Consider the following 50406-nt stretch of genomic DNA (forward strand, 5'->3'; position numbering starts at 1 on the left):
GTGAATTCTTATACGAAACCCAATACCGTTCAAAATAAATTTGACTGATAATCATACAAATAACGATTATTGGTAAATAGAGTATCGCGTAAAAAAATTTAAGCGCCAACTGATTTTCACCTTTTCAAAATTTATTTTTATTAATAGCTTTAAAATTGTACTTCTTATAGCTGAATTAATCTAGTAGCGCTTCTAATCTTTCATTTAATAATATTTTCCTAAAAGAACCGTATGATATAATTTTTCTGCTAACGCGTTAAGAATATTAAGAATATTAAGAAGGGACGACAGATTTTATTTTTATAATGAAAAATAATTACCATGATATGTATTTTGAGCATCACCACTGGCTCTTAAAAATTCGACAAACACTACTTATGCTCCTTAGTTGGTGCATTTTCCTTATCCCCATTATTATCACTACTTCAACCTATGTGGCTTACCAGACTAATGGTCATCACGGATACTTTTTCTGGTATTATGCTGAAGGATTTCGTGAACTTAATTTTTTAGTAATCATTTTGCTATTTGCTTTAGGAATGATTGGGGTCTTCTGCATTACAATGGGATATATCCAAGCTCAAAGAACTCGTGGACTAACTACAAAATGGCCCATGTTTGACATTAACAAAAGTCATTTACAACGCCAACGAGCTGAATCATTCATGACCAAGCAGTTTGGTGATCCTGAAATGCGAACAAATACGCGCAATTTTGTTGTTAAGCCTGAACAAAATTTAACCAAGAATCAATTACGCGATATTGTTAACAATCACATAGGAGATGATAAAGATGGTTTCTAACATTTTCTATGAAGCATTTCAAACCAGCTCACCATGGATGGTCTTTCTTATAATAATCAATTTAATTTTATGTATATATCCTATTTTAGGAGCGATGTTCTGGTTCTTTGGCGCAATATCATATATTCTCTTTCGCCAAAAAGAAGAATTACCACCAAAAGCCGAACTTACCCCCGAACCTTTTATCACGATTATGATTCCAGCTCATAATGAAGAAATTGTAATAAAAAGTACTTTAGAGTATTTATTAACCCAATTGAATTATCACAATTATGAAGTGCTGGTAATGGATGATGGAAGCGATGATCGCACCCCTGAGATTCTTCATTCAATGCAAACAAAATATTCTCGCCTCAGAGTTATTAGAATCGAACAAAATCAAGGAAAGGCCCATGCATTTAATATTGGGCTTTTCTTTGCTAAGGGTGAATATATTTTAAGCAATGATGCTGATACTATTCCTGAAACTGATGCACTGATAAAGTATATGCAATATTTTACAAGTGCTAACGGGATTAACTATGCTGCTATTACTGCGAATATGGATGTTTATAATCGTTCCTCATTATGGGGTAAATCTCAAACGGTTGAATTCTCCAGTATCGTTGGCATAATCAAGCGAAGCCAAACTGCCATCAATAACACGATGTATGCATATAGCGGTGCAAATACCATGTATCGACGCGATTTCCTTATTAATGTTGGTGGTTTTCGCCAAGATCGTGCGACTGAGGACATTAGCATTGCCTGGGACCATACATTCATTAATGCTACTCCGAAGTTTGCCCCAGATATCGTTTTCCATATGAATGTTCCTGAAACGTTTCACGATTTATATCGGCAACGTAAACGGTGGGCACAAGGCGGGTCAGAAGTTTGGCTTTCTAATTTTCTGAAAGTCTTTCGCCATCCGTGGCAATATCGGTTTGTCATCCCCATGCTAACCGACACAACCTTATCGATTATTTGGTCTTTCTTTTTTTGGATAACAAGTATCATTTTTATTATTACAATGCTGTCTTTTGCAATAACTGGTAACTACGAACGGGTTTGGCACGGCATCGTTATGAGTATGATCTTTGTTAACTTTCAATTAATAGCCGGTCTTTTTCAAGTGCTGGCGGCGTTAATTCTTGATTTTAATGGATCTAAGTTACGCTATTTAATGTTTTCGCCACTTTATCTCTTATTTACCTGGATCGTTAATCCTTTAACAATCGTTACTACATTTCATAAAGCGATAAAAACTGTTACTGGTCATGGAAGTGGTAAATGGATTAGTCCTGAAAGAAAGGTAGTTGATAATAATGGCAAGTTTTGAAACTTTTCTTTGGTGGATATTTATTATCTTTACCCTAATTTGTGGGGGCTTTTGCATTGAGGCGCACTATCGATATAAAAATAAAAATGGCATTGATAATGAATACAAATTTTCAAATAAATATAAATATTTTGGTCAACCCGTTTATGATAAACAAAATAAAATTCATGGTTATGAACTTTTGTTACGGGAATACAATCAGCACACTAATAAATGGCAATTACCACGGAATGTTGTGGATTTTCCGCTCAGTAAAATTGTTTCTACAATTCAAGAAATCAATCCACAGTTAAAAGATATCGCAAACTTATCGTTAAATATGACCGTCAGCCAAATTACCGATTTTCGCGCTGAATATTTCTTTACTTGGGTCTTAGGAACAACAAATATTAAACAATTAGTCATCGAATTAGATACTAATGATATTAGACGTGCTAATATTTTTAAACGCAAAGAAATACTACATATGTTCAAAAAGCTCCAACATCCTCAAATTAAAATTACTATTGAAAATGTTGATTCTTCTAAAAAAACATACAACTTACTACAGCAGTATTTTCCATATATCACCTATTTAAAATTCAATATTCATTCTTTTAACAAGTCGGCAAATCACTGGATAGATATCACTCTTGCGCAGTGGCAACGGAGAATCGCCATTTTCAACATTGAAATGATTGTCGGCAAAATTGAAGATATTAATCAGGTTGCATTAGTAAATCAACTAAATATCCCTTTCCGTCAAGGTTATGCTTACGGTCATCCAGAAAATCATAACCACCCGTCAAACGGGTGGTTTGCACATCGGCTATAAGCCGATAATAAAAGCCGGCGTCTCAAGGCGCTGGCTTTCGCTTTGCTCAAGCCAAAATGCTCTGACTACTTTGCCACCGCTTTAAGCGGTGTTTATACTACCTCACTTACCCTTAAAAGGGTCCGAATATTCCACACTTGTTAGCTTATCCATTGCTATATCATGTTTCTCTTGATCTCGGATATACTTCTTTATCGTGGATTCATTTAATCCAACTGTACTCACATAGTAGCCTTCAGCCCAAAAATGTCGGTTCCCATATTTGTATTTTAAGTTTGCATGTCGATCAAACATCATTAATGCACTTTTTCCTTTTAAGTATCCCATAAACTGCGAGACACTTAGTTTCGGCGGAATACTTACTAACAAGTGCACATGATCTGGCATCATATGACCTTCAATTATTTCTACTCCCTTATATTTGCACAACAAACGAATATAATCTCTCAGGTCTCTTCGGTATTGATTGAAGATCGCTTTACGTCTATACTTTGGTATGAATACGATGTGATACTTACATAACCACTTCGTATGGGCTAAGCTATTTAATTTATTAGCCATATTTATATAACCTCTTTTCCCTTATTGACTTTGGCTTGAACACCTACATCTTAAGGCAAAAGAGGCCTTTTTTATATAATTTTTATCGCCCACCCGCATAGCAGGTGGTTTTTTGTTTCGTGCACTCGCTCTGCTCGCGCACTCAACTAGGTCTAAAGACATTAATTTAAAAAATAAATAAGCGAAGTTGGTTTTTAACCAGCCTCGCTTATTTATTTTAGAAATATATTCGTATTAACAATAATTTTGCGCTTTAGCTATTTGCGATAAAATCCAATAACCGATACATAACTCGCTTATTTTCAGCCGGAACGCCATGCTGAATGATTTCTTTTCCATTTTGGTGAAGATCATTATGGTCTAATGGATATTGATCATCATTTACAGCAATCTCGCGAACATTATCTGCTGTCGGCTCAAAGTGGAATTGAAGCCCAATAACATTACCGTTCATAACAAAGCCTTGATTTTTAACTAAGTCACTACTAAATAATAAGTCTGCTTGAGCTGGAACTTCAAACATCTCTTCATGCCAATGCAGAGCGGTTAATTTTGGAGGAATATCAGAAATTAGATCGCTTTTTAAATACACCGGCGCCCAACCAACTTCTTTATGTGGTGCCTTCTTTACGGCATAACCGAGTGTCTTAGCGATCTGTTGGGCTCCATAACACGCACCAAAAATTGGCTTACGAGCATCCAATAGTTGCCGAATTAAAACTCGCTCTTGCTTAATCCACGTTAAGTCGTCATTAGGGCTCATGGGACCGCCAAGAATAATCAACATATCAGTCTCATCAGCAGTCGGCAAATTACCAAACTGATAGGGATGATAAACGTACATCTCATGTCCGCGGTCCTGTGACCATTCTTGAATTGTTCCTGGTCCTTCATTTGGCGTGTGTTGCAAAACATTGATTCTCATCGAATATCCTTTCCGTCGACGGCAATGTTGTGCTAGGTATCGCCTGCAAGTACCTAAGATATTATTGTTATAACATTAAATCATGAGCTTAACAATAATTTTTATTCCCAATATTCTTCATATTTTCGTGATGCTCCGGTTGCAGCATCAACGTCTGCTTCACCATTATCTTCACGGCGAAAAATAAAAACTGGCTCTTCAGTCTCTTGCTGATAATCAACAGTAACAACTAGTCCTGAGAAGAACCAAGCATCCGCAAAGTTAACATGGTAATTAATACCATCTTTTGTTATGACGATTGTTGCCTCATCGAGCGTCGATTCAGGTTCATACCCTTGCTTAGGACCATGTTTAACATTGTGTGGTTGAATTGTTTTACCATAAAGCTTTATTCCGTCTCCACTAACCAGGTTATATTTTTGTTGGAACCATTTGCTAGCAGTATCAGTAATAATTAATTGCACTTCAATCACTCCTTGGATGATTCTTGCAATAGATTGATCTAATAAATCTCTAAGATGTTTAATTATTCTACCACACCCTAATAACTAAATAACAATGATATATATTCTCGGCATCTATTTTTCTTGTTTTGAACACATAAGTAATTTTTGCTGGTAGCTTTCTTCTCGATTTAATTGGCTAAGCATTACTGCTGCAACATCTGCACGATTCGTACGCGGTGCTCCTGGCATTTTATAACCGGAAGCTGCATTTCTAACCAGTGGATTTTCAGTCTTAGGACCATCGAAAAGTGGACCCGGATAAATTAACGTCCAGTTTAAGTTTGAGGCGATTAAATGGCGTTCTCCTTTCTCATGATCAGCCTGATTCCCCTTCAAAAATGTTTGAACCCCGATTTTATATGGATAAGTTACATTTCTGATAGTTTCACCAGTTCCCAAACTTGATAAAACAATAATCCGTGATACATCAGCTAGTCTCATTATCTTAATTAATCGCGGCATAAAACTAGCAAATAAATCAGCGGAACTATCCTTAATTGGATTTCCCAGGGCAACTAATACTGCATTGCAAGACAGCATTGCCCGCTGAAGCTTTGTTGTCTCCTCAAGTGTTCCTTGAATTATCGTTAATTTTTCTTGTGAATTTAATTTTTCAGGAGAACGCACATATGCTACCACTTCATGTCCTTCTGATAGTGCTTGCCGAACTAATTCCTGTCCCGTTCGTCCAGTTGCTCCAAGAATAAATAGTTTCATTAGTTGCTACCTTCTTTCTTATTATCCTTCTTAAATTGAGCGGTAATTATTAGAATTAATCCTGTAATTATCGTATAGATTAGTCCCATCACCACAGAGTTTGCAGGTCCATGGTTAAAGTACATAATGCTTTTTACTCCCCTATACATGTAAGACATCGGAAGCCAATCAGCTAATGTACTATAAAAACCATTCAACGATTCAGGAACTGCAGTCAATAATGGCGCTGCAAAGAATAGCAGTAACATAAAAACTGGAATTGAAATTATCCCAACCCATGATTCTACCCCATTAATGAAGATAATGAAGGCAAAAGCACATAGCGACATAAATAGTCCCAGTTCAGTAAAGTTAGGAATATTGACATCCAAAATCCAAGATTGTAATGCGGGAACTCCATAACCGATCACTAAAGCTGATATCCCAGCAGCTATTAGTTGAACAAACAAAGCTGAAAATTTTTCTTTAAGCGATTTAAATCGAATTTTTGAGAATGCAAATCCTAAAAGCATTGACGTTCCTAGGCTTCCAAGCCATACCGATTGAAAGAAATGTGCGCCACCATTTGCCAAATCGCCAGTTTTATTAACCTTTTCTTTTTTTATGGTTAATGGATTAGATAAATTCAATGCCATTGTTGCTGGAATTGATGTTGACCTATTCGCTACGTTTTGTAGTAAGTTAGTGCTGAGTTTATTGTTTAATTGAGTTGTCATCTGCGTCAATGCAGTATTGACTTGGGTTGTAACAGTTGTTCCCATTCCCTGATTAATAATAATCTTTAATTCTGCTTTTTGTGCATTAGGTGCTGTTAAACTTTGAAGTTTTTCTGAAAAATCTTTAGGGATAACAATTGCCCCATAATATTTTTCTCGATTCATATCTTTTAATAGCTTTTTTTCAGAGTCAAACACTGTCCATTTAATACTCATTGCTGAAGAGTTTGAAGAACTAGTTGCTTCTGTTATTTGTTTCGCCAAATTTTCCCCAGTTACTCCGCTATCTTCATTTACAATAGCGATTGGCAAATCGTTAACTTTAACATGAGTTGAAGGTATTGCAGTAATTGAAAAGTAGGCTCCGATAAATAAAGCTACTATAATTGGTAACCATAAAAATTTGTTTTTTAATAGTTTTAACATAGCAATCTCCTCTTATTTCTAATAATATCGTCATTATAAAAAAGAGGGTGTTATACTAGAACTACAAAACGCTACAAGGTGTTGCATTTTTATGAAAAAATCTAAAACTGAGAAAAAAATTCAAGATGCCTTACTATTACTTTTAAAAACGGAAAGTATTAACCACATCACCATGAGCCAGATTGCTCAAAAAGCTAATCTTAATCGTGTCACTCTCTATCGACACTACAACGATAAATGGGATATTTTAGAGAATATAGAACAAGAATTTCTTCATAAGTTAGACACTCCGCATGCAAAAATGATCACTAATCTTCAGCTAACTACTCAGTCTTTACATCCTCATCCTAATTTAAGAGCACTAACAAGCTTCTTTAAGGTCTTTCAAGATAATTTTCCTCTTTTGCAAGTTCTTATGGGTCCAAATGCCAACTTAGGCTTTACTAATAAATTAATGACTTATTTAATCAACTTAGAAGAAAAATCACATCCTTACATCCCGGTTAGTATCCAGAAATTGAATCCAGATATGTTTTCTTACTATAGTATTTCCTCTTTGATCGGAATAATTCAGTTTTGGCGAAAAAATCAAAATTACTCACCATCACAAATGGCAGAATTTTTCTTTAAAATTCGTATCGGTGCTATTAAAGAATTCCAAAACAAATGAAGATAAGGCCAAGTGTTCTGATAAAAAGAAAAAACTCGGGACTGTTAAAATCACCAAGTTTTTTTCTTATAGCATCCTCTAATAAAACTTCCCAAAACTTTTATTTTTCGTCATCTTGAACCATCTTTAAGCTGGAGCCAAAGATTTGTTCAATCGTAACCGGATCACGGTGGTCAAAGAATTGGCTTTCCTTCTTGTTAAGACTAGCTATCTTTTTCATATCATCATTGGAAAGTTCAAAATCAAAGACATCGATATTTTCTTCCATCCGGTTCTTGTGGACTGACTTTGGAATGACAGTAATACCCCGTTGTAAAAGCCAGCGAAGAATTACTTGACCATTGCTCTTGCCATACTTGGCAGCAATTTCCGCAATTATTTCGTTGGTAAAAATATCATGCTTACCTTCCGCAAATGGTGCCCATGCTTCAACACGAATATCTTCACTTTGCGCAAACTTAACCTCTTGATCTTGCTGGTACCAAGGGTTAACTTCAATTTGGTTGACCGCTGGCTTAACAGGCATTGTTAATTCAAGATCCTTTAGTTGATCAGCGTAGAAGTTCGATACACCGATTGCGCGAATCTTACCTTCTTTCTGTGCTTCTTGTAATGCTCGCCAAGCCCCCATTGTATCGCCATATGGTTGATGGAGAAGGTAAAGATCCATGTAATCAAGGCCAAGTTTTTGCAGTGAAGCGTCAATCCCTGCTTTAGCCCGCTTATAGTTAAAATCAGACACCCATAACTTAGAAGTTACAAAGACATCTTCACGGTTTACACTACTATTCTTAATTGCCTTTCCAACTGCTTCTTCATTTTGGTAAGCAGCAGCAGTATCGATTAAACGATAGCCGACTTCAAGAGCATCGGTAACTGCTTGTTCAGCTTGGCTTAAGTCTGGAACTTGGAATACTTCAAATCCAAGGGTTGGCATTTCTACTCCGTTATTTAATTTTACTGTTGGTACATTTGTCATAAAATAATTCTTCCTTCCTGTAATTAATCGTTGTCTATATATTAATTGCTAATTTACAAATTGAAAATTACTAACTTTACATGGTAGTATACAATCAGTGCATACTATTAAGGAGTAGTCTAATGATCGACAATTACTTGCTTGAAGAATTAGTGACCTTTGCCAGTGAAAAAACACTTGCTAAAACCGCTGAAAAACTTAATGTTACCCAACCGACCGTTACCCGGGGGATGCAAAAATTAGAAGACGAGCTTGGAATTCAATTATTTGACCGCCAACCCAACCGCATTATCCTTACTGATACCGGAAAATTAGCTGCTGAAAAAGCTACTGAAGTTCTCGCCGTCAACCGCAATTTTATTCAGCAGCTTCAAAATTATGCTGCTCGACAATCAGTAATTAAAATCGCATCAATTGCTCCGGGCCCATTAATTCTGCTTCGCGTAAAAAGTGCATCTTTCTCTACTCAAATTTCGATTGACGAGAAGTTTATTACCCCTGACCAAATCACCGCTTCACTTTTAAACAATGAAAATTCAATAATTATCAGCGACCAAGAGATTCAAACTGATCAAATTGAATCGCGTTATTTAGGTGCTGAAAATCTCTATGTTAATCTTGATAAATTTATGTACCTTGCTAATTCCCAACAGGTTTCTTTTAAGGACCTAGCCGGCTTAAGTTTTGTCGTTTTGAACGATATCGGACCGTGGAAAGAAATCATCCAAAAATATATTCCAAATGCTAAATTTTTATATCAAGAAGAATGGGCCGCACTTACTGAAATCACAAAATATTCTAGTTTCCCATACTTTAGCACTAACATAACAACAGCTAATCCACGACCACGTACTTCAAAGGACAATCGAGTCAGGCTCCCGATTACCGATGAAGCTGCAAAAATGACGTTTTATGCTAACTACCTTAAGAAACAAAAAAATTCTTTAACGCCCCTACTTAATAAAATTAACCAAACTTGGCCTAATTTAAGTTAAATTATAGGCGTTTAACTTGTTTCGCTGAAAATCCCTATTTAAAATATTAATAAAAAAATGAATCATGGTGACTAAAAATGACGAAAAAATTATTACTCCTTTCAACCGGTGGGACTATTGCCTCGGTTGTCTCTGATGAAGGGCTAGCTCCAGGCGAATCTGGTGAAGAATTAATCAAAATGCTTGGTCGGCTGGAATATGACATTACTGTTCGTGATATTCTCGAATTAGATTCATCTAATATCCAGCCAGAAGAATGGAAAATTATTGCCGAAGCGATCTATGACCATCGTAATGAATATGATGGGATCGTCGTTTCACATGGGACAGATACGATGGCTTATACTGCTTCAATGCTGACTTTCATGCTTCAACATATAAATATTCCGGTTGTGCTAACTGGAAGCCAAGTTCCTATGAATGTGATTCTTAGTGATGCCCCTGATAACTTACGACTTGCCTTTGCAGCCGCTGCTAACTGCGAGCCAGGAGTCTATATTGCTTTTAATCGTAAAGTAATGCGTGGTTGTCGGAGTGTTAAAGTTCGAACAACCGCCTTCGATGCCTTCGAAAGTGTGAATGTCCCACCAGTAGGAGAAGTTACTTCAGACGGCTTTTCCATTAGGGATCACCAGCATCCCCAACCTGGTAAAAGTCAATTAAATACTAAGATCGATACTCATGTTTCACTGGTAAAGCTCTTCCCCGGATTTGATCCTGCGTTGCTTCATGCAATGGCTAAAAATGGCTGTCATGGAATTGTGATTGAAGCGTATGGTCTTGGAGGAATGACCTCGATTCGGCGAAATATGGTCGCTGCAGTTGGTGAATTAATCCAAAACGGTATTCCAATTATTACTTCCAGTCAGTGTCTTTATGAACGAAGCGACCTAACAAAATACGAGGTCGGACGACTTGCACTACTAGAAGGAGCAATCAGCGCCCGCGATATGACTTCCGAAAGTGCCATCACTAAATTAATGTGGGGTCTTGGTCAAGGGATGGATGTTAAAGAAATTGCAGACTTCTTCAATACTGATGTTGCTGGTGAAGTAACTTTAGATTAAACGAATAAGAGACAGGATGAAAATTTTGTTTTCACCTGCCTCTTATTTTTTGCGTCAATTAAAACCAGCTACGGATCCAGTTAACAAACTGGGTCCACCAAGACTGAGCTTGTTGCTTAACTGCCTGCCCGTCTTGAGAATTCAAGAATTTTTTCGCCTTATTCATCATATCTCCTGATGAATTCTTTACATTATTAATCGTATCAGTTACGTGCGAGCTATAGTCTTTACTTGAACTAATTGGAGCATTATTAAACTGAACAAGCGCATTGATAATTGGTTGTTCATGATTCTTTGTTTCATTGTAAATGTTTCGCTCTTCAAGTTTCTGATTAAAGATTACTTGAATTTGATTTTGCGTTGGGGTAGTTCCTTGTTTCTTTTGTTGGTTAATTTCTTTAGTGGTATCACCAACCGCAGCCATCAACTTACCCGGATATTTACTATCATCCTTATTAGCTTCAATTGCCCCATTTGTTGCGGTCAACATTTGGTTAGCAGATTGTGTATTTTGCTCATTTAAACTAACTCCATCTGCCGCAATTGCTTTATAGACTCCGGTTAAAGCTGACTCTCCAGAAACAGCTCGGTTAGCGCTAACGGTAATAGTAACATCCGTAACCCCCGCCATTTGCGCAACCATAGCGTACTGTTGGGCAGTAACTTTCGTAATATTATCCTCACCATTAAACTTTTTTACATTAACTTTAATCCCCGAACCTGGATCGGTGGGGACAATTGCTACCGAACTAACCATGGCAGCATTAGTTGTCGAACCATTCGGATTAATATACTTCTGATAATCACTGGCAGTAGCGGTTAACGTTGTAAAGTTATCATCGACTGCTAGTACATTATTTAATTCATTCTTCTCGGCAGCCCCTGCTCCATATACAACATATGATTTATTTAACGTATGAGTCTGGGTAGTTGAACTGCTACTCGTACTTTCACTAGTTGTTTCAGCCGCCAAAACCGTGGCCTGGCTAACTGGCACTGCTAATAAAGATAGTGCAAGAGTCGAAGTAATAATGATTTTGGTTAACTTATTTGAGCGCACTTTTTTACTCCTTTTAAGGCAAATTAAATTTATGTTAATGATAAGAAAAAATCCGCCAAAATACTAGCGGATTTTATTTTCTTTACCACAGTTTAATTATTACGCCAGTGGATTGGGCGGGAGCAGAAAGGCGCTTAGTCATAACTTGGCTTGGCCGTTAATTCTCTCCCTCGTCTTGCAGAGCTTCACCGAGTTGCTTCATTCCTGCCTTGATCTGGTCTTCCTGAGCATTGGAGTAGTTCAACCGGAAGGCACCAGGCTGTGGTTCACCTGCATAAAATGGGTCACCTGGTACAAAGGCCACGTTATGTTCCAGACATTGCTTAAAAAGCTCAACAGTATCTTCTACTCCGGGTACTTCAACCCATAGGAACATTCCGCCTTCTGGATCAGTATATTTAACACCTTGGGGGAAGTATTTCTCTAGCCCCTCTGTCATTAGTGCTTTGCGTTGCCCATACAGGTCACTAATTTGCTTGACATGTGCATCAAGGTCGTTATGCTTCAGAAATTCTACTACGGCATACTGGGCTAAGTTATCTGTATGCAAGTCTGCAGACTGTTTTAGTACCGTCAGCTTATTAACAACAGCTTCATCGGCTACCACCCATCCTAAACGGAAACCAGGAGCAAGCGTCTTGGAGAAAGTCCCCATATAGAAAACGTGTCCGGTTTTGTCAAACGACTTAACTGCTGGCACATGCTGCCCCTTAAAACGAATTTCACCATAAGGATTATCCTCTAACACATAAACATCATATTTAGCGGCTAGTTCGGCCAGCTTTTCCCGTCGCTTTAGTGCCATGGTTCGGCCAGTTGGATTTTGAAAGTTTGGCACGGTGTAAACCAGCTTAGCTTCCGGATGAGCCTTTAATGCTTCTTCTAGGGCATCCATCTTCATCCCCGCTTCATCCATTTCTACCCCCACAAAGTTGGCACCATATGATTTAAAGACATCAAGAGCACAAAGATAAGTTGGCTGTTCGACCAGTACGGTATCACCAGGATTAACAAAGGCCTTCCCGACTAAGTCAAGAGCTTGTTCTGAACCTGTCGTCATCAATACATTGTCTAGCTGTCCGGTCACGTTTTCTTTTTCTTTGACACGTTGGAGAACCAATTCACGGAGGGCTGTCACCCCTTTAGCGGCTCCATACTGCATTACTTCTTGACCACGTTCAGCAAACACCTGGTCAACAGCTTCTTTCATCGCTTTGACAGGGAAAAGCTCAGGCGCCGGCAATCCTCCAGCAAAAGAAATAATCTTTGGATCCGCCGCTGCTTTTAAGATTACACCGACTGCATCTGTTCCATCTGCTGGCACGCGTTTGGAAAAATTAAACTTGGTCATTGTCGTCACTCCTCGTAATAGATATCAGGCATTAACGTTATCAATCTATTCTGCCTGAGCTAGCTGGTTTGCTCGCTCTTCTTCTTTTTTCAATCGTTCTTTGATGTATGTTGCGGATGTTGCTAGTTTTGCTTCTTCTTCCGGCGTCAAGTCCAGATGCAGTTGCTCCACTACCCCGTCACGGCCAACGACAGCTGGATATGAAAGGTACGTGCCGTATTCTTCACGATAATTAGAAACTGGCATTTCAGTTCGCGCATCATTCAATAATGCGTTGGTTAACCGGACTGCTGCCGTGGCAACACCATAATTAGTGTATTTCTTCCCTTGATATACGAGGTAGCCTCCTTGACGAGCACGTTCTTCTAGCTCAGAAAGCTTTAATCCCCGTTCTTTTGCTAGTTCAGTGACCGGTTTCCCCAGGACGCGGACTGTCGACCATGCCGTAAATTGCGAATTGCCATGTTCCCCAAGATTAAAACCAACAACAGAGCGTGAATCAACTTTCAACGCTTCACCAACCCGGGCCCGCATCCGTGCAGAGTCGAGTAAGGTCCCCGTCCCCATCACGTGTTCTTTTGGTAATCCCGTTAATTTTTGGTACATTGAGGTAATCACATCACAAGGGTTAGTAACATCAACTAACTTACCGTGAAATCCATTGTCTACTAACATCTTTGCTACCAAGGGCACTTGGGTCCGCGTAAACTTAAATTCAGCAAAGCGATCATGATCTGGCGTATCAACCAACTTTGATTTCCCTAGGGCTGACACGACCACATCACAATCACGCAATTGGCTTTCATCATTAACAGTCAGGTTAGTATGGTAAGGCAAATTGGCCATTGCATCTCGTAAGTCCAAAGCATCCGCTTGCACCTTAGCTTCATTAGTATCAAATAATGCGAGGTCATCGACAAAGCCACCAGCAACTAAATAGTGCGCTACCGTTGCCCCAACGTGACCCATTCCGACTACTGCTACTTTTCTCGTCATAATAAAACTCCCTTTCTCTTTTATTGCACAACTATGTAAAATAATTAATTCTAGTCGGTCACGTCCACACTCACAGTGCCGAAGCCATTATCAAATTTGGCTTCCCACTTGCCGGCAGTTAAATGTGGTGGTAAGAGGAAAGTACCTGATGATACTAGCTGCCCTGCACGGAATGTCTTCCCTTGTTCTTCAAGCTTTCTGACTAGCCATTGCAATGACTTTAATGGGTTGCCAAGCACTTCACTTGACATCCCACTATCCACTTCTTTGCCATCGTGGTAAAGGGTGACGTTTACATTTGCTGCATCATCAACGGTCTTAAACACCTCATCGGTTGGTCGTTCTTGACCATATACTACATACCCACCAACAGCACAATCACTCATGACACTGAATTTATTTAGATCTGGGAACCAGTCAGCAAAACGACTATCAGGTACTTCCAGCGTGCCGCAGACAGTAGTCTTATGTAATAAATCTTCCATCGAATCACTGGCGTGCAAGTCAGTTTTAGCACGGAAGCCGAGTTCAACTTCCACTAACGGAGCCATCGTTTGTTCTTTGAGAGAGAGAACGGCAGGTGATGGTAAGAAGTGGGCATCAACTTGTTGTCCATAGAGCGGACTATCAGAATCAAACATGTCCTGGGTTTTCTTACTAGTTAAGGAAACTTTATACCCGCCAGTTGGGAGTCCCTTTAATTCAACGAAACGATCTTGAAGGGCATAAGCTGTATTATCATCGCTAACGACCTCTGCCCATTCATCCATTACCAGTGGTTTCTTGCTTTGATAAGCTTGGAAAAGTTCTTGAGCAAAAGCTTCTTGTTCTTCATTTAAGGTAACGTTTTTATTTGCAGTCATAATAATATCCTCCTTAGGACCTGACCGCTGTTACCAAATTAATTATCGGTCTAAGCCGGTCAGGTCATGTTCTAATTTTTCTTCAATGTTAATAATGTCTGAAATATCACTGTCTGTCATGACCACCACCACCTTTAAATATGTCTAATAAAAAACGCCCTCCTAGCTCTATTAAGAACTAAAAGGACGTCTATCAACGTGGTACCACCTTTATTTACAACACAAGGGTTGCCTCAATCAACTGCCCACAATGGCAATTAATCGGCAAGATAATGGCTGCTACCAGTATGTTCTACTATTATTTCGGCATACAACTCGCGAGGGATTTGTCGCAACTACCTCCTACCGGTTTCCACCAACCACCGGCTCTCTTAATTCAGCAGAATTGACGATTCTCGGTCAACGTTTTTTAATTTCTCTTAATTGATTATTAGTAGAATATCACGTGAAAATGAGAAAAACAAGAGTTAAATTAGAAAATCATTAAAAATAACATTGTCATGGATCATTATTCACAAAATATGCACAGTATCAACTAATTTGACTCTTCCCACAAGAATTTAATCAATTCACGGTTTACTTGACTGTTATTGTGAAGTTTACTGTGTTGGGCATTCTTTCCATGAATTTCAACTTCGCGGTATGATTTTGCACGATCACTGACTAAATACTTTAATGATTTAGCAGAATTTACCGGTACATCTTCGTCCGAATGGCTGCCATCCCCAACATCCCCATAAATATTTAACACGGCTGTATTTTTCGGAAAGGTCTGCCGTAACCCAAGTAATTCGCGGTAGGCAGAGTCCATTTTCTCTGGTTCGCCGGTCTTTGGATTTATCTTAGCATTTTGCGTCTCACTTTGCCCTACCAGTCCATTATAGTGTCCAGCAATCGCTACTAAGTGGGCTACTTGCGGAAGGCTTTTATCATTTACATTGTCATTAATATAATTGATAATTTCCAAGTTTCCCATTGAATGGCCCACAAGGTTAATTTGCTTATAATAGTGTTGTTTTTCTAAAGCTAATACCACATTTTTTACATATTCACCGCCACGATGATAACCTTGCGTGTAATCATCTTGATATGCACTTAATTTATTATCTTCAAGGTTAACTTCCACAATCGGATTAACGGCATTTGCTGGAATTGGGCGGTTAAAAGTTACCCTCCCTTTTTTGTCAACTGCATCAAAGAATTGTTTGAGCTGCTTAATGCTTAAATGGTATTTAAACATCCCGATCATCAAGGTCACCGGCTAATTTTAATCCATAACGATTTTTAAAATTAATACTTTGCCGTTCAACGTTTTCTGATAATGGGGTAATGTATCCAAATGACATATTATTCGCCTCCGATTTTCTTAATCACTTTAGCAGGAACGCCTGCAACAACAGTATTGGCAGGAACATCTTTACTAACAACTGCTCCCGCTGCAACAACAGCATTCTCTCCAACTGTAACGCCTGGTAAGATTGTCGCGTTTGCGCCAAGCCATGCATTTTCCTTAATAAGGACTGCCTTCAATTCAACCCCATGGCGCTTTTCTGGATCCAGTGAATGATTTACCGAAATAATTGTGACATTGGGTCCGACTAACACTTTATCTTCTAATTCAATTCCGCCAAGATCAGTAAACATCGCACCACTGTTGATAAATACTTGTTTCCCAATTTTCAGGTTAGCTCCGTAATCACTACGGATCGGTAAGCGAATTTCAACAGAGTCATCTATTTTTTGACCAGTTACATCATTAAGGACGTGGCGAATTTCTCTTTGTGATGCTGGTCGACTATTCAATTGTTGAAGTATGTCTTGATTTTTTAAAGCCGTTGCCGTGATTGTCGCAAGTTCTTCTTTTTGAATCTCTTTCATTTTCATCCCTCTTTTGCTCAAAATTATTGTTTATATCTTATCGAATTTTTATAATAATGTTAAATACTTATATTTAATGACATACTATAGTTAAAAAGCATATTGGAGTGATCAAAATGGAAGTTCGTGTACTGAGGTATTTTATCGAAGTAGTTCAAGAAAAGAACATTTCAAATGCCGCTAAAAGATTACATATTTCTCAACCGACACTATCACGACAATTAATGGATCTTGAAAAGGAACTTGGGATTACTTTACTTGAACGAGGACACCGGCAAATCAAACTTACCCAAGAAGGTTACTATTTATATGAACGGGCACAAGAGATTACTGGCCTCGTTAACAAAACTGAAACCGACCTACAATCGCAAAAGATCATTAGCGGAACATTAGATATCGGTGCTGGAGAAAGTACAGCTATTCATCCTGTAATGACAGTAATTGGTGATATTATCAAAAAGTATCCAGATGTTAAGATTAACTTAGTAAGTGGTGATAGCGATCAAATCTATCAGCGCTTAAATAACGGTACCTTGGATTTTGGAATCATAATGGGACCAGAAAAGCTCCTAGATTATCATTCAATTAGGTTGCCGCAAAAGAATATCTGGGGAATCTTAGTCCGAAAAGATCATCCGATTGCAGAAAAGGAAAAGATTACTCCGGAAGATCTAAAGGGTGTCCCTATTATTACGTCAGCTCAATCTAAAGAGCAGGATGTGTTTCGGGTGTGGGCTGGTTCATTGATTGATCAGTACAACTTTATTGGCCAGTATAATTTAATTTTTAATGCTCGTCTCTTAGCAGAAACCGGGGCCTGTCTTGCACTAACCTATAAAAATTTAATCAATATTACTGGGACCGACCTTGTCTTTCGTCCCTTAACTCCTACTGTTACTGATCAAAATAATCTGATTTGGAATAAAAATCGTCAGCTATCTAATGTTGCGCAGCTTTTCTTGAATCGCTTAAAGGAAGGGCAATGAATCTTGCCATTACAAAAAGCGCTGAATAACTGGATTTCTCCAGTCTCAGCGCTTCTCTTTATTTAAAATTAAGTGAGTCAATCCAGCCATCAATTTGACGTGGGTTATTTAAGATTGCTCCTTGGTTGACCTTAGTATCATAGCCATTTTCATCGATAGTACGTTCAACATAACTTTGTGAACGCTTATAGTTTGTCCCACTAGAAGTAGCAAATAGTGCTAAATTCTTCCCGTTTAAATCAAGATGATCAATCACCGTACTAATCATCCGCGGTGGAATTGCCCACCAAATTGGATGACCAATAACAATATTATCGTAGTTAGTAATATCTGGTAAATCATCCTTAATGTCAACACGACTATTATGCTCGTGTTGTTCAACCGTTGTCCGACTGCTTTCATCATGCCAATTAAGGTCAGCAGCGGTATATGGTTGTGCCGGATGAATTTCTACTATATCAGCATTTAACTTTTGCGCAACTTGTTCTGCAATCTTCTTCGTAGTGTTAGTTGCGGAATAGTATAAAACAAGGGTCTCTGCCATTCTTGAGGGCCTCCTTTATCTTAAAACGTGGTATAAATTTTAACGTAAAAAAGCAATGATGAAAAATGCTTATAATCAATCCTTATCTATGCTTTAAAAGTATTAATCAGTAGCATGAAGATCATATGCATTTAATAACATTTCACCAACCCCGGGTGCATCCGGATCGTGCATTCCCTTGCCTTTATCATGGGCCCGAATTTGGTCCATTTCTTCATCCGTTAATTCGAAGTCAAAAATATCAAGATTACTCTTAATTCGTGTTTTGTGAACAGATTTAGGAAAGACAACAATTCCTTCTCAACGTCTTTATAACTGGTTTTAATTTTAACACTATACATTTAACACTAAGTTTCAATTTAATGAGGACAAACCATTTATAATTATTCATTTTTTGCATTATTACCTACTTAATATAAGTATTTTCCATTTTATCTATCTCGGCTTATAGTAAAAGTAATTAAACACAACAGTTGAGAAAGGAAGATTTTCATGGCAAAGAAACAAACAGCTGGTCGCGACCAACTTGGTGATTTCGCCCCTAAATTTGCAGAATTAAATGATGATGTATTATTCGGACAGGTTTGGTCACGGGAAAAGGAATTAAGCCTTCGTGATCGGAGTCTTCTAACCGTTACCGCGTTGATTACAAAGGGTGCCTTTGAACAACTCCCTTACCACATGCAAACTGCTAAGAACAACGGTATTACAAAAGATGAAATTGCGGAAATTATTACTCAATTAGCGTTCTACGTTGGCTGGCCAAATGCTTGGTCCGCATTCAACGTTGCTAAAAAAGTATGGGACGATTAAAAAATTAATTTAAAACGTGTCTTTAATGGCGCGTTTTTTATTTTCGGCCTATTATAAAATTAATTAAGGATAGTGAGGTAATTAGGATGGAAGAAATTAAAGAAGCCTATTATGATGGGGAACGTCCTCTTTATGGTCTCCGAGATGCGCATTTAGTCAATACTACTTTTGGTAAGGGTGAATCACCATTAAAAGAAACTGCTAACTTAACTCTTGATGGCGTGCTCTTCACATGGAAGTATCCTCTTTGGTATTCCGATCACATTAAAGTAACCAATACAATTTTTGAAGAAATGTCACGTTCTGGAATTTGGTATACCAACGATATTGAAATTACTGACAGTACAATTCAAGCGCCTAAAGAATTTCGTCGCTGTGATGGGATTACCCTTAACCACGTCCACTTTACAGATGCTAGTGAAACAATGTGGAGTTGTAAAAATATTCAGATGAAAGATGTCTACGCTACTGGTGATTATTTCGGGATGAATAGTGAAAACATTTATGTCGACCATCTTGATCTTGTCGGAAATTATGTTTTTGATGGAGCTAAAAATGTTGAAGTTCATAACTCACGCTTAGTATCAAAGGACGCCTTTTGGAACTGTAAGAACGTCACAATTTATGATTCTAAGATCAGTGGTGAGTACCTTGCTTGGAATACCAAGAACATTACTTTTATTAATTGCACAATCGAAAGCGATCAGGGATTATGCTATGTCGATCACTTAACGATGAAGAATTGTCGTGCTTTGCGAACTGACCTCGCCTTTGAATTATGTACTAATATTGATGCCGAGCTAAAAGGTACTATTATGAGTATCAAGAACCCAATTAGTGGTAAAATCACCGTTGATCACGCTGATGAAATTATTATGGATGATCCCCAAATTGATTCAAGCAAAATTCAAATTATCCAAAGAAAGTAGAGGGTGAAAAAATTATGGAATATGATTTTGATACAATTCTCGATCGGCGTCACACCAATTCTGAAAAATGGGATGTTAAGCCGAATGAATTACCAATGACAACTGCTGATATGGACTTCAAAACTGCTCCTGAAATTATGGCCGCAATGAAAAAGAAGATTGATTCAGGTGCTTTTGGTTATGAATATCCGAATGAGGAATACTTTAATGCAGTTGCTTCCTGGTATAAAACCGAGCATAACGCGGAAGCTGATACCTCTTGGATGCGGTTCGCAACTGGTGTTATCCCTTCTATTACTGCCTGTGTTAATTATTTAAGTCATGAAGGCGATAATGTCCTGTTAATGGAGCCGGTTTACAATACGTTTTACAATTCTATCCTCAATAGCGGCCGTCATGCTTTTCCTACTCAGCTAAAATATGATCAATCTACATATACTTATTCTGTCGATTGGGATGACCTTGAAGAAAAAATGAGCAACCCGCTTACTACGCTGATGATTTTATGTAATCCCCACAATCCTACTGGTTATGTTTGGTCGCGCGATGAGTTAATTCGGATTATTAAGCTAGCTCAAAAGTACGGTATCATAGTTATTAGTGACGAAATTCATGGTGATCTAGTATTAACGGGCCCAGACTACACTCCTACTTTTTCCTTACCAGAAGATTGTCGCCAAAACGTGGTTACATTAGTATCAACCAGTAAGACATTTAACGTGGCGGCCCTTCATGCTGCGACGGGAATCGTTCCTAATCCTCTTTTGCGGGAACACTTTACGCGCGCAATCAATAAATATGAAGTAGCAGAACCAAACCTCTTAGCAATTCCTGGAACAATCGCTGCTTATACGCAAGGTGCAGACTGGCTTCATCAGCTCAAACAGTATTTACTGGGAAACCGGAAATATCTTGAAAAATTCATTCGCACTAACCTTCCTCAGCTCCATGTTGTTCCTGGAACAGCAACTTATCTTGTGTGGATTGATGTTAGTGCAGTAACTAATAACAGCACTGCTTTAGCACAAAAGATTCGCGAACAAACTGGGTTAATTATTAATCCAGGAACTTATTATCATGGCAATGGCAGTCAGTTTATTCGCATTAACATCGCCTATCCTCGTTCACAAGTCAAAGATGGTTTAGAAAGATTAGTGGCTGCTCTTAATCAGTAGACGCTGAGTCACCGAAGATCATTGCAAAATCCCCCACATGCAACTTTGACACATGCGGGGGATTTTATTAATGATCGTTTTCAACATTTAATACTTTTTTCGAGCCAGCATCAATCTTAACTTCTTTAACTGTCCGGCCTTTTTTACTTTAACTTCCCAAAAGGCAAAAAAGTTTCATATGAAACTTTTTTTGCGGCTCGTGTAACATTATTTTTCAGCGATTTCTATTCCTGTCTGTTCACTTGATTCAAGCGTGGACAGAATATGGAATGCGATAATCGACAAATTAAGTACTTCTTGCTTCAATTTTTATCGGTTAAGTGTTCTTGAATCCACTGCTGTCCTTATGAGCCATGAATATTGCTGTGTTGTACACGTAATAGTTCAATCGTATGGCGAATCTTAGTTATTGTTTCTTCGTTTTCTTTATTCATTACTTGGCCCCACTATCTATTATTAAGGCCATTATATCAAAACACTTTCGCCATCGATTTTGCTTCTGCTAATGCATTATTAAGAATCTTTTGCCGTTGATCACGGTGAACATCGGCACCCTCAATAAAATCCTTATTTTTTATGTTACCCGTCAACAAAAAAAGAAAAAGATTTTTTGTTATAAAATAGTAATTGTGATTTTTAACTGAAGGAAGTGGTGCAATGTCGATTGGGCAAATTTTTAACCAAGTCGTCATTATTTTCTTACTAATGCTTTTAGGAGCAGTTATTAGAAAGCTCGGATTTCTCCATCCACAATCAATTAATGATTTAACCAATATTACACTCTACTTTTTATCGCCAATCGTAATTATTAAGGCCTTTGAACAGCCGTTTTCGCGATCACGATTTTATCAATTATTACTATTGATTGCTGGTGTCTTTCTGACCTATTTTGTTTCAATTTTGATTGCAAAACTACTTTTTCATAAAGTAAAGGACCAAAATATTCGTCAAATTGCAACTTATGGAAGTATCTATTCTAATAATGGCTTTATGGGCGTTCCATTAGCACAAGGGCTTTTCGGAAGTGTGGGTGTCTTCTATGCCGTCGCTTCAATGATTGGTTTTAATGTCATGTCGTGGACTCAGGGAATTGGAATTTTTCAAAAACGGCAGCCTCATGATTGGGGAACACAGTTAAAGAAAATTATTTTAAATCCTAATATTATTGCTATTATTATTGGTCTTTTCCTATTCATTAGTTCTTTTCGGTTGCCAAAATTAATTTCTGGTTTTATTGATTACACCAGTCCAGCGTTTACTCCACTATCAATGATTGTCATCGGAAGTAATCTTGCAAACCTAAGTATTAAAAATATCAAATTACCAACTGCACTCTGGGGAAGTCTCTTCGTAAGGAATATTTTCTTCCCGATTCTAGGAACAATTATCTTATTATTATTGGGAATTACTGGTGTTCCACTCTTCACCACAGTAATTCTTAGTGCATGTCCAGTAGCAGGATTAGTCGTTCTTTTTACCTTACAATCAAATGGGGATGCACGGCCAGCAACCGTCTTAATGAGTATTTCAACCATTTTGAGTTTAGTAACTATTCCATTAGTCTATTGGTTTGCTAGTCTATGGTAATGATATATACGATTTTTGAATAAAGGATTAAATATAATAAGCATTTCAAATAATAGCCTCCTTAATCTATGATGGAATTAGATATTAAGGAGGCTTTATAAATGAATAAACCATATATTATCGTCCATATGATGACATCAGTTGATGGACGAATTGATTGTGAAATGACGGCCCAATTAGCCGGTGAACCCGAATACTATTCTACATTGGACAGTTTAGATGTTCCTACAAGGATTAGTGGACGTGTTACTGCAGAAACCGAATTGACACGTGGTGGTAAATTTAATCCGCAAAACAAAGAAATCCTTGGTAAAACTGACTTTGCTAAAAATGCAATTGCTGATAGTTATAATATCATTGTCGACACTAAGGGAACTTTACAATGGGGCAAGGAAAATGGTAATAACTTCTCTCACCTAATTATTACGAGTGAACAAGTTACGAAAGATTACCTTGATTACCTCAATCGTCAAAATATTTCATGGATCGCAACTGGGAAAGATCAAATTGATCTAGCCAAGGCAATGGAAATCCTTGCTGATGAATTCAATATTGACCGTTTAGCAATTGTTGGTGGCGGAAAAATCAATGGCGGTTTCCTGGAAGCGGGATTAGTTGATGAAATCAGTATTTTAATTGGGGCTGGTGCCGATGGGCGAACCGGTCAACCAAGCCTTTTTGATGGCCGTCCAGAAAGCAGTCGTCCAATCGCTCTGCAATTAAAAGATGTTACAAGTTTTGATGATGGAGCGGTCTGGTTACGGTATTTGGTTAAGTAACTGAAATTTGAACGCATAGGGTCCTGGTAATTTACTGTGATTCTATGCGTTTGTGCTTTAAAAACAAGAAAACGCAAGAACTCTCGCATATACTTTGAATATTTAAACTAAAGTAACGAAGAGTCTTGCGTAATGAAATTTATAAAGTTGAAGTGCAAGATAAAAAGGTATGATTCCAATATCCAACTGGGATCATACCTTTTATTCTCTAGATTATTGCTTTTTAAGTTTCTTTAGATAGAAAAATAAGATAAACAATCCTATTACTATACATGCGACTGCTCCCGGCCATAAATCTGCCCGAATAATTAAAATAAACACGGCATATGAGATTAGTGCTATTCCTGCTAAGAAAAAATATTGTTTCTTTAAACAATCAATCAGCCATAAGATTGCACAAAGTAAAGAAGATGTAGAAGCAACAATATTCTTATTGTATGCATAGTATACACAAATAATGAAAAATATTAATATTGCAATTATATTCCACTTATTCTTTTTCAAAAAATCAATCAAAATCATTAAAACTCCCCATGATAGTCAAAACAACTTTTTACTCCGACTCTAACTATTCTAGAAGCCAGTTTAGCCTCTAAAATAAAATATAAAGAAAACTATTCCAATTAAGATCAAAATTACAGAAACTATCCATGTGCTTGGATGAACTATAAAAAGTAATAATCCATATATTATGAACAATAGTGCTTGCAGATATAAAAATTTCTTCCCTAGATTACTAATTAATAGTGAAAGTCCACAAAAGATTGACATAGATATCATGCCAAAATTGTAATCAAATATTAAATACCCCGAAATGTCAATTTAAATTAGAAAAAAGTTGAAAGCTGTTCTTCTGTGACATAACTCATGAATACTTCTAGTGGTGTACGATAATTAAGCGACTTTCGTGGGATATTGTTGCGACGGTGCATTAGCTGAGTGACTAGTTCGTTTGGTAAATGGCGAAAATCTAGCTTTTTGCTAAGACCGTCACGACGCAAGATGCCGTTATTATTTTCGTTTAACCCTCGTTGATTGGGAGCACCGACTTCCGCAAAATAGGTATGAAGATCATACTTATTGGCTATCTCTCGCCATCCAGCAAATTCTTTCCCATTATCAAAAGTAATTGATTTAACAAAGTGACGTGGCAGTTTAGCGAGCCATTGGTCAAGCTGGCAATTCACTGCTTCGTCTGTTTTATGATGAATATTAAGGACAATCATTACTTTGGATTGTCGCTCTACTAGCGTCATTACCGCTCCGCGGTGAGCTTTACCTTGAACTGTATCAGCTTCAAAGTGTCCAAATTCATGTTGGTAATGCGGGAAATCACGATATCGTTGATAGATACTGCGTCCTAATTGGCCAGCTTTACCACGACGTTCCACATAGCCATTGGGATGGCGTTTTCCTTTCATCGGTAGCTGTTTAACGGAAAAGCCATACTGATTGCGGACAAACATGCGATAAAGGGTGCGCATACTGCAGCTAATCGGGTGCTCATCACGACCAATAATAGTATCAGGAGTCCAACCAGCCTTGATTTGCGCATGGATATAGTTAACCTCGATAGTTGGCAGTTGGGTCTGCTTCCGACCACAACGACGTTTATGACGCTGATAAGTCTGAAGATATTGGTCGATGGTTTTACCGTTATTGAGGAAACGATAAACACGATAGATGGTTTCTTGACTACGTTGAAGTAATTTAGCGGCCCGATAAGCTTTAGTGCCTTGATACCAAAAATCAGCTATGAGAGTTAATTCGCGTGTGGTAAGATGTTTATAGGTCATTGTGATTGCCTTTCTTTTGATTAGGGATACTCAAAAGTCTATCACAAATGGCTTTTTATTTTTTCTAACTTAATTTTACAAACGGCGATATTAAAAAAAATACATTCAGTTATAAAGTTGGTACAAGGATTATAAATGTAAACTTCAGTAATATCCTTTATATCTCTACTACAAAATTCCCTCATAAATTAAAGATTGTTACATCTAATGGTCAAGGGGAATTCTCAGGTGATATTAAAACAATTGAACAAAATTATCCTCTATTTTTCAAGGCTTCTCAGTCTAGCTTAATTAACTTACAAAATGTTGAAACAATTAATACTAAAAAACGGCTTATTAAGTTTTCCAACAATGATTATCTTAAGTATTCTAGAAGCAGATCTAAAGAATTAAATAATCTATATAAATCAAGTCAATAAGACTGATTGTAGATTAGCAACTCTGCAAAAATTTACAAAAACTACTACTGATGGAACTACTGCACTTGATGTTTTAACAGAAGAGAAACTAATCAAAAATCTCATGGCATTATCTTCAAAAACAATTATCTTTATTGCCCATCGTCTTTCAATAGCTCGAATTACAAATAATATTACAGTTATTGATAATGGCAAAATTGTTGAACAGGGTTCTCATGAAGAACTTCTCAAAAATAAATCGTTATATTTTAAACTTATGCAAACACAATAAATAGAGGCTGTTTTTATTCAATTTTGCATAACGATTAAGTATTCTTAGCTTATACAATAGCCATATAATCTTTCAATATTGATTATATAATTTTCTGTCTATACTTTTTATATGGTTAACTTGTTTAATTATTAACCATATTCTTATTACCTCTTTTCCCTTATTGACTTTGGCTTGAACGCCTACATCTTAAGGCAAAAGAGGCCTTTTTCTAAATCGTTACGAGTGAACAAATTACGAAAGATTGCCTTGATTACCTCAACAGCCAAAATATTTCATGGATCGCATCTGGGAAAGATCAAATTGATCTAGCCAAGGCAATGGAAATCCTTACTGATGAATTCAATATTAATCGTCTAGCAATTGTTGGCGGCGGAAAAATCAACGGTGGTTTTCTTGAAGCTGGATTAGTTGATGAAATCAGCATTTTAATTGGTGCTGGTGCCGATGGGCGAACTGGTCAGCCAAGTCTTTTTGATGGCCGTCCAGAAAGCAGTCGTCCAATCGCTCTGCAATTAAAAGATGTTGCAAGTTTTGATGATGGAGCGGTCTGGTTACGGTATTTGGTTAAGTAACTAAAATTTGAACGCATAGGGTCGTGGTAAATTACTGTGATTCTATGCGTTTATGCTTTAATTTCTTCGCAAGTTGCAAAACAAAACGCCACAGAATTTTTCTGCGACGTTTTTGTCTTTATATCTCATATCGATTGCGAATAAATTCTACCAGCGCTTCAATATCACGTATTGACAATTCTCCAACAAGCCTAAAAGACACATGTTCTTTTGAAAGCTTAATAATATCTCCCACATCAATATATGACTGCTTATCAAGTCCTTCTATTTTCCAATCCATAAGAGGAAAATAATTTTTCTTAATTCTCTCAGACTTATTTTTGTATTTGCTTGTTATTCTATAGTAAAAGACATTTTTATTTTTATCTTCTACGATCAAAACTGGACGCCTTTTCCCATCTAAACCCCAAGATACATAAGCAGTATAAATTTGATTAGTCCTCATTAAAAAATTCCTCAAGTTCCTCTTTTGTCTTAATTTCTCGAACTGGAATTTTCTTGGATACTTCTCTTAACTCCAACTCCGCCCTTTGTCTTGATGTCAAAGAAAAACTAAGAGGTATTTTCCCTGTGGCAACTATTTGTTTATACATTCCATTTATTACAGCTGTTGGGGTTAAACCAATTTCTTTTATAATATTCTCCGCTGACTGTTTTAATTCTGGATCAATGTTTACTTGAACTTTCGAACTCATTATAATCACCTCATGATCATATAATAACATATTGTGATTATAAATAATAATGGTTATTATGACATTTCCTACTAAGTAACAAGAGCTTCGATTAAAATTTCTTCCATAAAAATATTAAGTTCGATCCCTAGTATTAATTGCAACAAGTTTTACAGAAAAAATATTGGCTCATCTAATTGCTTAATTTGCTTTATAATTAATGTAAGCGTTTCATGACAAGTGATTTAATTAAGGAGCGAAATTATGACATTAGGAACTTACCAACAAGTTAAAGATGCCCTAAAGAATTTCGGCATAACTGATTATACTGTGATTGATCACCCTGCTGCTCACACCACTGAAGAAGCTGATGCATATATCGCTGGTCACCAAGGTGTTCGAACTAAAACCATGTTTCTGAAAGGGAAGAAAAAGAATTTCTACATGGTGATTATGGATGACAAAAAACCGATGGACTTTCATGAATTTATGGCCCTAACTGGAGCTAAAAGAGTTTCAATGGCCCGACCAGAGTATCTACAAGAACAGCTTGGCTTAGCACCAGGAATTGTTTCACCATTTGGCCTGCTGAATAATGAAGCTCATAATGTAAAGGTATATTTTGACAAGGACATTGTCGACGAACCAATTCAGACTTTCCATCCCAATGAAAATACTCATACAATTTTTATTAAGACAGATGACCTGTTCAAATTTCTTAAGCAGATTGATTTTGAACCAGAAATTATTGATCTATAGAAAAATAGGAGGAATAACCATGAGTTTTACAATGAATCTTTACTACACTGGTGAGGGTGATAATGCTAAAAAGTTTGCCCAGGAAATGGAAGAGCGGGGAATTGCGGATCAAATTCGTCAACAACCTGGTAATCTAAAATACGAATACTTTCAACCACTTGATGATCCCCATACGATTCTTTTAATTGACACCTGGGAAAGTCAAGAAGCATTAGACGCTGATCATGATTCACCGATGATGGCGGAATTAGCTAAATTGCGTGAAAAATATAATTTACACATGCATGCAGAACGCTTTATCCCAGAAAAATTACCGGATAAGGATAATAAATTCTTGCGAAAATAAGCAGCTATAACATCAAAAAAATTCTCTAAGTCCTTTAGTTTGATGAAGACTTAGAGAATTTTTATTTAGCGATTTAGTGTTCCATATAATTATGGAGAATATCATCCGACGTTGCCTTTAATTTTAGATAATCGATATTATTAGAGAATAGCATAATCATTCGTTTTGTCTTGTAATCAGCGACAAAGCAACTGTTATATCCAGGAATACTCCCATTTGCGCGAATAACGTCCCCATCAAAGTAGACTCCACCAAAATAGGCAACTTCTTGATGCTGCGCCTGTTGGTAGTATTCATTGATCATTTTGGGATCTTTCAGCACCTCATTATATACAAACTTCCAGTAATCATTTGGCGATATAAAAAGGTTCCCTGCTCCAAAGTCTGAGGAGGTCGTTACAGTTACCCGGTGCCAATCAACTGTTGGATCCATAGGTTGTGGAATTTCCTTTTTTGAAACTTCAGAAAAGTCTTTAATTTGGTGAAGATGGAGCGGTTTAGCAAAGTTTTTTCGAATATAGGTATTATAGCTTTGATGCGTTTGCTTACTAATAATGGCTGCCAAGATTTCATAATCAACATCTTGATAATCCCATGTATGCGTATGATCATACTTGAGATGTTTAAGCATATAAGCAATTTGGGCTTTTTGGCCTCTAAGTGGTTCAAATGGACGATCATTATTAATCAAGCCACTGGTATGGTTCATTAATTCCCGAATTGTAATCTCTTTACTACCGTCAATCTGCGGGTAATACTTACTTAGCGAAGTGTCCCAATCTAATTGCTTTTTTTGCCTTAATTGGTAGACAGCGGTTCCCGTTACAATCTTTTGAAGCGATGCCGTGGGAAATAGTCGATCCGCCTTTACGATTTGATCCTTATTCGTGGTTTCATTATTCTCAATGGTAACTGGCTTCCCATCTTTGCCATTAACTAGCATCACCCCATTAATATGATGGTTCTTCATATAATCTTGAAGTTGATGTTGCGTTTGCTTGTCAACTACTTCTGCCTTTATCTTTGATGGCGTGGTCAATAAGAAGATGGCAAAGGAACAGAGCGTCAAAAAAATATATAAGTTAACTTTTTTCATAATTATAAGTATCCCTTCCAGGCATCCGTTTTCAAAAAATATCTACCTGTATTATACAAATTTTATGCCTCATCTTACAAAGCAGAACAAAAATCTGATTTTTCTTGCTAGAACACTTTAAATTCATTCGATTTATGTTAAAATTCTAACGTCAATAAATAAAAACCGCAAAAACAGTTCGTAAATGACGAACATTATCAAGGGAGAGCTAGAATGAATAACGACGTCGAAAAAGTTTTATATACTCAAGATCAAGTCAACCAACGCTTAGATGAACTTGCCAATACCCTTACTGAAAAATACCAAGATGAATTTCCAGTTTTAGTTTCCGTAATGACAGGAGCAATGATTTTCACTAGTGAAATGATGAAGCGCCTTAATTTCAAGCTAAACGTTGATTATGTCGATGTCTCTAGTTATGAAGAAAGTTCAGAATCCACTGGAAAAGTTAAATTAATTCAAGATCTTTCCCACGATATTAAGGATCGACCAGTTATTATTATGGAAGACATTATTGATACTGGCCATACATTAAAGTATCTCGCTGATCTTTTCGCTGATCGTGGCGCGAAGAGTATTGAAATCTGTTCCTTACTCGATAAGCCAGACCGTCGTGAAGTTGATGTTGAAGCCGATTACGTTGGCTTTAAAGTACCAAATGAATTTATTGTCGGATACGGCTTAGACTTTAATGGACTTTACCGTAATCTTCCATTCGTGGGCGTCCTAAAACGTTCCGTATATGAATAATAGTTAAAGGCTGAGAGAAAATGTTATTTCTTTCAGCTTTCTTTTTGGCTTTAAACACTTAAACGCGATATAGTACAGTTAGGCTAATAAAATTGATAATAATTGATTTTTGGTAAAGGAGGGGTAATCGTTGCTTAGGCTGGATTGGTGTTTACGGATGCTCATGGCTGCCTTGTGCGGTGGAATCATTGGGTTTGAGCGAAAAAGCAAGGCTAAAATGGCGGGAATTCGGACCCATGCCTTAATTGCGGTAGGGGCAGCAATGGTCATGATTATTTCTAAGTATGGCTTTTTTGATTTACTGAAAGTTACCCATAGTAATTGGAACGTCGACCCATCACGGATTGCCGCTCAAGTTGTTAGCGGGATTGGTTTTTTAGGCGCTGGGACAATCATTAATCGTCATGATCAAATAATTGATGGCTTAACCACGGCAGCTGGAATTTGGGTTACCGGCGCAATCGGTCTTGCCTATGGTAGTGGTTTATACAGTATTGGGATTATCGGCACCTGTTGCGTTCTTTTAGCAGAAGTTATCGGAAAATATCTAGATCAGTTTGCACTCAGACAAGGTAAAGGATTTTCCTGCTTTATTCAATTAGAAGGAAATACTGATGATTTGCATGCACTTATCACTCAGTTAAACAAAAAATATTTTGAAGTTCCGCTCAAATATTCGATCTATGATTATGGAGACGGAAAAATCTCCTGTCAACTTTATGGTGAATTAAGATCTGGCTTCAAAGCAGAAAACGTCTTTACCGATCTCACTGCGCTAGGCAACATTAAAAAAGTTGAGCTAGAATAAAAACATAGGAAGTGACAAGATGGCTTATAATTTCAGAAAAGAGCAGAAAGAATTATATGTCCCTGGAAAGAATCCTAGCTTAATCAATGTACCAGCGATGAAGTATCTTACTGTGCGAGGACATGGGGATCCTAATCAGGAAAATAGTGAGTATAAAAAAGCAATTGAAAAGCTCTACGCTGTTGCTTATACCATTAAAATGAGCAAAAAAGGCACCTACCAAATTCCAGATTATTTTGATTTTGTTGTTCCCCCACTAGAAGGACTATGGTGGCAAGATGGTATCACTGGAATTGACTACGCTCACAAAGAAATGTTCAATTTCATTGCAATGATTCGCCTTCCCGACTTTGTTACTCAAGACGTTTTTGACTGGGCAATTCAAGAGGCTAGCGAAAAAAAGCAACTTGATTTACATAACGTAGAATTCCTGTCAATGCAAGAAGGCCTCTGTGTGCAAGCACTTCATATCGGGTCATATGATGATGAACCAGCAACGATCGACAAAATACATAAGTTTATTGAGGAACATGGTTTACAAGTAGATATTAACGATGATCGCCACCATCATGAAATTTATTTATCAGATCCCCGGCGGACGAAGGTTGAAAATCTAAAAACGGTATTGCGTATTCCGGTAAAAAACAATTAAAAACACTATTAATAGGTGAACAAAAAAAGCATCAGAAGTTATAACTACGACTTCTGGTGCCTTTTATGCTACAAATTAATTATTTCATTCAGCTTGTACTTAATTTTCATGTTTTCCCCAGCCGAATTTTTCAAATCGTTCTTTCATCTCTTTAGGGGTAAACAACCTATTGCTATCAAATGATGATTCAATCATTTCACAATCATGTTTAATATCTTGTTGTAATTGTTGGGAATTCTCTTTCATCTAAAACACCTCAATATCTTTTCTACTTAGCATCCCCGTTACATCTTCACTTCAATTCTTCGTATAGTGGGGTAAGGTGCCTAATAGCTGAATCGATATATTCTTCCATATCATCAACTTGGTCTTTTCCCCGAAATGCAAACTTTCCAAGTAAGAAACTTGTTTGTCGGGCCTCAGTATTAAACTGTTGCTGAACATCATGATTATTAAGATATTTAGACAGTGACAGATGATCAGAAAATTCCATCTCATCCTTATCCCAAAGATACCAGTGAGTGGCGTCAATATTATCAGCCCATTCTGGTACTTTATCCAGTAATTTGTTGTATTCATCTGGCGTACTTTGTCGTTGTTCACTCTTATAATGTTGAAACATGAGGTAGACCTGTAACTGTTTTTTAGCAAGCATCACCCCAATACAGGGATTATATTCTGCTAATAATGCTAAACGATAAGAGGCCCAGTAATGATCACGCAGGTTCCAGCCATTCGTCCAACTCTCAACGTGAACCTTCGCAAATTTACCCGTTGGTAGTTGACTAGCGACAGTTTGATTTACCTTCTTCCACACTTGCCAAACTGCTTTAAACTTCTCTTTTAGGTCTGCAACTTCTTCTGGTGAATGAGTTTCTTTAATCTTCTTAAAGGAAAATTCTGGCTGGTCAAAGATTGCAAACATATTTTCAGTTAATGCTGTCATTTTAGCTCGCCCCTTTTTATTCAAGAATATTATAACTAAAAAAAACTAAACTACGAATCATAATTTAGCTTCATTAAAACAAATTCAGCATCACCATATAAAAGCCAGTTCCGACTAAGATTGATAGTGGCATATTTCTTTTCCAAAGGTGAATAAATAATGTTACTAAGCCGGCAACGATTTCTAATAATGCCTTACTAGGCTCAGCAAAAGAAATATTCCGATAACAATAGATTACTAATACTCCCATGATTGCTGCTGGGAGGAATTTCCCTAGTTCTTCCAGGTAAGGTGATAATTCTTTTGACTGGTCAAAAATCAGAAATGGGATAAAGCGGGTTGCCATCGTGACGACTGCGGCGATTAAAATTGAAATAATTTGTTCAGTTAATGTCATTTTTTCTCCTCGTAATTAAGTAATTTAATGAAAATAGCGCGACAAGCGTTACTAATGTCACTAATAGGAAAGCATTCTTGTTGCAAAATAGTAAACAAATAATTGCAAATACTAAACCAATCAGAGCATCACGCTGAGTTCGGGCATTTTTCAACTGTTCTGTAAACAAAACAATGAAAAGCGCCGTCATTACAAAATCTAAACCTGCTAAGTTTAAGTTAATCATTCCCCCAAGGAGACCACCTAAACCTGCACCAGCTACCCAACTAAAATAGTTGAACGCGGTTATGTAAAAATAAACATATGAGCGATCGAGGCCAGCTGGTGCTTTTAACGTTGCATTTAAGGAAAAAGACTCATCACACATTCCGAAAATAAGAATCGGCTTTAACTTTCCCGTATTGGAATATTTTTTTAACATCGTAATGCCATAAAAAATATGTCGTGAATTAACAAGGGCAGTTAAAATAAGAACAGTCAATGGCTGAAAACTCTGGACTAAAAGATTACCAATTACAAATTCGACTGATCCAGCAAAAATGGTCGCAGCCATTAATAACGGATATAAAAAATTAAAGCCCAGTTTATGCATATATATCCCATAGCTGGCGCCTAAAAATAAAAAGCCAAGCATTACCGGACTAGTTTTTTGAAAAGCGTAACGTACTTCCTTTCTCATGGTCGAATTCTCCCTCCTTAAAATAACTTGAATTTATTTTAAACAGGAGTATTTTATCCATACAAGGAATTAATTGTATGGATTACAATATTGGAGTGATTAACTATGCCCATTAATGATTTCTCCCACTATCAGCTTACCTGGTACCCCGACAAAAATAAGCTGACGCGACCAATTTATAAGAGCTTGCTTGACCAACTAAAATCAGCGATTGAGCGTGGAATTCTTACATCCGGAACGAAACTGCCTCCGCAACGCGAACTCGCCGATTATCTCGACATTAATTTCACCACCGTTACTCGTACTTACAAATTAAGTGCGCAACTTGGTTTAACTTATGGAATTCATGGTAAAGGAACCTTCGTTAACTCAAATGGTATCGATCCGTTAACTGCCAATTCTCCTTTGACCCGTACCATCGACCTTGGCTTTGTTGCTTCCTTTGAGCAGACAAACCACCTCCTTGACAATATTCTTAGCAACACCGTTAAGCAAGGCGCCTCGCAACTTCTAACCTATGATTCACCAACCGGGCGTCCGATTGATAATGAGGCTTTTGGGCATTATCTTGACTGGCTTGGTGTGAGATTAACTCCTACTCAACATATCCTTATTACAGCGGGAGGAGAAAACTCACTTACACTACTGTTAATGACCTTATTTTCAAGTGGCGATAAGATTGCTGTCGACGAATTTACCTATGCCAACCTGATTGCAACCGCGCAACTAAACAATCTCCATTTAGTAGCAATAAAAAATGATCAAGGCGGGATGAATATTGAAGCATTAAAACACGCTTGTCAAAACAATAATCTAGCTGGCCTTTATATCATGCCGGAATATAGTAACCCGACTGGCGCTGTTCTCTCGGTAGCTCGCCGGAAAGAAATCGCAACGCTTGTGCAAGAATATGGGCTAAAAATAATTGAAGATGACTACTTAAGTTTTCTTAGTAAACTCAATCCAGAACGGCCACCCAAAATAATGGAATTACTACCAGACCAGACTTGTTACGTTTGCAGCATGTCAAAAGTTCTTGCATCAGGACTCCGTGTTGGTTATCTAGTTTTTCCAGCACAGCTAGCCCAGCAAGTTAAAAATGGCTTCTTTAATACAACAGTCAAAACGTCAACACTCAATACAGCAATTGCATCCATGGCAATAAAAGAGCATGTCGTCCAACAAATCATTCAAAATAAAGTCACCCTTGCCAAACAAGCTAATATCCTTTTTGAACAATATTTCCCGACTGCTCCTACAAACCAATTAACCGATTATGCCTTTTTTCGTCGATTACCGCTTAAAAATATTCAAAATACAGCCAAAATCGAACAAGCCCTTGCTGATATAAATATCCGTTGTTTTGGCTCTGATCGTTTTCAAATTAACGCTTCTTCAAATGACCATTTTCTCCGTGTTTCATTGTCCGCAAATAAGTCACTTGATGAGTTAGAAACAGGACTTAAAAAATTACGTGGTTTTTTGCAAAAATCTAATTTAATTTAAAAAGTGATGTTAAGAATTTTTCCTAGCATCACTTCTACTTTCTGTTTAACTTATTTTTTTAACTGCCTCGTGAACCATCTTCACTACATAACTCTCTTCCCCGCCATCCAAGTTTCATTCACGTGAATATTTTTAAGTTCACTATGAGCAACTGTAAAGATATCATCATTTAAGATAACAAAGTCCGCTGCCTTTCCTACTTCAAGCGTTCCATTATCATCAAAGCCGCCAATCTTAGCACCATCCCGAGTATAACCAAGAATAGCTTGTGGAACTGTAATTGCTTCTTCTGCGTTAACAATATCGTCATTAGCTGCCTTTCTCGTTACAGCCGCATAAATACTATAAAACGGGCTATCAGGTTCTGCCCATGGCGTACATGGGGCATCCGAACTCAAACCTAACATTGCTTGAGAATTTAACATTGTTTTGACGCGGTAAGCTAATTTAAACTGTGCTGGAGAAAGGTAATGCCGATAGGATTCATCTTCTGCAAAGAAAAAGATTGGTTGCGTGACTAACGCATAGTTCATTTTACTATTGGCAATCTTTGCAAACATTTGATCAGTCATTAAGGAGGCATGCTCAATTCTTACTGATGGCATCGTTGTTAGCCATGGCTCCATCTCTTTTGTTACATCAATTACTGTTTGAATTGCTTTATCGCCCATCGCATGCACAGCTAGTTGAAGCTTATTATCACGAGCCATCTTTACTGCTCGCTTAAGCTTTTCCACTGAAGTCAAACTAACTCCCATTTTTCCCGATGGATAAGGATCAGTATTATAGGCCGTTTCACCAGAAATACTCCCATCCATAAAGACTTTAATTCCAGCAACGCGGAGTTTTTCATCCCCGCTTGGTTGCAGTCCAACCTGCGGATCAATTTCATCAAAAACATAGTAGATCGAAGCCTTAGGACCAAACCCTTGTTTAACTGCATCTTGGTATAGTTTTAAAGAAGTATATGGCTTCATCCGGCCCATCATTTCACCAATTGCCACAATTCCTTCTTTAAGATAGTGTTCGGAACTATTAACCATATTAGCTACGTCATTTTCATAACTTTGTGCCGATTTAGCCCGAATAAGAAGTTGCGAGGCAGCTACTTCGCGCATAAAACCAGTTGGTCGTCCATCAGCAAATCGTTCAATTTTCCCACCAACCGGGTCAGGCGTATTTTCATCAATTCCTGCAAGTTCCAAGGCTTTAGAATTGCCGACAGAAGAATGACAGTCAGAGCGATAAATAAAGATTGGTTGCGTTGTTGACACAGCATCTAAATCATCACGGTTAGGACTCCGATGTTCTGCTAATTTTGTCTCATCAAAACCCCAACCTTCAATCCACCCATCTTCGCCTTGACCATATGCAGGAGAGTTACGAAGTGCTTCTTGCATTTCCTTGATACTATTAACATTTGGCGGGGTACAAGCAACACCATGGAGGGCATCAGCGATATATTTAGGATGGGTATGACAGTCAATTAATCCTGGCAAAACTGTTTGTCCTTGCAGATCAATCACTTCGCCTTCATTAGGTAAATTATCACCAATTCGTTTAACCGTTCCATCTTCAACTACCATGCTATTAACAAAATGATCCTCAGTATCACCAACAAAGATTTTACCGTTAATAAATGTCTGGGTCATAATCCTAACTCCTTCATATTTATAGTTATTATCCTACTGCTATCTTCGCCAAAATGAAACCGTTTTAAAATAACCTAAGTTCAAAAAAATGGCAGGTCTGTTTGAATGCTGATTACATTCAAACAGACCTACCATTTTTATTTAATTTTACATTTTTCCACCGTAAACAGGGTAGATATCAAAATCGCCATAGTCTAATGGCTTTACTCGCCGCAATAGGTCCATATCAGCTTCAGAAATTTCAAAATCAATTTCAGTGTTTTCCTTCATGTGTTCTGGATTAGTAGTCTTTGGTAAGACGATCATTCCTATTTGCCAATCATACCGAATGCACAATTGTGGGACTGAAACGTTGTACTTTTTAGCCATCTTTTCAATTACGGGGTTGTCTAAAGCAGCGCCGTGAGCAACTGGTGAATATGCTTCAACCGCAATGTCATGTTCATGAGTAAATGATAAAAGATTGAATGGAGTATGACCAATATGAGCTAAAACTTGATCAACAGCGGGAACGGTATCGCTATTCTTAATAATATTTTCAAGATCGGCTTTTTTGAAATTAGAAACGCCAATTGTTCGAATCTTACCTTCGTTAACGGCATCTTCCATGGCTCGCCAAGCAGCGAGATTTCCTTCAAGGTAACGATTATCAGATTGATTTACTTCTTTCCATGGTTGAGGACTATGAATAAGCATCATGTCGATATAATCAAGACCCATCTTTTCAAGAGTCTCGTCAATCGACTTTTTAGTTACATCATAATCTTTGTGTTCAGCAGCGATCTTTGAAGTAACAAAGATTTTATCCCGATCAATACCGGCTGTTCGTACACCTTCACCGACTCCCCGCTCATTATCATAAGCCTGAGCTGTATCGATGTGCCGATATCCCATCTTAATCGCATTCCGAACTGCTTCGGCTGCTTGGTCATCATCAATCATCCAGGTTCCTAATGCAAACTTTGGAATTTTCACACCACTATTAAGAGTAATTGTCTCATCTAAAATCATTGTTCTCCGTCCTTTCGCATTTCAAGTTATTCCTACAAAACCATTGTCGTCATTTTTCCCATAAATGTAAACTAGTAAGCCTTGACCAGAATAATAAAAAAAGAGGTTAAAGCTTAAAATTGCTCAACCTCGTAAAGTTTGCTACTCATTAAAATGCCTGCCCATCATATAAAGGGACCGCATTTGACCATTTATTTCAGAAATTTGTGGTAACTTACCCCATTCTTTGTACCCACAGGAGGTAAAAAGATGATAGCTTGCTTGATTTTCAATATAAATATACGCAATTACGGTTCTTATATCTAGATGATCTTCAATTCGTTTTTGCGCATATGTTAATAAATCACGGCCAAGATGTTGCCGTCGATAATCTTCATGAATATAAATAGCTATCTGTGCCGAATGATCATAGGCGGGATGCGGATAAAAATACTCAAGAGCACACCAGGCGATTACTTGGTCATCCATTGTTGCGACCCAAATTGGATGAGTACTGTCAAACTGCATAAACCATTCACGTCGATCAGCAACTTCGATCGGTGCACTCTCATCGTTGACTTGCAGCGGAATGGCTTGATTAAATATATCGACAATCGCTGGTAGATCATTTATTGTTGCTAACCGAATTTGGTAATCCATATCAAAGCTTCCTTACAGTATTTTTACCCACTGATTATTACTTATCATAGAAGTGCTGCCATTCTTTATTAACGTTTTCGCGAGTCGTTTTTGTCCCAGTCCATGATGGAACTTTTACAACCCCATCAATCTTACTCTTAGGTACAAATCCCCAGTAACGACCATCATTTGAAACGCTCCGGTGGTCCCCAAGAACAAAGTATTCACCTTTCGGAACTTTTGTGGCACCATTATTCTTTAACCAACTGTTCTGAACTGAGATACTACGCAGTGTCCAGTTCCCAGTTCCGGTTGTTCGTTGACTTTTGCTAATGTAGTCTTGATTAATCTTTTTGCCGTTAACATAAATATTTCCATTCCTAGAGCTAACAGTATCACCAGGAAGTCCAATTACTCGCTTAACATAATCGGTTTTAACTGATACTTGCGGATCAACGCCATTAGCATCAAATACAACGACACTTCCATGATGGATTTTGGCAGTTTTCAAACAAAATACTCGTTCATTATTTTGTAAGTTTGGTTGCATGGATGGTCCATCAACCCGAACAATTTGGAAGAAAAACTGCTTAATTACTAATGCGATTATTAACCCGATTAGAATGGGAATAATCCAACTCATTGCTTCACGAAATGCTTTCATTATAATTCCTCAATTTCTTTATTTAACTGTTATTAATCATACAACTAGTAATAAAACCTGAAAAGTTATTTATAATAAATAATATATTATTTTCACATTTAATAACATCAAAAAGATATTAAGGGTCAAAAGAGAGCGAGACAGAAGGCACTTGTGACTTCGTTTTTCGACGCGCAGCTAGCCTCTGGGAGTCCCCGCAAGCAACAATAGGCCTCTAACGTTCGGTTTTGCCGGACGTTAGAGGCCATTGTTGTACTGCGTATTTGCTTTTTATGAAAGTAACTTAACTTATGTCACAGTCCCTTTTAATTTTTATTTCTTTTCGACAAAGTACTTTTCGAAGTTCTTTTGATAGTTATGATTAATCCGTTGTTCCATTAACCACCGCATGAAATTCATGTCCTTGTCATAATGGAAAGTTGTTCCATAGCGGCCTTCTTTAATAAGCTTTTCAGCCTGCTTTTTAATTTCATTATTTTTAGCATACTGAAGGAAAGTCTTTTTTGAAACCCCAAGCCATAACTTGTAGTTGCTTTCATCCTTGTTCCCATAAATCGTCTCTTGATCTTTTAAGCTATCAAAAACGTAATCTTCAACGGGGAAAGTAGCAAGTTGATAGCCATTTAATGAAACGAAGAAACTACTACGACCTTGGCGAGGATTAAGGTCAAATACCTTGAATTGGCCATCACGACGGTCATATTTTAAATCAAAGTTAACAAATCCAGTAAATTCAATGCTTTCAAGGAAATTCTTGATGTTGTCATAGATTTGTTGGTCATATGCTGGCATAATCGCAACATAATTACCAACATTTGCTGGATTACAATCTTCAAGAAGTGGGTGACCCAAACACATCATCTTTACCTTATGATCTTTATCGACATAACAATTGATGGTCCGCATATTACTATCATCACCAGGAATAAATTCTTGGAGAACAAGGTCGCCATTGTATGGACTATGCTCATAGATAATCTCCAGAACTTCCGCTAATCTTTCTGGTGTCTTAATAATATAAGCCTTTTCATACCCTTCAAAGTTTCCCTTATGCCATTGCACCGCATCAGCAGCCTTTAAAGCAATTGGAAATTCAAATGGTGATTTATAGTTCTTGTAATCAAGGTCCGGTTTTAAAATATCGGTTTTAGGATAAGGCAAACCATACTTTTCACAGACATTGTAGAACTTCTCTTTATCCGTTAATGTTGCCACTTCATCATAATCAGCATACGGGCAGAACATGTGCTGCGAAAGTTCTTTACGGTTTTTCGCAACTAATTCAGTATAGTCATCCCCACAACTAATTAAAACGGTCTTCTTGCCTTGCTTAGCAAACTCATCTGCCGCTTCAATTAATACCTTCGTAAACACTTCTGGTGATTGTAATTGTTCGTTATAATGCAACTCGACAATTTTTGAATAACGGGTTGGTGCCAATGGTTGTCGAGCATATAATTGCGACTTAATCCCATATTTTTCATACATCGACCGTGCCATTCCGTAAGCGTTGAAATCACTACCTAGAATCAATGGAACAAAAGGTTGTTCACTCATTAGATCCCCACTCCTCTTTATCTTTCTAGTTCATTAATATAATCACGTGCAATCTTCACATCAGTTGGGTAAGGGACATCTTCCCCATTAACTTTTTGATAAGGATCTTCACCTTTCCCTGCAAGGACTACAATATCATCATTTTCACTACCGTCAATTGCCTTTTTGATCGCCGTTTCGCGGTCCATTTCAAATTGAATATGTTTTACTTTATCATGATCAATATAAGAATCTATTTCCCGGGCAATAGTCATCGGATCCTCAAACCCTGGATCATCAGTCGTCAAAATTACTTCATCTGGTTGTTCTTCAGTTAAAGCTTTTCCAAACCCTGGACGGCGCGAAATACCTTTATCACCGGTCGCTCCTAAGACAACTGTTACTTTGCCAGCATTAGTTTGTCGTTTTAAGAATGCCAAGAGTCGCTTCAAGCTAGCGTAATTATGGGCATAATCAACATAAATTGTTCCATGGGTATTACTGTTAATCATTTCCATTCGACCACGGATATGAACATGATTTAATGTTTCTACGGCATCGTTAGCACTCGCCCCAGCTAATCCACTGGCAATGATTGCAGCGACCGCATTTCCTTCATTATAATCTCCAGGGACACTCGTTTTATAACGGCCATCTAAGTTTAACTGCTTTGCTTTCTCAGTTAAGGCGGTCAACTCAAATTCACTTTCATGAAGATCTTCTAAATCATTTCGATATTCAAAATCTATTTGGGCATTGTCAGGTAATTCGATGTTTGCTCCTCGCCGTGCAAATAAGAAAATGTCTTCTGGTTGTGTAGTTGCCTTAGCAGTGTAATAAACATCGGTAAATTTTTCCGTTTCTGCATTGATTAAGCATTTAGCAGAATTTACTAATAATTGTTCCTTGCAGTGAAGATAATCAGCAAAAGTTGGGTGCTCATTTCGTCCGATATGGTCTGGCGAAATGTTTAAGAAAATTCCAACATCATACTTCAAACCATAAATCCGGTTTTTCTTGTATGCTTGCGATGATACTTCCATTACTAAGTGCGTCATCCCATTATCAACGGCAACGCGCATATCATGGAAAAGGTCTAAGGATTCGGGAGTAGTCAAATCAGATTTAAATTTATCTTCCGGCTTATTGCCTAGAATCCGATCAAGCGTTGAAAAAAGGGCAATATGATCAGCTGTACTTTGGGCTAAAATATGGTCAGCAAAATAAGCCGTTGTTGTTTTGCCTTTTGTTCCTGTAATCGCAATAATGAACAAATCATTTTGTGGATAACCGTAAAATGCTGCCCCCAGTAAAGACATTGCTTTTTGTTCGTCGTTTACGATAATAGCTGGCAATCCTTCGCCTTCTGGATATTCTTTTTCAGCCACATACGCAATCGCACCTTTTTCTTTAGCGGATGCTAGGTATTTAGGCAAAAAATTTCCTTTACAAAAGAATAACGTTCCTGATTTTACCTTCCGTGAATCATAGGACACGCTGGTTGCGGTAAAATCAGTCAAATTACTAACATGATCCAATAAATGGTGCTCGCGCAATAATGCTAAAGCAGGTGTAATATGCAATTCCATCTTGCAAATGACTCTCCTTCAATCTAATCTGCCCTATATTATTTCATTTTTTATCATAAAAATAAATAAGGGTTATCAATTAACAAAAAAGGAGACTTAGAAGAGTCCTACAGCCCTTCGCCAGCCTCCTTTAATATTTTTCTATGCTTCTGTTGTAGCCGTTTTTTGTGCGCGGTCAATTCCTGATTCATCAGGTTTGAAGTTATCAATGAAGTATAACTTATACCACGTTAAGAAGGTGTAGATTGTCCAAATTTTACGACGACCATCCACCTTACCTTCGAAGTTATCATCGGCAAGTTTTAGAAGTTTTTCTTGATCAAAGAACTCTTTTACGAAGTCTTGTTCAAATAATTCACGCACTTCTTGGTAATATTTCTTTTCCCGAAGCCAAGCACGCACTGGGGTTGGGAAGCCCATCTTAGGCCGCGTAGCCCATTCTTCCGGTAAATGCCGGTTAGCTGCCATCCGAAATGCCCATTTTGTATCTTTGTAGTTAAAGAGATACTTAGTTGGTGTTGTTTCAGCCACTTTCATTACCTCTTTATCAAGAAGTGGTACCCGAATTTCAACAGAGTTAGCCATACTCATCTTATCCGCCTTTAAGCAAATATCGCCAGGCATGAAACGATGCAAGTCAATATATTGCTTCTTTGCGACTTCATCGATATCTTTATCTTCCATCTTGTCAAAAAGCGGATTAAGAATATCGGCAATACTTGGTCCGCAATCAAATTCTGGTTGCAAGTAGTCAGCGGCTTCTTCAGGACTAAAAATGTATGCTTGGCCAATAAAAGTATCCCGTGCTGGCGCTAAGTTGCGGTACATATGCTCTTGGCCGTGGAAGTGTTTTCCATCTAACCACTTAGCAAACTTATACCGGCGTTCACGAGGCATCTTCTTTAGTTGGTCAGTTACCCACCGGATAAACTTAACTTTCGTATTAAAACCATAATCAATGTATCCCGCGAATAATTCATCGGCACCTTCACCAGAAAGAAGGGCCTTGTAGCCGTTATCCTTTGCTAACTTGTTCAAGAAGTATAAAGGAACAACAGATGGGTTAGAATCAGGTTCATCTAGGTAGTATTGAATCATTGGGAATGCGTGGAAAGCTTCTTCGTTAGTCAACTTTTCATCAGTATTCTTCAAGCCCATCTTAGCTGCTAATTCACGTGCTTGTTTGGTCTCATCGTAAGTACTATCAAATCCGATTGAGAACGTATTATCTGGACGCATCAAAGCCGTTACTAAACTTGAATCAACCCCTGCAGAAAGGAATGAACCAACCTTAATTCCTTTATCTGCAAAGGTATGCGCCTTAACAGAATTCTTAACAACATCGTCAATCTTGTTAACAGCTTCATCAAACGTCTCGTCTTCTGGCTCAAAGTTTTCGTCCCAGTATTGGGTCATTTCAAACTGACCGTCTTTATAAGTGAAGTAATGCCCTTCTGGAAGACGGTAAACACCCTTAAAGAAAGTTTCTTGAGTAACTGGGTATTGGAATGTCATGTATGGTTTAAGCGCTTCTTTATTAAGTTCCTTCTTAAAGTTAGGATGATCAAGAAATGCCTTAATTTCAGACCCAACAAAGAAAGTACCGTTCATTTTAGCGTAATACAATGGTTTAATTCCAAAATGGTCACGGGCACCGAACATTTCTTTAGTCTTAAAATCCCAGATAACAAAGCCAAACATTCCGCGCAGCTTGTTAACAACATCCTTGCCCCATTCTTCATATCCGTGCAAGATTACTTCAGTATCGGCATGTGTCTTAAATGTGTGACCCTTACTGATTAATTCTTCACGTAATTCTTCAAAATTGTAAATTTCACCGTTGAATTCAATGGCTTTTGAGCTATCTTCATTAAAGATTGGTTGATTACCAGACTTAACATCAATAAAACTCAAGCGCCGGAAGCCAAGTGCTACATCATCATCCACATATTGACCTTCCGCATCAGGTCCCCGGTGAATAATCCGGTCCTTCATTTTTTTGATTAATTGGTCTTTAATTTGTGGTTTTTCATTATCAACAAATGCAACAATCCCACACATTATAAATTTCCTCTTCTTTCTCTTAAATTCACGGATCACAAAATAGTTATTTAAAATTCGTTATTAAAACTCGAACCTAAATTATACCATATAATGCCAAACTTAAGTATATTATCCCTTTGCTTTAAGAAAACCATAATAAAATCTGGAGAGCGGAGTCATTACTCTGTTTCTCCAGATTTTATTTCCCGGGAAATTTTACTTACGATCCTTCTTGGAAAACTTCCCCTGACGGACGTAAACACTCAAGATTGCAATATCAGCGGGGTTAACTCCACTAATTCGTGAAGCTTGGGCTAAAGTTTCTGGACGAATCTTTTCAAGCTTTTGACGTCCTTCAGTTGCTAGACCATCAATATCACCATAATCGATATCATCCGGAATCCGTTTAGCTTCCATCCGCTTCATCCGTTCAACCTTAACTTCCTCTTTCTTGATGTAACCAGCATATTTTAATTGAATTTCAACCTGCTCAATCACATGACGATCAAGGTCCTGTTCTGGTGCCGGAATGAATTCGGCCAACGTTTGGTAATCGAAGTATGGTCGCTTCAAGAGGTCAGCTGCCGCAATTCCATCTTTTAAGCGATTATCGCCGTGCGCTTCAATAAACTCGTTAACCTTATCATCGCTTGGCTTGAGCTTAATTTCTTCTAATCGTTTGATTTCAGCTGCGACTTGGCGCTTCTTCTCTTCCATTTTAGCAAGCCGCTCATCACTAACTAAGCCAACATGATGACCCATTTCCATTAACCGAAAATCAGCATTATCATGACGTAAAATTAGCCGATATTCTGCCCGACTTGTAAGTAAACGGTAAGGTTCTTTCGTTCCCTTTGTTACTAGGTCGTCGATCATCACACCAATATATGCATCTGAACGCTTAAGGACAAATGGTTTCTTGCCTTGTGCCCGTAATCCTGCATTAATCCCTGCAATTAATCCTTGACCCGCTGCTTCTTCATAACCTGAAGAACCGTTTGTTTGTCCTGCAGTATAGAGATTCTTAATGATCTTGGTTTCCAAGGTTGGGTGAAGTTGGTACGGCGCAACTACATCGTATTCAATTGCATATCCAGGACGCATCATTTCTGCATTTTCTAACCCCTTGATTGAGTGCACAATCTTTTGTTGGATTTCTTCTGGCATTGATGTCGAAATTCCGTCAAGGTAATATTCATCCGTATCCCGTCCTTCTGGTTCAAGGAAAACTTGGTGCCGGGGCTTATCAGCAAAACGAACAATCTTATCTTCAATTGAAGGACAGTAGCGTGGTCCAACTCCCTTGATAACACCAGAGAACATTGGAGCCCGGCTAAGATTTTCCCGAATAATGGCATGGGTCCCTTCATTTGTATAAGTTAACCAACAAGATAATTGTTCGCTAATTGGAATATAGGCACTATCAGGAGTATCAAAACTAAAGTGATGTGGTTCCTTATCCCCGGGTTGTTCTTCCGTTACACTATAGTCGATTGTCTTTCCATTAACCCGTGGTGGCGTTCCCGTCTTAAAACGCTCAAGATCAAAGCCAAGTTCTTCAAGGTTTTCCGAAAGTTTTACCGCTGACTTAGAGTTATTGGGACCAGATTCATACTGTAATTCACCGATAATGATCTTTCCGCGCGCCGCAGTTCCAACAGTTAGTACAACCGTCTTAGCGTGGTAACGAGCTCCTGTATTAGTAATAACACCTTTGCAGACACCATCTTCAACGATTAATTGGTCAACAGTTGCTTGACGGAGAGTAAGGTTAGGTTCTTCCTCAATCGTCTGCTTCATTGCACGGTGATAAGCATGTTTATCTGCTTGAGCTCGTAATGCACGGACAGCGGGACCTTTACCGGTATTTAACATCCGCATTTGGACATAGGTCTTATCAATATTATGACCCATTTCACCACCAAGAGCATCAATTTCGCGGACCACGATTCCTTTTGCCGGACCACCAACAGAGGGGTTACATGGCATAAAAGCAACCATTTCAAGATTAATTGTTACCAATAAGGTCTTATTCCCCATCCGGGCTGCGGCAAGGGCGGCCTCGCTTCCGGCATGACCCGCGCCGACAACAATTACATCGTATGATCCCGCTTCGTATTGAACGGCATCAGATGTTTGCAATGCTTCTGAACTCTTCATTCTTCTATTCCCTACTTTCCTAAACAGAATTGACTAAATAACTGGTCAAGCAACTCATCTTGGTAACTATCCCCAGTAATCTCACCTAATAATTCCCAACACCGGGTCATATCAATTTGAACCAGGTCTACTGGCATTCCATCATTAATTCCTTTTAAGACATCGCTTAAAGCATCATTAGCTTGGTGGAGTAAACCAATGTGCCGAGCATTGGTAACCATTACATTATTCTGGTTGCTTTCAATTCCCTCGTTGAAAAACATGTGACCAATCTGCTCACCAAGTTGGTCCATTCCTTCATAGTTAACGATTGAAGTTTCAATAACGGCACTCTTGCCAGCTAGTAATTTCAATTCCGCTAAATCAACCTTGCGTGGAAGATCCGTCTTATTTAAGATGATGATCCGCTGCTTATCCTTGGTTGCTTCAAGTAATTGGCGATCCTCGTCAGTTAATTTATTTGAACTATCAATCAAGAGAAGTACTAAGTCAGCGGCGCCCAAAGCTTTGCGACTCCGCTCTACCCCGATCTTTTCAACTTGGTCATTTGTATCGCGGATTCCTGCTGTATCAATTAACTTCAATGGCACCCCGTTGACATTGACATATTCTTCAATTACGTCCCGGGTTGTCCCAGCAACGTTTGTAACGATCGCCTTGTCTTCGTGAAGCAAGGAATTCAATAAACTTGATTTACCAACATTTGGCTGCCCGATGATTGCCGTTGCTAAACCATCTCGCAAAACCTTTCCCTGTTTAGCTGTTTTAAGAAGACCTTGGATTCGTTGTTGAATGTCCGCTGCTTTTTCTTTTAAGAGCTTCGTAGTCATTTCTTCAACAGCATCATATTCTGGATAGTCAATATTAACCTCTACCTGTGCTAATACATCCAAAATGTCTTGTCGCAAATTACGAATTAACCGTGACAAATCACCATCAAGCTGGTTTAATGCAACCTTCATCGATTTATCTGTCTTTGCGCGAATTAGATCCATTACCGCTTCTGATTGGGATAAATCGAGACGACCATTTAAAAAGGCCCGTTTAGTAAATTCACCTGGTTCTGCCATCCGGGCGCCAAAGCTCAGTACCAATTGCAGAATACGGTTGGTTGCTAACAATCCCCCGTGACAGTTGATTTCAATTACGTCTTCACGTGTATAAGTGTGGGGAGCGCGCATTACTGAAACCATCACTTCATCGACTTCTTGATCCGTATCAGGGTCAACAATATGACCATAGTTAATGGTATGAGTTGCTACTTTGGCGAGATTTTTTCCTTTGTAGATCCGTTGAGCAACTTTCACCGCATCATCCCCACTAATTCGGATAATGGAAATTCCACCTTCACCAACCGGCGTCGAAATTGCTGCAATCGTATCATTCTCGCTATTTGCCATCGCTACTTTACTCCTTTCTAACAAAAAAAGTGCTAGTCCATGCATAGTAATAAAAATATCACTAACATGGTCAAAGCACTTTCACTACTTTAACGAATATTAAATTTATAACCGCTCATATTCTAAGATCATTACCAGAAATTGTCAACAAATAAGTTAGTCTTGGGGAGCAATCACGATACTCCGGTAAGGTTCCCGACCGTGGGAGTATGTTTTTACGTGGTTATTATTCTCAAGTTCATGGTGAATTTGTTTCCGTTCACGAGCTGGCATTGGGTCCATAAAAACAGCTTTTCCGCTTGCAACTACTTCCATCGCTGCCTTTTGCGCTAGATTGTGAACTGCTTCTTGACGCCGTTCACGATAATTGGAAGTATCAAGTTCAACATTTACTTTTGCCGCTCCATGGTAATCCATGAATATATTACTAAGTTGTTCCATCGCGTTGATCCGGCGACCGTGCTTACCGATCACCCGTCCATTTTCCTCAGTTTGAAGATCAATTTTGAGGTCATGAGCTTCTAAATTAATAATCCGTGGCTCAACAGCAATACCCAATTCCTTAAATACTGTTGTTAGATACTCAACTAATTCTTTACTAGTTGCTTGAACCTTTTTAAGATTGGCCTGTTGCCGCCGCTTGATTTCAGCAGGATCGAGCTCATCTTCAGCGGAATTTAAGCTTGCAGGATTTTGTTCTGGCTCTTTTGCTAGCTGCTCGTCTTTTTCTTCCAGTGAGGGCATCGCAATTTCTTTATCTTTTATTACTGCATCCACTTGCGCTTGGCGTCGTCCAATTCCTAGAAAGCCGTGCCGCGGCTGTTGAAGAACCGTAAATTCAATCGTTTGATTAACGGTTGGCTTCAATTGTGTACGGGCCTTTTCTTTTGCTTCTTCAATTGTTGTTCCAGTAAAAACTGCCATTTCTATCCCCCGTGAATTTAATTAATTTCCACTCTTTAAATTTATTACTAAATAAAAAGGCTCGCAACAACTTTACTTGTCACAGCCTTAATAACTTATTTCCGCCGACTTTGGTAAGCGCGACGTTTTGCTTTTTCAATCTTGCGACGTTTTGCTTTTTCAGCCCGTTGCTTTTCTTCACGTTCACGACGAATCTTAAATGGATTCTGAATGATAAGCGTTTGGACAACTTGGAAGGCATTTGTTACTACCCAGTATAAGGTAATAGCTGAAGAGAATCCCAATGCCATGAAGAATACCATAATCGGCATAAACCACGTCATTGTAGTTGTCATTGAGTTTTTTTCGGGCATTGAAGCCATGGATAACCATGAACTAATGAACGTAAATAATGCCGCTAGAATAGGCATGATGTAGTATGGGTCCGGGTGACCTAACTGAAGCCACAAGAAAGTTCCATTCCGTAAGGCTGAGGTCCGCCAGATTGCTTGATAAAGAGCCCACATAACTGGTAACTGAACCAGTAACGGAAGCATCGAAGCCCATGGATTAACTCCTGCTTCTTTATAGAGCTTCTGCGTTTCCATTTGCATCTTTTGCATTGACTCGCGATCACGTGATGAGTACTTTTTCTGAATTGCCTTTAGTTGAGGAGCAAGTTCTTGCGTCTTCATCATGGTCTTTGTTTGGTAGAACATCAATGGCAGTAAGATGATCCGGATGATGATCGTAAAGATAATGATCCCCATTCCATATCCGCCAAAGTGCTTTGATAACCAAATGATAAATTGTGAACAGTTATAGATAATGTAGTGGTCCCAGATACCAGTACTATGACTAGTAATTGGCTTATTGGAGCAAGCAGCTAAAAATAGGGTTAAGCTCATGATTGCTCCCAAGCTTAGGAATTTTTTTGTTTTCTTATTCAAATCCTAATCCTCACTTTTTTCATCTAACAAATGTGCTCGATTTAAAACGTGCACTAGGTTTTTCTTTGTTTCTGCCATTGATAAACCATCTGCCGCTGACCGAGCAATAACCAAGAAATCAACATCAGACCGTAATTGCGGTTTCACCTCTAATAATGTTTGACGAATACGCCGCTTAACCCAATTACGATGAACAGCATTTCCAATCTTCTTCCCGACAGAAATACCGACACGAAAATGTTTTTGTCCTGGCTTTTCCATTTGATATACGACAAATTTGTGGTTGGCCACGGAATTATGGGTTTCAAAAACCCGTTGAAACTCACTTTCCTTTTTTATGCGATATGATTTTCTCATTTGTATAATCCCCAGCCTTAATTTAAGTAGATATAAAAATAGGGCCGGGCATACGACAACTTTAACGATTCAAATTGCTCGTCAAGCTGACTGCCCTGCCCCACACAATAAAAAAAGCCACTATAAAAGTGGCCGTGGTTATGCAGATAATACTTTTCTGCCCTTTTGACGCCGACGTGCTAATACCTTACGGCCGTTACTGGTGCTCATGCGCTTACGGAAGCCATGGACACGTGCACGGTGACGCTTCTTTGGTTGAAACGTGCGCTTCATACAATTGCACCTCCTATTAAATTCGAGTGGTTTGGTTTCTAGAGTCTAAAAGACGATCTCTTCAAACATACTTTGGTAGTATAACACACTTACCGAAATTAATAAACGGCGAATT

Annotated in this window: 55 protein-coding genes, 2 pseudogenes and 1 other annotated feature; of the genes and pseudogenes, 21 read left to right on the forward strand and 36 right to left on the reverse strand. The window is 38.1% G+C overall.

Going from position 1 to position 50406, the window contains the following annotated elements; all coding sequences use genetic code 11:
• The first annotated feature begins 305 nt into the window (after positions 1-305).
• From LREU_RS09825 to LREU_RS09835, 3 genes are read left to right on the forward strand one after another with little or no spacing between them, the layout of a single operon-like run.
• The gene (locus LREU_RS09825) at positions 306-803 is read left to right on the forward strand and encodes a hypothetical protein (RefSeq protein WP_003669406.1); all 498 of its coding nucleotides are present in this window, start codon (positions 306-308) and stop codon (positions 801-803) included.
• Positions 793-2124 carry a glycosyltransferase family 2 protein gene (locus LREU_RS09830; RefSeq protein WP_011953604.1) on the forward strand — a complete coding sequence of 444 codons (1332 nt, stop codon included), beginning with the start codon at positions 793-795 and terminating at the stop codon, positions 2122-2124. The genes LREU_RS09825 and LREU_RS09830 overlap by 11 nt, the downstream gene beginning before the upstream one ends.
• A complete protein-coding gene (locus LREU_RS09835) occupies positions 2111-2938 on the forward strand; it encodes an EAL domain-containing protein (RefSeq protein ID WP_003669409.1) in 828 nt (275 codons plus the stop codon). Before LREU_RS09830 ends, LREU_RS09835 begins: the two co-directional genes overlap by 14 nt.
• Before the next feature lie 102 nt (positions 2939-3040).
• On the opposite strand, the gene tnpA is transcribed toward LREU_RS09835, so the two are convergent.
• From tnpA to LREU_RS09860, 5 genes are all read right to left on the reverse strand, one after another.
• Positions 3041-3499, reverse strand: coding sequence for an IS200/IS605 family transposase (gene tnpA / locus LREU_RS09840; RefSeq protein WP_003664118.1), 459 nt, complete (start codon positions 3497-3499; stop codon positions 3041-3043).
• A 253-nt stretch (positions 3500-3752) separates the two neighbouring features.
• On the reverse strand, positions 3753-4424 hold the full coding sequence (locus LREU_RS09845; RefSeq protein ID WP_003669410.1) for a type 1 glutamine amidotransferase: 672 nt from the start codon (positions 4422-4424) through the stop codon (positions 3753-3755).
• A gap of 101 nt (positions 4425-4525) precedes the next feature.
• Entirely contained in the window at positions 4526-4897 is a 372-nt protein-coding gene (locus tag LREU_RS09850) for a HesB/YadR/YfhF family protein (RefSeq protein ID WP_003669411.1), read from the reverse strand.
• Between the two features lie 105 nt (positions 4898-5002).
• Positions 5003-5647 (reverse strand): NAD(P)-dependent oxidoreductase, encoded by a 645-nt coding sequence (locus tag LREU_RS09855; protein WP_003669412.1) that lies wholly within the window; start codon positions 5645-5647, stop codon positions 5003-5005.
• Positions 5647-6789, reverse strand: a complete 1143-nt coding sequence (locus LREU_RS09860; protein WP_003669413.1) for an SNG1 family protein — start codon at positions 6787-6789, stop codon at positions 5647-5649. The genes LREU_RS09855 and LREU_RS09860 overlap by 1 nt, the downstream gene beginning before the upstream one ends.
• Before the next feature lie 91 nt (positions 6790-6880).
• On the opposite strand from LREU_RS09860, the gene LREU_RS09865 reads away from it, so the two are divergent.
• Positions 6881-7459 (forward strand): TetR/AcrR family transcriptional regulator, encoded by a 579-nt coding sequence (locus LREU_RS09865; RefSeq protein ID WP_003669414.1) that lies wholly within the window; start codon positions 6881-6883, stop codon positions 7457-7459.
• Positions 7460-7559: 100 nt separating this feature from the next.
• Here LREU_RS09865 and LREU_RS09870 read toward each other — a convergent pair whose 3' ends face one another.
• Entirely contained in the window at positions 7560-8438 is an 879-nt protein-coding gene (locus LREU_RS09870) for an aldo/keto reductase (RefSeq protein WP_003669415.1), read from the reverse strand.
• Between the two features lie 122 nt (positions 8439-8560).
• Here LREU_RS09870 and LREU_RS09875 point away from each other — a divergent pair, with 122 nt between their 5' ends.
• Together LREU_RS09875 and LREU_RS09880 are read left to right on the forward strand one after the other, a co-directional pair.
• Entirely contained in the window at positions 8561-9433 is an 873-nt protein-coding gene (locus LREU_RS09875) for a LysR family transcriptional regulator (RefSeq protein ID WP_003669416.1), read from the forward strand.
• A gap of 77 nt (positions 9434-9510) precedes the next feature.
• Positions 9511-10500: an asparaginase gene (locus LREU_RS09880; protein WP_003669417.1), complete on the forward strand. Its 990-nt coding sequence runs from the start codon at positions 9511-9513 to the stop codon at positions 10498-10500.
• A gap of 58 nt (positions 10501-10558) precedes the next feature.
• On the opposite strand, the gene LREU_RS09885 is transcribed toward LREU_RS09880, so the two are convergent.
• From LREU_RS09885 to LREU_RS09910, 6 genes are all read right to left on the reverse strand, one after another.
• Positions 10559-11560 (reverse strand): DUF1002 domain-containing protein, encoded by a 1002-nt coding sequence (locus LREU_RS09885; RefSeq protein WP_003669418.1) that lies wholly within the window; start codon positions 11558-11560, stop codon positions 10559-10561.
• Positions 11561-11717: 157 nt separating this feature from the next.
• A complete protein-coding gene (locus tag LREU_RS09890; protein WP_003669419.1) occupies positions 11718-12911 on the reverse strand; it encodes an aminotransferase-like domain-containing protein in 1194 nt (397 codons plus the stop codon).
• Positions 12912-12956: 45 nt separating this feature from the next.
• Complete coding sequence (locus LREU_RS09895) at positions 12957-13907, reverse strand: L-lactate dehydrogenase (RefSeq protein ID WP_003669420.1); 951 nt, start codon at positions 13905-13907, stop codon at positions 12957-12959.
• A 50-nt stretch (positions 13908-13957) separates the two neighbouring features.
• On the reverse strand, positions 13958-14770 hold the full coding sequence (locus tag LREU_RS09900; RefSeq protein WP_003669421.1) for a 2-keto-4-pentenoate hydratase: 813 nt from the start codon (positions 14768-14770) through the stop codon (positions 13958-13960).
• 179 nt (positions 14771-14949) lie between these two features.
• Positions 14950-15182: a binding site (T-box leader), on the reverse strand.
• 123 nt (positions 15183-15305) lie between these two features.
• Positions 15306-16019 (reverse strand): alpha/beta hydrolase, encoded by a 714-nt coding sequence (locus tag LREU_RS09905; protein WP_003669422.1) that lies wholly within the window; start codon positions 16017-16019, stop codon positions 15306-15308.
• 98 nt (positions 16020-16117) lie between these two features.
• Complete coding sequence (locus tag LREU_RS09910; RefSeq protein ID WP_011953606.1) at positions 16118-16648, reverse strand: DapH/DapD/GlmU-related protein; 531 nt, start codon at positions 16646-16648, stop codon at positions 16118-16120.
• 116 nt (positions 16649-16764) lie between these two features.
• On the opposite strand from LREU_RS09910, the gene LREU_RS09915 reads away from it, so the two are divergent.
• Positions 16765-17634, forward strand: a complete 870-nt coding sequence (locus LREU_RS09915; protein ID WP_003669424.1) for a LysR family transcriptional regulator — start codon at positions 16765-16767, stop codon at positions 17632-17634.
• 58 nt (positions 17635-17692) lie between these two features.
• On the opposite strand, the gene LREU_RS09920 is transcribed toward LREU_RS09915, so the two are convergent.
• Both LREU_RS09920 and LREU_RS10350 read right to left on the reverse strand, forming a co-directional pair.
• On the reverse strand, positions 17693-18178 hold the full coding sequence (locus LREU_RS09920; RefSeq protein ID WP_003669425.1) for a flavodoxin: 486 nt from the start codon (positions 18176-18178) through the stop codon (positions 17693-17695).
• A 102-nt stretch (positions 18179-18280) separates the two neighbouring features.
• A pseudogene (locus tag LREU_RS10350) lies at positions 18281-18478 on the reverse strand (aldo/keto reductase); the annotation flags it as partial.
• A 192-nt stretch (positions 18479-18670) separates the two neighbouring features.
• Here LREU_RS10350 and LREU_RS09925 point away from each other — a divergent pair.
• From LREU_RS09925 to LREU_RS09950, 5 genes are all read left to right on the forward strand, one after another.
• Positions 18671-18991, forward strand: coding sequence for a carboxymuconolactone decarboxylase family protein (locus LREU_RS09925; RefSeq protein WP_003669426.1), 321 nt, complete (start codon positions 18671-18673; stop codon positions 18989-18991).
• Positions 18992-19077: 86 nt separating this feature from the next.
• Positions 19078-19920, forward strand: a complete 843-nt coding sequence (locus LREU_RS09930; protein ID WP_003669427.1) for a DUF3737 family protein — start codon at positions 19078-19080, stop codon at positions 19918-19920.
• Between the two features lie 14 nt (positions 19921-19934).
• Positions 19935-21095 (forward strand): MalY/PatB family protein, encoded by a 1161-nt coding sequence (locus tag LREU_RS09935; RefSeq protein WP_003669428.1) that lies wholly within the window; start codon positions 19935-19937, stop codon positions 21093-21095.
• A 657-nt stretch (positions 21096-21752) separates the two neighbouring features.
• Positions 21753-22682, forward strand: a complete 930-nt coding sequence (locus tag LREU_RS09945; RefSeq protein WP_003669430.1) for an AEC family transporter — start codon at positions 21753-21755, stop codon at positions 22680-22682.
• Between the two features lie 101 nt (positions 22683-22783).
• Complete coding sequence (locus LREU_RS09950) at positions 22784-23461, forward strand: dihydrofolate reductase family protein (RefSeq protein ID WP_003669432.1); 678 nt, start codon at positions 22784-22786, stop codon at positions 23459-23461.
• A 213-nt stretch (positions 23462-23674) separates the two neighbouring features.
• Here the strand turns inward: LREU_RS09950 and LREU_RS09955 are convergent, their stop codons facing one another.
• Together LREU_RS09955 and LREU_RS09960 are read right to left on the reverse strand one after the other, a co-directional pair.
• Positions 23675-23983, reverse strand: a complete 309-nt coding sequence (locus LREU_RS09955; RefSeq protein WP_003669433.1) for a hypothetical protein — start codon at positions 23981-23983, stop codon at positions 23675-23677.
• A gap of 305 nt (positions 23984-24288) precedes the next feature.
• Positions 24289-25257 (reverse strand): IS30 family transposase, encoded by a 969-nt coding sequence (locus LREU_RS09960; protein WP_003669435.1) that lies wholly within the window; start codon positions 25255-25257, stop codon positions 24289-24291.
• A gap of 131 nt (positions 25258-25388) precedes the next feature.
• Here LREU_RS09960 and LREU_RS10355 point away from each other — a divergent pair, with 131 nt between their 5' ends.
• The 3 genes and pseudogenes from LREU_RS10355 (at position 25389) to LREU_RS10365 (ending at position 26522) form a co-directional block, all read left to right on the forward strand.
• A complete protein-coding gene (locus LREU_RS10355) occupies positions 25389-25676 on the forward strand; it encodes a LytTR family DNA-binding domain-containing protein (RefSeq protein ID WP_223660140.1) in 288 nt (95 codons plus the stop codon).
• Between the two features lie 49 nt (positions 25677-25725).
• Positions 25726-25947 (forward strand): annotated as a pseudogene (locus LREU_RS10595) (peptide ABC transporter ATP-binding protein); the annotation flags it as partial.
• Positions 25948-26162: 215 nt separating this feature from the next.
• Entirely contained in the window at positions 26163-26522 is a 360-nt protein-coding gene (locus LREU_RS10365; RefSeq protein WP_225415004.1) for a dihydrofolate reductase family protein, read from the forward strand.
• Between the two features lie 118 nt (positions 26523-26640).
• On the opposite strand, the gene LREU_RS09970 is transcribed toward LREU_RS10365, so the two are convergent.
• On the reverse strand, positions 26641-26967 hold the full coding sequence (locus LREU_RS09970; protein WP_003669440.1) for a type II toxin-antitoxin system PemK/MazF family toxin: 327 nt from the start codon (positions 26965-26967) through the stop codon (positions 26641-26643).
• Positions 26957-27217, reverse strand: a complete 261-nt coding sequence (locus tag LREU_RS09975; protein ID WP_223659436.1) for a type II toxin-antitoxin system RelB/DinJ family antitoxin — start codon at positions 27215-27217, stop codon at positions 26957-26959. The genes LREU_RS09970 and LREU_RS09975 overlap by 11 nt, the downstream gene beginning before the upstream one ends.
• A 243-nt stretch (positions 27218-27460) precedes the next feature.
• Here LREU_RS09975 and LREU_RS09980 point away from each other — a divergent pair, with 243 nt between their 5' ends.
• Together LREU_RS09980 and LREU_RS09985 are read left to right on the forward strand one after the other, a co-directional pair.
• Positions 27461-27955 (forward strand): prolyl-tRNA synthetase associated domain-containing protein, encoded by a 495-nt coding sequence (locus LREU_RS09980; RefSeq protein ID WP_003669444.1) that lies wholly within the window; start codon positions 27461-27463, stop codon positions 27953-27955.
• Between the two features lie 19 nt (positions 27956-27974).
• On the forward strand, positions 27975-28301 hold the full coding sequence (locus LREU_RS09985; protein ID WP_003669446.1) for an antibiotic biosynthesis monooxygenase family protein: 327 nt from the start codon (positions 27975-27977) through the stop codon (positions 28299-28301).
• 73 nt (positions 28302-28374) lie between these two features.
• Here LREU_RS09985 and LREU_RS09990 read toward each other — a convergent pair whose 3' ends face one another.
• Positions 28375-29397 (reverse strand): serine hydrolase domain-containing protein, encoded by a 1023-nt coding sequence (locus tag LREU_RS09990; RefSeq protein ID WP_003669450.1) that lies wholly within the window; start codon positions 29395-29397, stop codon positions 28375-28377.
• Between the two features lie 213 nt (positions 29398-29610).
• Here LREU_RS09990 and hpt point away from each other — a divergent pair, with 213 nt between their 5' ends.
• The 3 genes from hpt (at position 29611) to LREU_RS10005 (ending at position 31607) form a co-directional block, all read left to right on the forward strand.
• On the forward strand, positions 29611-30147 hold the full coding sequence (hpt, locus tag LREU_RS09995; RefSeq protein ID WP_003669452.1) for a hypoxanthine phosphoribosyltransferase: 537 nt from the start codon (positions 29611-29613) through the stop codon (positions 30145-30147).
• Positions 30148-30277: 130 nt separating this feature from the next.
• Complete coding sequence (locus LREU_RS10000) at positions 30278-30955, forward strand: MgtC/SapB family protein (RefSeq protein WP_003669453.1); 678 nt, start codon at positions 30278-30280, stop codon at positions 30953-30955.
• Between the two features lie 19 nt (positions 30956-30974).
• The gene (locus LREU_RS10005; RefSeq protein ID WP_003669455.1) at positions 30975-31607 is read left to right on the forward strand and encodes a GyrI-like domain-containing protein; all 633 of its coding nucleotides are present in this window, start codon (positions 30975-30977) and stop codon (positions 31605-31607) included.
• Positions 31608-31706: 99 nt separating this feature from the next.
• Here the strand turns inward: LREU_RS10005 and LREU_RS10500 are convergent, their stop codons facing one another.
• The 4 genes from LREU_RS10500 to LREU_RS10020 form a co-directional block, all read right to left on the reverse strand.
• Positions 31707-31853 carry a hypothetical protein gene (locus tag LREU_RS10500; protein ID WP_003669456.1) on the reverse strand — a complete coding sequence of 49 codons (147 nt, stop codon included), beginning with the start codon at positions 31851-31853 and terminating at the stop codon, positions 31707-31709.
• Between the two features lie 46 nt (positions 31854-31899).
• Positions 31900-32553, reverse strand: coding sequence for a glucose-6-phosphate 1-dehydrogenase family protein (locus LREU_RS10010; RefSeq protein WP_003669458.1), 654 nt, complete (start codon positions 32551-32553; stop codon positions 31900-31902).
• A gap of 73 nt (positions 32554-32626) precedes the next feature.
• Positions 32627-32950 (reverse strand): branched-chain amino acid transporter permease, encoded by a 324-nt coding sequence (locus LREU_RS10015; protein ID WP_003669460.1) that lies wholly within the window; start codon positions 32948-32950, stop codon positions 32627-32629.
• Positions 32937-33629, reverse strand: coding sequence for an AzlC family ABC transporter permease (locus LREU_RS10020; protein ID WP_003669463.1), 693 nt, complete (start codon positions 33627-33629; stop codon positions 32937-32939). The genes LREU_RS10015 and LREU_RS10020 overlap by 14 nt, the downstream gene beginning before the upstream one ends.
• Before the next feature lie 105 nt (positions 33630-33734).
• Between LREU_RS10020 and LREU_RS10025 the strand changes: the two genes are divergently transcribed.
• A complete protein-coding gene (locus tag LREU_RS10025; protein ID WP_003669465.1) occupies positions 33735-35135 on the forward strand; it encodes an aminotransferase-like domain-containing protein in 1401 nt (466 codons plus the stop codon).
• 83 nt (positions 35136-35218) lie between these two features.
• On the opposite strand, the gene LREU_RS10030 is transcribed toward LREU_RS10025, so the two are convergent.
• From LREU_RS10030 to rpmH, 13 genes are all read right to left on the reverse strand, one after another.
• Entirely contained in the window at positions 35219-36787 is a 1569-nt protein-coding gene (locus tag LREU_RS10030; RefSeq protein WP_003669467.1) for an amidohydrolase, read from the reverse strand.
• Positions 36788-36934: 147 nt separating this feature from the next.
• Positions 36935-37798: an aldo/keto reductase gene (locus LREU_RS10035; protein WP_003669468.1), complete on the reverse strand. Its 864-nt coding sequence runs from the start codon at positions 37796-37798 to the stop codon at positions 36935-36937.
• Between the two features lie 141 nt (positions 37799-37939).
• A complete protein-coding gene (locus LREU_RS10040; RefSeq protein WP_003669470.1) occupies positions 37940-38437 on the reverse strand; it encodes a GNAT family N-acetyltransferase in 498 nt (165 codons plus the stop codon).
• Positions 38438-38474: 37 nt separating this feature from the next.
• Positions 38475-39080, reverse strand: coding sequence for a signal peptidase I (gene lepB, locus LREU_RS10045; RefSeq protein WP_003669472.1), 606 nt, complete (start codon positions 39078-39080; stop codon positions 38475-38477).
• Between the two features lie 312 nt (positions 39081-39392).
• Entirely contained in the window at positions 39393-40637 is a 1245-nt protein-coding gene (locus LREU_RS10050; protein ID WP_003669474.1) for a carboxylate--amine ligase, read from the reverse strand.
• Positions 40638-40654: 17 nt separating this feature from the next.
• Entirely contained in the window at positions 40655-42205 is a 1551-nt protein-coding gene (locus tag LREU_RS10055) for a UDP-N-acetylmuramoyl-L-alanyl-D-glutamate--2,6-diaminopimelate ligase (RefSeq protein ID WP_003669475.1), read from the reverse strand.
• Positions 42206-42346: 141 nt separating this feature from the next.
• The gene (gene asnB / locus LREU_RS10060) at positions 42347-44266 is read right to left on the reverse strand and encodes an asparagine synthase (glutamine-hydrolyzing) (protein ID WP_004562477.1); all 1920 of its coding nucleotides are present in this window, start codon (positions 44264-44266) and stop codon (positions 42347-42349) included.
• 198 nt (positions 44267-44464) lie between these two features.
• A complete protein-coding gene (mnmG, locus tag LREU_RS10065) occupies positions 44465-46408 on the reverse strand; it encodes a tRNA uridine-5-carboxymethylaminomethyl(34) synthesis enzyme MnmG (RefSeq protein WP_003669479.1) in 1944 nt (647 codons plus the stop codon).
• Positions 46409-46419: 11 nt separating this feature from the next.
• Positions 46420-47808, reverse strand: a complete 1389-nt coding sequence (mnmE, locus tag LREU_RS10070) for a tRNA uridine-5-carboxymethylaminomethyl(34) synthesis GTPase MnmE (RefSeq protein ID WP_011953607.1) — start codon at positions 47806-47808, stop codon at positions 46420-46422.
• Between the two features lie 156 nt (positions 47809-47964).
• A complete protein-coding gene (jag, locus tag LREU_RS10075; protein ID WP_003669482.1) occupies positions 47965-48732 on the reverse strand; it encodes an RNA-binding cell elongation regulator Jag/EloR in 768 nt (255 codons plus the stop codon).
• Between the two features lie 95 nt (positions 48733-48827).
• Positions 48828-49661 carry a membrane protein insertase YidC gene (gene yidC / locus LREU_RS10080; protein WP_004562481.1) on the reverse strand — a complete coding sequence of 278 codons (834 nt, stop codon included), beginning with the start codon at positions 49659-49661 and terminating at the stop codon, positions 48828-48830.
• A gap of 3 nt (positions 49662-49664) precedes the next feature.
• The gene (rnpA, locus tag LREU_RS10085) at positions 49665-50018 is read right to left on the reverse strand and encodes a ribonuclease P protein component (RefSeq protein WP_003669484.1); all 354 of its coding nucleotides are present in this window, start codon (positions 50016-50018) and stop codon (positions 49665-49667) included.
• A 138-nt stretch (positions 50019-50156) separates the two neighbouring features.
• Positions 50157-50291: a 50S ribosomal protein L34 gene (rpmH, locus tag LREU_RS10090; RefSeq protein WP_003665227.1), complete on the reverse strand. Its 135-nt coding sequence runs from the start codon at positions 50289-50291 to the stop codon at positions 50157-50159.
• Between the last annotated feature and the right edge of the window lie 115 nt (positions 50292-50406).

This window comes from Limosilactobacillus reuteri subsp. reuteri (assembly GCF_000016825.1).
Classification (GTDB): domain Bacteria; phylum Bacillota; class Bacilli; order Lactobacillales; family Lactobacillaceae; genus Limosilactobacillus; species Limosilactobacillus reuteri.

What these genes read in the sequence shown, in the direction of transcription:
- LREU_RS09825 (WP_003669406.1), top strand. Translation starts at nt 306, where the DNA reads ATGAAAAATAATTACCATGATATGTATTTTGAGCATCACCACTGGCTC.
- LREU_RS09830 (WP_011953604.1), top strand. Translation starts at nt 793, where the DNA reads ATGGTTTCTAACATTTTCTATGAAGCATTTCAAACCAGCTCACCATGG.
- LREU_RS09835 (WP_003669409.1), top strand. Translation starts at nt 2,111, where the DNA reads ATGGCAAGTTTTGAAACTTTTCTTTGGTGGATATTTATTATCTTTACC.
- tnpA (WP_003664118.1), bottom strand. Translation starts at nt 3,499, where the DNA reads ATGGCTAATAAATTAAATAGCTTAGCCCATACGAAGTGGTTATGTAAG.
- LREU_RS09845 (WP_003669410.1), bottom strand. Translation starts at nt 4,424, where the DNA reads ATGAGAATCAATGTTTTGCAACACACGCCAAATGAAGGACCAGGAACA.
- LREU_RS09855 (WP_003669412.1), bottom strand. Translation starts at nt 5,647, where the DNA reads ATGAAACTATTTATTCTTGGAGCAACTGGACGAACGGGACAGGAATTA.
- LREU_RS09860 (WP_003669413.1), bottom strand. Translation starts at nt 6,789, where the DNA reads ATGTTAAAACTATTAAAAAACAAATTTTTATGGTTACCAATTATAGTA.
- LREU_RS09865 (WP_003669414.1), top strand. Translation starts at nt 6,881, where the DNA reads ATGAAAAAATCTAAAACTGAGAAAAAAATTCAAGATGCCTTACTATTA.
- LREU_RS09870 (WP_003669415.1), bottom strand. Translation starts at nt 8,438, where the DNA reads ATGACAAATGTACCAACAGTAAAATTAAATAACGGAGTAGAAATGCCA.
- LREU_RS09875 (WP_003669416.1), top strand. Translation starts at nt 8,561, where the DNA reads ATGATCGACAATTACTTGCTTGAAGAATTAGTGACCTTTGCCAGTGAA.
- LREU_RS09880 (WP_003669417.1), top strand. Translation starts at nt 9,511, where the DNA reads ATGACGAAAAAATTATTACTCCTTTCAACCGGTGGGACTATTGCCTCG.
- LREU_RS09890 (WP_003669419.1), bottom strand. Translation starts at nt 12,911, where the DNA reads ATGACCAAGTTTAATTTTTCCAAACGCGTGCCAGCAGATGGAACAGAT.
- LREU_RS09895 (WP_003669420.1), bottom strand. Translation starts at nt 13,907, where the DNA reads ATGACGAGAAAAGTAGCAGTAGTCGGAATGGGTCACGTTGGGGCAACG.
- LREU_RS09900 (WP_003669421.1), bottom strand. Translation starts at nt 14,770, where the DNA reads ATGACTGCAAATAAAAACGTTACCTTAAATGAAGAACAAGAAGCTTTT.
- LREU_RS09905 (WP_003669422.1), bottom strand. Translation starts at nt 16,019, where the DNA reads ATGATCGGGATGTTTAAATACCATTTAAGCATTAAGCAGCTCAAACAA.
- LREU_RS09910 (WP_011953606.1), bottom strand. Translation starts at nt 16,648, where the DNA reads ATGAAAGAGATTCAAAAAGAAGAACTTGCGACAATCACGGCAACGGCT.
- LREU_RS09915 (WP_003669424.1), top strand. Translation starts at nt 16,765, where the DNA reads ATGGAAGTTCGTGTACTGAGGTATTTTATCGAAGTAGTTCAAGAAAAG.
- LREU_RS09920 (WP_003669425.1), bottom strand. Translation starts at nt 18,178, where the DNA reads ATGGCAGAGACCCTTGTTTTATACTATTCCGCAACTAACACTACGAAG.
- LREU_RS09925 (WP_003669426.1), top strand. Translation starts at nt 18,671, where the DNA reads ATGGCAAAGAAACAAACAGCTGGTCGCGACCAACTTGGTGATTTCGCC.
- LREU_RS09930 (WP_003669427.1), top strand. Translation starts at nt 19,078, where the DNA reads ATGGAAGAAATTAAAGAAGCCTATTATGATGGGGAACGTCCTCTTTAT.
- LREU_RS09935 (WP_003669428.1), top strand. Translation starts at nt 19,935, where the DNA reads ATGGAATATGATTTTGATACAATTCTCGATCGGCGTCACACCAATTCT.
- LREU_RS09945 (WP_003669430.1), top strand. Translation starts at nt 21,753, where the DNA reads ATGTCGATTGGGCAAATTTTTAACCAAGTCGTCATTATTTTCTTACTA.
- LREU_RS09950 (WP_003669432.1), top strand. Translation starts at nt 22,784, where the DNA reads ATGAATAAACCATATATTATCGTCCATATGATGACATCAGTTGATGGA.
- LREU_RS09955 (WP_003669433.1), bottom strand. Translation starts at nt 23,983, where the DNA reads ATGATTTTGATTGATTTTTTGAAAAAGAATAAGTGGAATATAATTGCA.
- LREU_RS09960 (WP_003669435.1), bottom strand. Translation starts at nt 25,257, where the DNA reads ATGACCTATAAACATCTTACCACACGCGAATTAACTCTCATAGCTGAT.
- LREU_RS09970 (WP_003669440.1), bottom strand. Translation starts at nt 26,967, where the DNA reads ATGAGGACTAATCAAATTTATACTGCTTATGTATCTTGGGGTTTAGAT.
- LREU_RS09975 (WP_223659436.1), bottom strand. Translation starts at nt 27,217, where the DNA reads ATGAGTTCGAAAGTTCAAGTAAACATTGATCCAGAATTAAAACAGTCA.
- LREU_RS09980 (WP_003669444.1), top strand. Translation starts at nt 27,461, where the DNA reads ATGACATTAGGAACTTACCAACAAGTTAAAGATGCCCTAAAGAATTTC.
- LREU_RS09985 (WP_003669446.1), top strand. Translation starts at nt 27,975, where the DNA reads ATGAGTTTTACAATGAATCTTTACTACACTGGTGAGGGTGATAATGCT.
- LREU_RS09990 (WP_003669450.1), bottom strand. Translation starts at nt 29,397, where the DNA reads ATGAAAAAAGTTAACTTATATATTTTTTTGACGCTCTGTTCCTTTGCC.
- hpt (WP_003669452.1), top strand. Translation starts at nt 29,611, where the DNA reads ATGAATAACGACGTCGAAAAAGTTTTATATACTCAAGATCAAGTCAAC.
- LREU_RS10005 (WP_003669455.1), top strand. Translation starts at nt 30,975, where the DNA reads ATGGCTTATAATTTCAGAAAAGAGCAGAAAGAATTATATGTCCCTGGA.
- LREU_RS10500 (WP_003669456.1), bottom strand. Translation starts at nt 31,853, where the DNA reads ATGAAAGAGAATTCCCAACAATTACAACAAGATATTAAACATGATTGT.
- LREU_RS10010 (WP_003669458.1), bottom strand. Translation starts at nt 32,553, where the DNA reads ATGACAGCATTAACTGAAAATATGTTTGCAATCTTTGACCAGCCAGAA.
- LREU_RS10015 (WP_003669460.1), bottom strand. Translation starts at nt 32,950, where the DNA reads ATGACATTAACTGAACAAATTATTTCAATTTTAATCGCCGCAGTCGTC.
- LREU_RS10020 (WP_003669463.1), bottom strand. Translation starts at nt 33,629, where the DNA reads ATGAGAAAGGAAGTACGTTACGCTTTTCAAAAAACTAGTCCGGTAATG.
- LREU_RS10025 (WP_003669465.1), top strand. Translation starts at nt 33,735, where the DNA reads ATGCCCATTAATGATTTCTCCCACTATCAGCTTACCTGGTACCCCGAC.
- LREU_RS10030 (WP_003669467.1), bottom strand. Translation starts at nt 36,787, where the DNA reads ATGACCCAGACATTTATTAACGGTAAAATCTTTGTTGGTGATACTGAG.
- LREU_RS10035 (WP_003669468.1), bottom strand. Translation starts at nt 37,798, where the DNA reads ATGATTTTAGATGAGACAATTACTCTTAATAGTGGTGTGAAAATTCCA.
- LREU_RS10040 (WP_003669470.1), bottom strand. Translation starts at nt 38,437, where the DNA reads ATGGATTACCAAATTCGGTTAGCAACAATAAATGATCTACCAGCGATT.
- lepB (WP_003669472.1), bottom strand. Translation starts at nt 39,080, where the DNA reads ATGAAAGCATTTCGTGAAGCAATGAGTTGGATTATTCCCATTCTAATC.
- LREU_RS10050 (WP_003669474.1), bottom strand. Translation starts at nt 40,637, where the DNA reads ATGAGTGAACAACCTTTTGTTCCATTGATTCTAGGTAGTGATTTCAAC.
- LREU_RS10055 (WP_003669475.1), bottom strand. Translation starts at nt 42,205, where the DNA reads ATGGAATTGCATATTACACCTGCTTTAGCATTATTGCGCGAGCACCAT.
- asnB (WP_004562477.1), bottom strand. Translation starts at nt 44,266, where the DNA reads ATGTGTGGGATTGTTGCATTTGTTGATAATGAAAAACCACAAATTAAA.
- mnmG (WP_003669479.1), bottom strand. Translation starts at nt 46,408, where the DNA reads ATGAAGAGTTCAGAAGCATTGCAAACATCTGATGCCGTTCAATACGAA.
- mnmE (WP_011953607.1), bottom strand. Translation starts at nt 47,808, where the DNA reads ATGGCAAATAGCGAGAATGATACGATTGCAGCAATTTCGACGCCGGTT.
- jag (WP_003669482.1), bottom strand. Translation starts at nt 48,732, where the DNA reads ATGGCAGTTTTTACTGGAACAACAATTGAAGAAGCAAAAGAAAAGGCC.
- rnpA (WP_003669484.1), bottom strand. Translation starts at nt 50,018, where the DNA reads ATGAGAAAATCATATCGCATAAAAAAGGAAAGTGAGTTTCAACGGGTT.
- rpmH (WP_003665227.1), bottom strand. Translation starts at nt 50,291, where the DNA reads ATGAAGCGCACGTTTCAACCAAAGAAGCGTCACCGTGCACGTGTCCAT.